We start from the raw sequence: 57,671 nt of genomic DNA, 5'->3' as shown, positions 1-57,671 counted from the left end.
CCGGGTATTGGGAAATCCGGTATTTCCCGGATGCTTTTTTTAAGCTTCTCTTTGCTCATAATCATTGTTTTATATCGTTTCTTTAAATGTTTTGTTTCACGTGAAACGCAAGTGCCCTATCGTCCGGAAAGGACCAGTAATACGTTGATGTCGCTTGGCGAAACACCGGGAATCCGGCTTGCTTGCGCTATTGTTTCGGGATCGATTTTCTTAAGCTTCTGCCGGGCTTCAGTCGAAAGTGATTGAAGATTGTCATAATCGAACTTGCCTTTTATCTTAATACTTTCAAGTCTCGCCAACTTGTCAGCGATGATGCGTTCCCGTCCAATGTAGCCTTCATATTTGATTAGAATTTCTGCAGCTTCCAGAATTTCGTCTTTCCTTTCATCTGTGATTTTTTCTAATTCGCGTTTAAATGCCGGTATGTGTTCGGAGATGTTCTCTATTGTAATCTGCGGACGATTAATCAAATCAATCAACTTGCATCCGTGGCGTAGGGGAGTAGTCCCTAATTTTTCAAGTGCATCGTTTATTAATGCAGCTTTAATTGAATAGTTACGGGCAAAGTTTACGATGCTTTCTATTGCTTCACGCTTGCTCTTTAATAAAGCATAGCGGTCCTCTTTTACTAACCCCAATTTGTATGCTCTTTCTGTGAGTCGCATATCTGCATCGTCCATGCGAAGAAGAATGCGATATTCGGCTCGTGAAGTAAACATGCGATAAGGTTCGTCAACTCCTTTAGTCACGAGGTCATCGATTAATACGCCAATATATGCTTCATCTCTTGCTAAGGTGAAAGGCTCCCCGCCATGGCAATTGATGTGTGCATTAATACCTGCAATGATACCTTGTCCGCCGGCTTCTTCATATCCGGTAGTACCATTTACTTGTCCGGCGAAGAAGAGATTTCTGATTTTCTTCGATTCCAACGTGTGTTTTAGTTGTGTCGGATCGAAGTAGTCGTATTCGATTGCGTATCCCGGTCGATAAATAACGAGGTCTTTGAAAGCGGGAACCTTCTTCAGTGCTTTTATCTGTATATCCATCGGCAAAGATGAAGAGAATCCATTCAGATATAATTCCTGCGTAGTTTCTCCTTCCGGTTCAAGGAATAACTGGTGCTGTTCTTTATCGGGAAAGGTTACGATCTTTGTTTCGATACTCGGGCAATAGCGTGGTCCGATACTTTGTATTTGCCCGTTGAAAAGGGGAGAATCGGATAGGCCGTTGCGCAGAATGTCATGTACTTCTTCATTTGTAAAGCATGTCCAGCATTGCAATTGCTTAAGATGTCGCACACTGGTATTCATGAATGAGAATTTGTGGAAGTCGCATTCGCCATCCTGAGTGTCCATCAGTTCGTAATGTACGCTTCTTCCGTCAATACGTACAGGAGTGCCGGTCTTCATTCGTCCGTATTCAACGCCATGTTTCGCGATGGATTCGGTTAATTCGTAAGAGGCCGGTTCTGCCATACGTCCACCCGGAAGTTTTGTTTTTCCGACATGCATCAGTCCGTTCAGGAAAGTTCCTGCGGTCAATACGATACATTTGGCGTGAAACGTCACATCCCAGAAAGTCTTCAGTCCCACAACCTCTCCGTTTTCAACGATAATTTCCTTTACGGTATCCTGCCAGATATGTAAATTAGGTATATTTTCTAATATTTCACGCCAGGCCCAGATAAATTTATTCCGGTCGCACTGTGCACGCGGGCTCCACATAGCCGGTCCTTTCGAACGATTTAGTATACGGAACTGGATAGCTGTCTGATCTGTTACCAATCCCATGTAGCCACCCAAAGCATCTATCTCACGTACAATCTGTCCTTTAGCAATCCCCCCTACAGCAGGGTTACAGCTCATTTGCGCCACCTTGTTCATATCCATAGTGATAAGACAGGTTTTTGAGCCTAAATTTGCTGCCGCTGCAGCAGCCTCACAGCCTGCATGTCCAGCACCAATTACAATAACGTCGTACTTAAAATCCATTGAATCAATGTTTATTTCTTAACCGCGCAAAGTTACGAAAAAGTTGCCAGTTGCGGGTTTTATGCAATAAGTTTTAAGTGTTTATAGGTATCACAAACCAATGATTTAATTTATCGATAAGATCTTAATTTTGCCTTTTTACTGTCAAAACGTTTGTGATTTGAACGTTTTAAAAAACGCTATTTGGGACGAAATACTCTTGATAGCTAAAAATATGAGCAATTGGGGTTCTTTTGGAGCGCAGGCGGTCAAATGAAGTTAACTTCATACCTTCGGGAAGTTAACTTTTTGTTGATAAGATACTAATTCTTTCCAAGTACGAAGTTAACATCGTATTAACATGAAGTTAGGTTTTTGTTAAAAGAGGATGAACTTTACACTCAATAAGCTATTTAATAGTGTAAAAAACACCTTTTCTTTTTCTGAAATTCATCAGAAGTGTTTATGCTATTAAATGTCTTTTTGTTGAATCCATCTATTTTTTGCTTTCTAATATCCATGTTCTGGTTTCCTGTTTGGTCTTTTTGCTTGGGAAGGGTATAAATTCTTATCTTATTGAATTTATCTAATTCAAAATGCCAGCGTTTTTTTGAGTATTGTTTCCGGTTGGACGGAAATATGGGGATGTAGGGGAGTCTGAAAATACAGAATGATAGATTATCAATTGTCTTCTTTTGAAAAATTAGGAAGTTACAGAAAAGAGTCGTAAGTTTGTTGGATAGAAAGTATTATAATTATGAATAAGGCATTTCCTACTCTCATTCTTCTATTGTCTTTAGTAGGAGTATTGATCTCTTGTCAACATTCTTCTTCTGCGTATCCCTCTTCTTTAAGGTATGCCGATTCTCTAATGGAAATTTCTCCTGATCATATTTTGAATTATCTCGGTGAGCTTAATGTATCTGCATATTCAAAAGATGATCGGATCTATTTTGGTTTACTTTTGACACAGGCTACTGATAAAAACTTTTTGCCACTTCTTCCCTGTGATTCACTGATTGATGCGGCACTGGATTATTATGTGAAAAAGGATGGTATTCATTGGGCTCGTGCTTGGTTTTATAAGGGGAGGATTCAACGACAAATGAAAATGACGGAAGAGGCCCTGAAGAGTTGTTTTACCGCTTTGCAAGGGGTAGAAGGGAATACGAAAGAGGAATTGAAGTTGAAAGGAATGATTTATGAAGATATGGGAGGGATCTATTTGGATCAGCTCCTTTATCAGAAAGCGTTTGAAGAGTTCTATCATTCTTATCAGTGCGATTCTTTGCTGAATGATGAAAGGATCTTAATGTATTCTCTGTCGAATATGGGCTGGGTGCGTGTAGTTGAAAAAAAAGAAGAAGAAGCCTCTTTTTATTTGGATCAAGCTTTACGGTTGGCTTCGGCTTTGAATGATTCCATTTTTATAAGTGATCTATATGAACGCATGAGTTTAAATTGTGAGAATGTGGACTCTGCTTTTATATATGCCTGTTTGGCAGAAAACTATTTGACTAAGAAGAACGACTCCATTAGTTTGTGGCTAACATTTGGTGAGTTATATTTGGATAAACAGAAGCTGGATTCCGCAGAATATTATTTAAAACGTATTCTAAATACTTCTGATTTCGAACGGAAGATATTAGCTTCATATTCTTTGGCAGAGGTTGAACAGATCAGAGGAAATTATCAACGTGCTTTTGAATATCAGTCTTATTATGGCGATAATATAGACTCTATTTTCTCTTTAAATCATGCATCTGATATCGAGCGGTTGGCCTATAAATATGATTCGGAAGCGAAGATTACAAAAGAGAAGGAAAGCCGGAAGGTTTTAATTCACCGAATCTGTTATGGAGTAATTTTGTTCGTGCTGATCATTGCTATCGTTTTTCAACGAATCCATCGATGTCGAAAAATAGCTCAAGTGTTGTATGAGCAGCGCGTTGCTTATTTAAAAGAGCGCGTTGCTTCGTCACAGTTCCACATAGAACGTTTGGAAGCTGAAATCAGTTCTTTAAAACAAATAGGTGTGGAACGCGAGCAAGAAATTGTATTGAAGCAATCAGAGTTGCGTCGTATTGTTGACGAGAAAGCGCATTTACGTAATAGTCTATTTAAGGAGACATCTATTTTTAAGCGTATTCAAGAACTAAGCAAACAAGTGAAGCGAGAGTGTGATGAAACGATAAAGAATCCCAAAGTACTTCTTGCGAAAGAACAAGTGCAATTGAAAGAAGTGTTGTTTGAACTTTACGACGATCATATTCAATACCTTCGTGCTACTTATCCTAAAATAACTGATGACGATTGTATCTACTGCTGCCTGAAACTTTGTGAAATGGATGATCAGACTATTGCCTATTGTTTTGGCAATACAAGTAAGCAAATTGTGGTGCAGCGGCGTTTACGTTTAAAGAAAAAAATGAAAGAATCAAATGAATAAATCCTTTTTTTGAGATTTATAGAACATCAAAAGAGAAAAATGTTATCAGATGTGATCGCTTTATCTCTGTAAATTAGCTGTTTATAATAATATAAGTGTTATCTCTTTTCTCATTTTACTAAAGGGGAATAGAGTAACTTTGTCGTCAGAACAATAAACTTATATAACAATGAAAACAAAGATGATTGTATTGGGAGGATTACTATCTGCGCAAATAGTATTTCTGTCTAACAATGTTTATGGAGAGAATTCTATGATTGTAACTATTATGAAAAGTAGACATAGCGTGCATGTGATAACACATAAGAAGGAAAATCTGCAAAGAAGTACTTTACCTGTAGCTTGTGGCTATATCGAAGAGAACCAATTTGTCTTAAGTTTTAGTTTTTCTTTGGAGAATAGAAAGATACGGGTTGTTGACTCTGAAACCGGACAGCAAGTTTTTGATGATACGGTGACTGGTACTGCTGTCTCAATTCTTTTGGACAGAGATTCTAATAGTTTTGACGTTTATATTGGAAGTGAAAATTGATTTTAATTAAAAACTTAAAATAACACGAAATGAAAAGAATATTCAAATTAATATTGTTGTTATCTATATTTTGTGGATGTAATAAGAATGATGAAGAAACCATTGTGGATAACACAAATACAGAAGATATGTCTGAGTATAAAAGAGCTAAAGACTTGATATGCCAATTCAGTGAGAGGATAGATAAAGAGAAAGGTGGTACGAGAAGTAATACCTTGCAAATTACATTATCTTTAGCAGGTAAGAAAGCTATTGTCATTCCGAAAATGATTACAAGAGCTGGGGAGGTTAGTACAGATAGTGTGAATATGTTCGTATTTGATACAGAAAAGGATGGGAAATTGGGGTTTGCAATAGCCACCGGAAAAGCTGAAGTAGGAAGAGTCTATGCTTATGTGGAAAATGGAATGCTGTCAGATACTATAGAAAATGAAGGTATGGCTTATCTTGTTGGTCAGATTCCGGATATTATAAAACAGGATCAACTGAATTCTAGTCTGACAAGAAGCGGTGAACAGAGAACAACACATGTCTCTATACCATTGGTAAAGACCGAATGGAACCAGCATTATCCTTATAATGCTCAGATGCCTACGAATGGGAAGTGCTCTATGAGCTATTATTATGCAGGTTGTATTCCTATTGCAGTCGCTCAGGCAATTACTTATTATAGAAAATGTCCGATAGCTTATGATTGGGATGCATTTACTGTAAATACTGGGGTATACGATACTAATCTGATAGCTCCTGTATCTCAATTTGTGAGAAAGGTAGCGGATGGAATTAAGGTAAGCTATAGATGTGATGGGACAGGAACCAAAAACTTAGGCTCGACTAATGATTTTTTGAAAGGATGGGGATATAATGTCGAAAGACATAAGACGAATGATGTTGATAAGAATTTATTGTATCAATGTCTTATAACTAAAAACGTTGTTGTCTTTGTAGGAAAGAAAAAAAAGGGTACGGGACATGCTTGGTTGGTTGATGGTGGAGTTTTTGAATATTCAGGAAATGCCATGATTGGTTGTACTAATATACAGGTACAAGCGATTCATTGTAATTTTGGATGGAACACGTCTAATAATGGTTGGTATGCTATTAAAGACGGAGCTTATAATAGACCAGCTGATAATGCTTCTCAAGATGGTAATAATCCGACTAATGATAAAAATTCACCGAATGGTAATTATTACACAGATAATGATTATATTTATTTTCATGAAGCTATGGGGACTGAAATCTTATGGTAAAATATAAATTCATAATTATGAAAAAATTATTTTTTTTATGTTGTATATCTTTGGTGTGCATTTACGGATGCAATGATGATTCTGATAAATATTTTTCTAATTTTTTGAAGAGTAAAGAGGCGACTCTTGGTTCGGAGAGGGGGACCATTACGGTAGAAGGATGGGAGAAGTTTAAGCTGGTGCAGGCAAAGGAAATAGTAAATCAAGATACGATTTATACGGTAGATGAAATAAATGGCACTGATTATCAGGGAAGATGGTATCACGTAAAAGTCGATGAAAAACGGATGACTATAGATTGTGATAAGAATGAGACAGGGAATAAGAGAGTAGTTTCTTTACTTTTCCAGGGATCAGGTAATTCGTTTGATTGGTTTTCTCTGACCCAATCAGAATGATTCGGTTTATATATCATAGCTGAATGTATGTTACAATCGGATATTTTAGATATTTGGGATTACAGTTATATATTGAAAAATAAAAGATTAACCTAAAGCTGGATTTTAATTTAGGAGATAGAGTCAGCGTGTAAAAACTTATTCTATCTCCTTTTATCTTTTATTGTTTCCTTATAGCCAATGCCCTGTTTTCTGCCGCTTCCATGATTTCCCGCTCTCCGGGTCCCTTGTCATTAATGCCGCAAAGGTGGAGGATTCCATGAATGATGGTACGGTGTAATTCCTCGTCATAAGTCGTATTGAATTGCTCTGAGTTAGTCTTTACCGTTTCCAGGCTAATAAATAAATCTCCAGAAAGACGGTCACCCTGACAATAGTCGAAGGTGATGATGTCTGTATAGTAATCATGTTGCAAGTACTGGCGGTTTACTTCCAGTATTTTTTCATCCGAACAGAATATATAGGCGATTTCACCGATTCTTTTCCCATAAGTGGCAGCTACGGCTTTGATCCATTCGGTAGTCTCGCGTTTCTTGATATCGGGCATTTTGACACCCTCTGTTTGATAAGTTACGGCCATAATTGTTTTTATTTTAAAAGAAGAATAAATAACTGATTAGAATTGCTGCAATGATTCCGGCAAAATCGGCAATCAGTCCGCACGTCACCGCATTACGTGTTTTCGTGATGCCTACGCTGCCGAAGTAAACAGCCAGAATATAGAAAGTGGTATCGGAAGCTCCGCGAACCACACAGCTCACACGTCCGACAAATGAATCGGGTCCGAATTGCTTCATGGTATCGATCATCAAGCCATTGGCACCGCTTCCACTGAGTGATTTCATTAAGGCAGTCGGCAGTGCACCTACAAAACCGGTGTCAAGTCCACAGAATGCCACAATGGAGCCGATACCTCCAACGAGTATATCCATAGCCCCCGAAGTACGGAAAACCGCGATTCCAACGAGGAAGGCCACCAGGTAAGGAATGATGCGGACTGCTGTGGTGAAGCCTTCTTTGGCACCTTCTACAAAAGAATCGTATACGTTGATTTTTTTTCGAATGCCTGTGCCGATAAATAATATGATGACAGAAAACAGGATCACATTGGCTGTCAAGGTGGAATAAATTCCCATATCTTCGCGTGAAAGCGTAGCCGTCAGGTAAATGATTCCGCCAAAAAAAAGGCTCAGGCAACCCATAAGTGTCAATATCGCTTTGTTTATCAGATTGATGCGCTGGGAAATACTGACAGCGATGACTCCTACCAGTGTGGAGATAAAGGTACTTAGCAAGATGGGGATGAAAATATCCGTTGGCTGTGCAGCTCCCATCTGTGCCCGGTAGACCATAATGCTGATAGGGATGATGATCAATCCGGAAGTATTAATCACCAGGAACATAATCATGGGGTTACTGGCGGTGTCTTTCTTAGGGTTCAGTTCCTGTAACTCTTTCATGGCTTTCAGTCCCATGGGGGTAGCGGCATTGTCGAGTCCCAGCATATTGGCAGACATATTCATAAAAATAGAACCCATGACCGGATGTCCTTTCGGAATGTCCGGAAACAAGCGGCAGAAGACCGGACTCAGCCAGCGTGAAAGGGCATTGATCAGTCCGCTGTTTTCACCGATTTTCATTATTCCGAGCCAAAGGGACAAGACACCGGTGAGTCCGAGGGAAATCTCGAATGCTGTTTTAGAAGAGTCGAAAGTAGAATTGATAATCTCCGTGAATATTTGGGTATCGCCGAAGAACAGGAGTTTGCAGACGGCAACTACGAAAGCAATCACAAAGAACGCAATCCAGATATAATTTAGAACCATAAATATGCCCGTTAATTTTCCTACAAAATTAAGAATATGTTTCTATTCATTGTGGCTTTTTTGCCTATTTTTGTCAGGATGTAACTTTATAAACTCAATTGTCTCGATGAAATCGATAGAAATTCAAAAAGAACTGGAGACTTATGTTGATCCGGTGAAGCGGGAATATCTTCCCGGATTCTTTAAAACCGGAAAAGGGCAGTATGGCGAAGGTGACAAGTTTCTTGGGGTAGTAGTGCCCAATACTCGTATTGTGGCTAAAAGGCATAAGGACATCCCTTTTGAGGTAATGGCCGAATTGCTTCAGTCGGAGTGGCACGAATGCCGGTTGTGTGCATTGCTGATGATGGTGGAACGGTTTAAAAAGTCCGACGAGAAAGAGCGGGAGGCTATCTATCGTTTCTATCTGTCTCAAACGGAACGTATTAACAACTGGGATTTGGTAGACCTGTCGGCTCCTTATATTGTAGGCGAATATCTGAGAGATAAATCACGTGACGATCTTTATCGGCTGGCTGAGAGTAATCTGCTGTGGGAGCAGCGCATCGCGGTAGTGGCTACTGTTACTTTGATCAGAAATAACGATTTCACCGATATTCTTCGTCTGGCAGAGTTGTTGTTGCAGCATAAGCACGACCTGATGCAGAAGGCTATAGGCTGGATGCTCCGTGAGATGGGAAAGAAGGACCGGGACTTGCTGTTGCAATTCTTGGATAAATACAGGATGGTGATGCCACGAACTATGTTGCGTTATTCGATAGAAAAACTGACGGAAGCCGAACGAAAATATTACATGAAGCGTTAATTGGGGCATTGCAGGATTGGCTACAGGGATCCGGGGAACCGAGAGATTTAATCTCTTGCTTATAGGGATGTCATCCTCTGTGAACTCTGTGTCCTCTGTGGTGAACTTCTCGTTTCAAAGGAAAAACTCTGTGAAACGCTGTGCTACTCTGTGATGAAATCTATATCTTTGCTACCTATTTATAAAAAAGAAATGGAAGAAGATTTTAATATACGGGATCATCAACTGACCAGCAGAGAACGGGATTTCGAGAACGCCCTCCGTCCATTGAGCTTTGAAGACTTCAACGGGCAGGACAAGGTGGTCGATAATCTCCGCATTTTTGTCAAGGCGGCTCGCCTGAGGGGTGAAGCACTGGATCATGTATTGCTGCATGGACCTCCCGGATTGGGAAAGACTACTTTATCGAATATTATCGCTAACGAGTTGGGTGTGGGATTTAAGATAACTTCCGGACCAGTACTCGACAAACCGGGTGATCTGGCCGGGGTGCTGACCAGTCTTGAACCGAATGACGTGTTGTTTATCGACGAGATTCACCGTCTTTCACCGGTAGTGGAAGAATATCTCTATTCGGCCATGGAGGACTATCGTATCGATATCATGATCGATAAGGGGCCCTCGGCCCGTAGTATCCAGATTGATCTGAGCCCGTTTACACTGGTGGGGGCGACAACCCGCAGCGGTTTGCTGACGGCTCCTTTGCGTGCCCGTTTCGGTATCAACCTGCATTTGGAGTATTATGACGACGATATATTAAGTGGCATTATCCGCCGTTCGGCAGGTATACTTGACGTGCCTTGTTCGTCTCAGGCAGCCGGTGAAATAGCTTCAAGGAGTCGTGGAACCCCTCGTATAGCCAATGCGCTGCTGCGCAGGGTGCGCGACTTTGCACAGGTGAAAGGTTCGGGATCTATCGACACGGAGATTGCCAACTATGCGCTTGAAGCACTGAACATCGATAAATACGGACTGGATGAAATTGATAATAAGATTCTCTGCACCATTATTGACAAGTTTAAGGGTGGTCCGGTGGGATTGACAACGATTGCCACTGCCCTGGGTGAGGATGCCGGAACGATTGAGGAAGTATACGAGCCATTCCTTATCAAGGAGGGGTTCCTGAAGCGTACTCCCCGGGGACGTGAGGTGACGGAGCTGGCTTACAAACATCTTGGGCGCAGCCTTTACGATAGTCAGAAGACACTGTTTAATGATTAGATACACAAAAACAACATGGCCGGATTAAAGTCATTGGTAAAAGATACAGCCCTGTATGGGCTGAGTAGTATGGTTGGTAGGTTTCTGAACTATCTGTTGGTGCCGTTATATACAGCGGTCTTACCTGCCGCATCCGGCGGATATGGGGTTGTCACCAACGTATATGCCTGGGCGGGGTTGATTATGGTACTGTTGACGTTCGGGATGGAGACCGGTTTTTTCCGTTTTGCCAATAAGTCGGAAGAAGATCCGGCAAAAGTATATGCCAATTCACTGATCTCGGTAGGAGGTATTTCACTCATCTTTGCCGTCCTTTGTCTGACATTCCTTCAGCCTGTCTCTAATTTTCTGGACTATGGCGATCATCCTGACTTCATCGGGATGATGATAGTGGTCATGGCTCTCGATTCTTTCCTGTGCATCCCGTTCGCTTATCTGCGTTATAAAAAGCGTCCCATTAAATTTGTTGCCATTAAGTTCGTTTCCATCATTGCCAATATCGTTCTGAACCTGTTCTTCCTGTTGCTTTGCCCGTGGTTGCATGTGCATTTTCCCGCATCGGTGGATTGGTTCTATAATCCGACCTATCTGGTAGGGTACATCTTTGTCACCAATCTGATAACAACCTGTTTGCAACTTTTTTGCCTGATTCCCGAGCTTCGTGGCTTTGCCTATCGGGTGGACAAGGCACTGTTGAAGCGGATGCTTGTCTATTCTTTTCCGATATTGATTTTTGGCCTGGTAGGCATTTTGAACCAGACGGTGGATAAGATTATCTATCCTTTCCTCTTTACCGATCGTCAGGAAGGGCTGGTGCAACTCGGCATTTACGGTGCTGCCACCAAGATTGCCATGGTGATGGCTATGTTCACTCAAGCTTTTCGTTATGCCTATGAGCCGTTTGTATTTGGCAGGGAACGTGAAGGAGACAATCGCCGGATGTATGCCCAGGCGATGAAGTATTTCCTTATTTTTGCCTTGCTTGCCTTTCTGACAGTTATGTTCTATCTCGATATTTTGCGTTATATGGTGGCACCCGATTATTGGGCTGGACTTAGTGTGGTAGCCATCGTGATTGGCGCGGAAATATTCAAAGGCATCTATTTTAACCTCTCGTTCTGGTATAAGCTGATCGATGAAACTCGTTGGGGAGCTTATTTCTCCATGGTCGGATGTGCTATTATCGTGGGAATGAATGTACTGCTGGTTCCCACTTACGGATTCGTGGCCTCGGCATGGGCTTCGGTAGCCGGATATGGGGTAATTACGGTTCTGTCTTATTGGATCGGACAGAAAAAATACCCCATCCATTATGATTTGAAGCACCTCGGTATGTATGTGTTGCTTACAGCAGTGCTCTATGCGGCAGGAGAGCTGGTACCTATTCAAAATGTGGTACTTCGCCTGGCTTTCCGTACCGTTTTGTTACTGATATTTGTGGCTTATGTTATCCGGACGGATTTGCCATTGAGCCAGATTCCTGTGATTAACCGATTTATTAAGAAGAAATAGTTATGAAGGCAGACAATCGAAACATTTTTGCCGTTAAGGCATTTCTCAGAGAATATCTGGACCTGAGAAAGGACAAAGACAACGAACTGGCAACGGTTGATTCCATCCGGAAAGGTGTGGAGTTCAAAGGGGCTAACCTCTGGATTCTGATTTTTGCTATCTTCATGGCCTCACTCGGACTGAATGTCAATTCGACGGCCGTCATTATTGGTGCCATGTTGATTTCACCGTTGATGGGACCAATCATGGGAGTGGGGCTATCGGTAGGGCTGAATGACTTTGAGTTGATGAAACGCTCTCTGAAAAGCTTCCTGATTACTACGGCGTTCAGCGTGACGACGGCTACTATTTTTTTCCTGTTTACTCCCATTGCCGAAGCGCAGTCGGAGTTGCTGGCACGCACGTCACCGACAATTTATGACGTTTTCATCGCACTTTTCGGTGGACTTGCCGGAGTGGTTGCCCTTTCTACCAAAGAGAAAGGAAATGTAATTCCGGGTGTTGCCATTGCTACTGCATTGATGCCGCCTCTCTGTACGGCAGGTTATGGGTTGGCTTCCGGCAATCTGATCTATTTTCTGGGAGCATTCTACCTCTATTTCATCAATTCCGTATTTATCAGTCTTGCCACGTTTATCGGTGTACGGCTGATGCACTTCCAGCGGAAAGAGTTTGTAGACAAGAACCGTGAAAAGAAGGTACGTCAATATATCGTATTCATCGTGATTCTGACTATGTGTCCGGCTATTTATCTTACGATGGGAATTATCCGGAGTACCTTTTTCGAGACGGCGGCCAATCGTTTTGTCTCCGAACAACTCAACTTTGATAATACCCAGGTTCTGAATAAGAAGATCCATTACGAAGGAGATTCATGCGAGATCCGTGTCGTGCTGATCGGTCCGGAAGTGCCGGAAGCTTCCATCGCCATTGCCCGCAGCAAGATGAAAGACTATAAACTGGAAAATACGAAGCTGATTGTTTTGCAGGGAATGAACAATAACGATGCGATGGACCTCTCGTCAATTCGTGCCATGGTAATGGAAGATTTCTATAAGAATAGCGAGCAACGTTTGCAGGAACAACAAGTCAAGATAACCACACTCCAGAAGAGCCTTGAACGATATAAGTCTTACGATGAAATGAGCCGGAAAATCATTCCGGAACTGAAAGTACTTTATCCTTCGGTGACGGCTTTATCTATTTCGCATACGATTGAGACGACGGTCGATTCGATGAAAACAGATACAATTGCACTTGCCGTGCTGAAGTTTACCCGCCATCCGAAGAACGATGAAAAGGAGAAAATCAGTGCGTGGCTTCAGGCGCGGGTAGGAGCCAAGAAACTCCGGTTGATTGTTGAAGAATGACGGGAAGCATATGGCCGGAGAAAAGAAGATGAATAAACATGATTAATATAAATGAATAGAAACAAAGTAATTAACTCTTTCTGTAGCAGAAAGAGATGGGGGGAAGTTCTGTGTCTGGTTTTGCTTTTTCTCTACCCGGCTTCATTGCATGCCGATGAAGGTATGTGGATGCTGGGCAATCTGAATAAAGAAACCCGTAAAGCGATGAAAGAACTGGGATTGCAGATGCCTGCCGACCGGCTTTACAGTACGAAGCGTCCGTCGCTGAAAGACGCTGTGGTCAGTTTCGGAGGATTCTGCTCGGGAGTAGTCGTTTCCGAGGATGGCCTGGTATTTACCAATCATCACTGCGGGTTCAGCAGCATACAACAACATAGTTCGGTTGACCACGATTATCTGAAAGACGGGTTCGTGGCGCATAGCCGGGAAGAAGAGTTGCCCAATCCCGAGTTGTATGTCCGCTTCCTGCTACGTACAGAAGACGTTACCCGCCGGGTCCTGAAAGCTACAACACCCGGTATGACCGAAGCTGAACGAGGTTTAGCCATCGATTCGATGATGATATTAATAGGGGATGAAGTCTCGAAAAAGGACTCCACATTGGTTGGCATTGTAGATGCTTATTACGGAGGCAATGAGTTTTGGCTTTCCGTTTACCGCGATTTCAACGATGTGCGTCTGGTGTTTGCGCCACCGTCCTCTATCGGTAAGTTTGGATGGGACACGGACAACTGGATGTGGCCCCGTCATACAGGCGATTTCTGTGTCTTTCGCATTTATGCCGATAAGGAGAACCGCCCTGCGGACTATTCGCCCGATAACGTGCCCTATCACCCCGAATATGTAGCTCCGATTACGTTGGATGGATATAAAGAAGGTTCGTTTTGCATGACGTTGGGCTATCCCGGCAGTACAGAACGTTATCTTTCTTCGTTTGGTATCGAGGAAATGATGAACGGGATGAATCAGGCTATGATCGACGTCCGCGGAGTGAAACAGGCCATTTGGAAACGTGAGATGGACCGGAGAGATTCTATCCGTATCAAATATGCGTCGAAATATGACGAAAGCTCCAATTACTGGAAAAACAGTATCGGGACCAATAAAGCCATACGCAAACTAAAGGTGCTGGATAAGAAGCGCCAGGCGGAAGACGCGCTCCGAAAGTGGATTCAGAAGACTCCGTCAGAACGGGAGAAGTTGCTGCACCTGATGTCGTCGCTCGAACTGAACTACAAGGATCGTAAAGAGGTGAACCGGGCGATGGCCTATTTCGGAGAGTCGTTTATTAACGGTCCCGAATTGGTGCAATTTGCGCTGACCATCCTGAACTTCGACTTCGAAGCGGAACAGAAGCAGGTGGTGGCTCAGCTCCAGAAGTTGCTCGATAAATATGCAAACTATGATGTGACCATTGATAAAGAAGTGTTTGTAGCCATGTTGAAGGAGTATCGGAGCAAAGTGGACCGGGCATATCTGCCCGATCTTTACCAAACCATAGATACGCTTTACGGAGGCAATGAGCAGATGTATGTTGATTCATTGTATGCTCATTCTGAGATCACTTCTCCACGCGGCTTGAAGCGTTTCCTGGAACGCGATACTACTTTCCATATGGTCGATGACCCTGCAGTTTCGCTCGGCATTGATCTGATTGTGAAATTTTTCGATATGCGTAGTCAGATGGCTGAGGCTTCTGATAATATAGAAAAGGACGAACGCGAGTTTAATGCCGCCATGAGAAGGATGTATGCCGACCGCAATTTCTATCCGGATGCCAACTCGACAATGCGGCTGAGTTTCGGTACCATAGGCAGCTATTCACCTTACGACGGTGCCGACTATGACTATTATACCACGGTAAAGGGAATTTTCGAGAAGGTAAAGGAGCACAGTGGTGACCCCGACTTTGCTGTACAGCCGGAGGTCCTGTCCCTGCTGGCATCAGGTGATTTCGGACGTTATGCCGACGAAAAGGGAGATATGAATGTATGTTTCATCTCAAACAATGACATTACGGGTGGCAATTCCGGCAGTGCCATGTTCAACGGCAACGGTGAATTGCTGGGGTTGGCATTCGACGGGAATTGGGAAGCGATGAGTAGCGATATCGTTTTCGAACCCGAAGTACAACGCTGTATCGGGGTCGATGTACGATATATGCTCTTCATTATCGAAAAGTTCGGAAAAGCAAGCCAGCTGATACAAGAACTGAAAATAGAAGACCGAAAGAAGTAAGCCCTTACCCTAACGTCTCAGTATGATTACGATTACTGCTGAGATTATGAGCAGAATGCCGATTCCGATGCTCCGGGTAAAGGGTTCGCCGAACATAAAGATACCTACACAAACAGCTGTTACCGGCTCCATGGCTCCAAGTACGGAAGTGAGCGTGGAGCCGATGCTTTTTACGGCCTGTACTAATGCCAGGTTAGAGATTACGGTTGGAATCAATGCCAGCAGCAGCAGATTTCCTCCCGTATGCCAGTCGGGAATGGCTTGAATACCCGTGGTCGCGCCTATCCCCACCAGCAGGAAAAGCGTACCGAACAGAAAAACATAGAAAGTAAGCCTTAGCCCTTTCATCTGTCCGATCTTGAGTTGACTCACCGTAACCAGGTAAAGCGCATATCCCAAAGCCGACAGGAGAACGATGAACAATCCGATGGCAGTAATTCCACCGGAACTGTCGCCGTAAGAAAGGCAGGAGACACCGACTACGGCAAGAGCGATGGCGAAGAAGCGCCAGGCTGACTTCTTTTCGCGGAAAAAGATCATCATAATCAGCGTGGTCAGTACCGGATACATGAAATGGATGGTAGTGGCTACCCCGCTTGCCATGAATTTATATCCCCAGAACAAGAAGACTGCGGACATCAGATAGAGGAAGGCAAGTAGCGACAGCGAAGGGATTTCTTTGCGGCTGATACGGAAAGACTGTTTGTCGAGCAACAGGATACATCCCAAAGCTAAGCAGGCGAACAGGAACCGATAAAACAGGATGGATTCGAAGTGCATTCCCTCACGCATGGCAGGGATGGTGAAAAGAGGAATCAGCCCGAAGGAGGCCGATGAAAGCAGACCGTAAAGGAAACCATTAAATTTGTTCATACCCGAAAACTATTACCTGTTTTTTTAATTCACGCAAAGGTAGTGTTTTTGGGGACAATATAAATAAGGGAACCTTGACTTAATCTTTTCTTATCATTTTGACTTTTTGCTTTTCTGACCCTTCCAGAATCGTTTATTTCGGGCCTCTCTCCGGTTGGTGTGAAAAAAATGTCCGGAATTTGCATTAGGCTCGCGATGTGCTGTCTTTGATTCGCTTGATCTGCTTTCTATTTTTAGAGTATATCGGGTGATTGCAAACAAATAGTTGCTTAATCTCTTTGTTTGAGCTCTTTTGGGTAGTTTCCGGTTGCTGCTCTATTGAAATGAACCAGCTTGTGAACAGAAGCTTTTTCGGAAAAAGTGGGAATAAAGAAGGTCTCTTCCTCCGATGGAGTAAGCATTTGCTCCGGATGGAGTAACCTTTCGGGGGAAATGCAGGTTGCATTTCGTCCGGAAGCCTGCTCTTCGGAGTGAGAAAGCCCGGCTCTTCACCCCGCTCAGACCGTTGCTAAGTGAAGTGAAGAGCCGGGCTTTCATCCGGCTTCTCTCCGAAAGAGAAATTTTATAAGAAAGGGAAGTAAGCAGGGAACGGCTAATCAAGTCTTTTTGAAAGTTGACAGGCCGTTCTTCCTATCTTTTTGTCCTTAGCTCTTCTTGGGTTTTCTTCTTGCCCATCCCTCTTCGCTGAAGTCGGGTTCGGCATCTTTAAAGAACTGCTTCCATTCATCTTTACCTTTGGGACCACGTGCTGCGGAATATCCGCGTTCCTCGCGGCTGGGCTTTTGGGCTTTCCGGGTGTCCGCCTGTTTGCCGTCTTTACCGGCTCTGCCTTTATCCTTGCGGTCGGCCGATGCGGCTGTATTTCTTCCTTTGCCGCCCTGGTCACTGCCTTCATTCCGTTTTCCGCGTCCTCTGCGTTCCGTAGGTGCCTCTTCTCCGGCAACCTCTACCGTAACCTTGCGTCCGTTCCAGTTTGTCCGGTTCAATGCTTTTACTACGTTCTGCGCTTGTTTCTCTTCTACTTCGAAGAACGAGAAGTTCTTCAGCAGGTCGATACGTCCCAGTTCCACTCTTCCACGGGTGTTATTGTTGAGCAGGGTAATCAGTTCATGGGGGAAGAAGTTATCCATCTTACCCAGGTTGATGAAAAGTCGGGTGAAACCCGGTTCTGCCTGGCGGCCACTCTTGCCGTCACGGCTTTTTACGGCACGTTCGCTGCGGCTGTCTGTCGGCACCTCTATTTCTTCACGATTGCGATAATAATCCACGAACCGGTTGAACTCGTGCGATACCATGCGCTTGATAAGGTCCTCCTTGCTCAGCCATTCCAGTTTACGATAAATTTCGGGCATGAAGTCATTAATGTCTTCCTCGTTTACCTTTACTTTTTCAAGGTCATCGATCACTTTAAGAAGCTGTTTCTCGCAAATCTGTTTGCCGGTAGGCATTTCGCCGGCAATGAACTTCTTGCCGATGATACGCTCTATTTCGCGCATTTTTCCCTTTTCACGCAGGTTGATAATCGCAATCGATGTACCTGTCTTACCGGCACGTCCGGTACGTCCGCTGCGGTGTGTGTAGCTTTCCGTATCATCCGGCAACCCGTAGTTGATGACGTGTGTCAGGTCGTCTACGTCCAGTCCGCGTGCGGCAACGTCTGTGGCTACCAGTATCTGGAGGTTGCGAATACGGAACTTCTGCATCACCGTGTCACGCTGTGCCTGCGAAAGTTCTCCGTGCAGTGAATCGGCGTTATAGCCTTCCTGCATCAGTTTATCGGCAATCTCCTGGGTCTCTTTACGGGTACGGCAGAAGACGATACCGTAAATCTGCGGATAATAGTCTACGATGCGTTTCAGTGCAGCATATTTATCTTTTGCGTGTACGGTATATACCACATGCTTCACATTGCTCGTACTTTCGTTTTTGCGTCCGATGGTAATCTCTTTTGCATCGTGAAGGTAGTTCTTCGAAATACGGGCTATTTCGGGGCTCATCGTAGCCGAGAAAAGCAGTGTGTTGCGTTCCTGCGGAACATCGGCCAGGATAGCGTTTATACTCTCCGTAAAGCCCATGTTAAGCATTTCGTCCGCTTCGTCCATTACCACGTTGGTGACAGTGGCAAGCGATACTGTTTTGCGTTCCATCAGGTCGAGCAGACGTCCCGGTGTGGCAACAATGATGTGCACACCCCGTTTCAGGCTGCGTATTTGGCTGTCGATGGACGAACCACCGTATACGGGCAATACTTTCAGCCCGTCAATGTATTTGGAGTAATCGTTCAGATCGCCCGCTATCTGGAGGCAAAGCTCACGTGTAGGGCATAGAACGAGTGATTGGGGGATTCTGTTTTTTACGTTAATTTTTTGGATGAGGGGCAAGCCAAACGCTGCGGTCTTACCCGTTCCTGTCTGTGCAAGAGCTACTACATCATTGTTCTCTCCTAAAAGGTATGGAATCACTTCCTCCTGTACCGGCATGGGATTCTCGTATCCCATCTCTTCAATAGCTTTACGTATCTCCGGAGAAACGCCAAGCTCTTCAAATGTCTTCATTAAATCTCTGTATATCTTTATATTCGGGTGCAAAGATACGGATTAATTGTGAATTACGAATGATAACAATAAATAATGATGGACAAAAAATGCGTTATTCCAGCAAGATGTTGCGTAGTCTGTGTGTGTCCTCGGGCTGCAGACCAATTGCTTTCTGCAGATAAGTGGATACATCACCGTATTTGCGCTCTATCTCGTCTTTGGCTGCATTAAGGAAATCTTCTTTTGCCGAGAAAAGAGTGGTAATGGCCTCCTGCGAGTTGGCGGGCAGGTTATAAGCGTACTTGGACGCTTTGGGGATATTAAAGTAATCGTTGCTCAGACGGTAATCTTCCATAATGATATCCGCATTAACATCTAAAGCAGCCAGTATCAGGGCAGATACGATGCCGGTCCGTCCTTTTCCCGACGAGCAGTGAATCACTACCGGATAGCTGTTTTTGTCGAGCAGGATATCGAATATTTCCTTGTATTCCTTCTGGTATTTTACCACCAGTTCGCGGTTCATCTCTTCCACCATGTGGTAAATGGTATCCGTCTTGATCTTCTCTTGTTGTATGCCGTGCAGGATATGTTCCATATCACCCGTACTGATAGGGATATGCACCACATTGAATCCTTTTTGCAAAGGAGGCGTATTATGGAGTTCGCTTTCGGAGCGCAGGTCCAGAATGGTTTTGATGCCCAGATTCTGTAGTTTTCTGAAGGCAAAGCAATTCAGGCTGTCTATCTGTGCCGAACGGTAGAGCTTGCCCCAGCGTACGTGCTTTCCTGTAGCGGATTTATATCCTCCCAAGTCGCGGAAGTTCTGTATGCCGGGCATATTTACATTGCGGGGAGCCACTTTTACACGGTATTTGTCATTGAATACCATTGTATAATAGGAGCGTTTGGAAGGATCGTTGGTCACAATCGTTATCCGTGCGTCGGAGATGTTAGCCATGGCGACGGGATTGTCTTCGGGTATGAACTCCGGGTTGTCGGATGCATATACTTTCACCTGCCCCTTGATGAGAGGGGTTGTTTCCCATTTAAGAATACAGTTTCCTATATTATTCTCTTCGCAAACCACCGAAATGTTAGGAGACATATCTGTGCACGAAGGCAGAATAAGTAAAATAGTTAGTAAATTGAACAGGTTTTTGTACATAGTTCGTATTTGTCTGAGAGCACTATTTGCAAAGATATGGATTCTTGTTACATGGTATAATTACTTTGCTATAATTAGACAACGTTAATAGTAATTAGCTACGGGCTACACGCTACGGGTAATTATGCCGGATGATGCACATTTACTTGTTGCTTGTAGCTCGTAACTGACAAGCATTAACGGTAGTTTGCCGCAAACTCCTCCGATACGGAGTTGCTGAAACTCTTGCAGACTTCTGCGGAGAAATCCTGACCGCATTGTATCACCTTATCCCAGGTCTCCTCACTCAGGTTTTGCAAGTCGCGGTAACGGACGTCATATTTTAACATGCCGTAGATCAGGCCGGCATTGAAGTTGTCTCCTGCACCGATGGTACTGACTGCTTGCAACGGGGTGACAGGATACTCTTTCGATACTGTGTTGGTACGCAGCGAGATTTTTTCTGCTCCGGCTGTACAAAGGAATAGCGGACAATAGAACTTGATTTTATCCTTGTAGATCTTCTCTGCGTCTTTGATTCCGTACATGTAATAGAAGTCTTCCAGAGATCCCCTTACGATGTCGGCATATTCCAGATTCTCGATAATGGTTGGAGCTAACTTCATAGCCTCGTTCTTATGTGAAGAACGGAAATTGGGATCATAATATACAATCGCTTTTTTCTCTCTCGCTATGTCCAGCAGTTCCAGAATCTTGTCGCGTAAAACCGGATTCAGGGCATAGTATGAACCGATGACAATGATATCATCTTCGTTGATGGGAGGGAACAAAACGTCCAGCCGCTGTTTGGGATAGTCTTTATAGAAGATGTATTCCGCGTCGCTGTGTTCGTTCAGGAAAGCCAGGGATACGGGCGATTTGCCATCCGGGAACACATTGACGTGATCCGTCGGGATATGATTGTCACGCATGAATTGCAAGATGATGTTTCCAACATGGTCGTTGCCCGTTTCGCTGATGAAACATACATTGACTCCCATGCGTCCTAAAGAAACGATGCCGTTGAAAACAGAGCCTCCGGGAACGGCTGCCGAAGGCTGGTCGTTCCGGAAGATGATATCGAGTATAGTCTCTCCGATGCCGATTACTTTACGCATAGTTTTCTTGATTTTTCACCCAGATAACCACCGTGATGGCGTTTGGAGTATTCTTCGATAGTGAATTCAGTCCTTTTCATTGTTTGTACCACGAGGATATCGCCGATGACGGTCATTACCGTAGTCGAGGTAGTAGGGGTCATGCCCAGTGTACAAACCTCGGCAGGGTGCCCTGTACTCAGGCATACATCTGATTCGCTGGCAAGCGGACTGTCGGGGTTTCCGGTGATAACGATGAATTTAAGGCCCGGATTCAGGTTGTGGGCCAACTGCGTTAACTCTACGATTTCACGGGTTTTGCCCGAGTTTGAAATCAACAGCAACAGGTCGTTCTCTTGCAGGATGCCCAGATCGCCATGTTGCGCTTCGCTGGGATGCAGGAAGACAGAGGGAATACCGGTCGAACAAAACGTAGTGGCGATGTTCATCGCTATTTGTCCGGCTTTACCCATGCCGGAAGTTACAAGTTTGCCTTTTTTTCTGTGTATTTGTTCCACAATCAACTCAACCGCCTTTTCGTAGGCATTGGTCACGGGAATATTCAGCACGGCTTGTGCTTCCTTTTGCAGGAGTTCTTGAATCGATTCAATCATTATATCTTAGTTGTTAATTCATTAAATGTGTTTGCTACTTCATAATAGGAGGACAGCGGATGGCGGGCAAATCCTCTTGCCTGTAATTCGCTGAGTACGGCAAGCAACGGGCTATAAAAACCATTTGCGTTGTAGAAGATCACTTTCTTCTGGTGATAACCGATGGAAGCGGCTGCCATGACATGAAATACTTCATCCAGCGTGCCGATACCGCCGGGGAGAGCCACCAATACATCCGACTGTTGCAGGATGATATCCTTGCGGTCACTCAGATTGTGTGTGCGGATCATTTCATCGAGATATGTACTCACTTTGCCGTTCTCTTCAAGTTTGGAGGGTACTACACCGATGACACGTCCCCCGCTTTCTTTGACTGCCTTTGCCACACATTCCATGAGTCCGAGGTTGGCACCACCGTAGATAAGTGTCTTGCCGTTTCTTCCCATCCATTCGCCAATCTGATGGGCTGCATCGAAGAATGTCGGGTCGATGCTGTCGGACGCGGAACAGAAAATTCCTATCTTTTCCATAAGGGTTATTGATGTTATAGCTTACAAATATCTGCAATTTTCTATAAACGACAATAAGTTTTATTGTATTTTTGTATCCTCAACCTAACTTAATAGTAAGAATGAAGCAGTTAAGTACCCGTGCAGAAATGCAATATAATATACATACCCTGTCCAACGGTCTTCGCATCATCCATGAGCCTTCGCTTTCAAAGGTGGCTTATTGTGGATTTGCCGTAGATGCCGGCACCCGTGATGAGGCTGAAAACGAACAAGGAATGGCCCACTTTGTGGAGCACCTGATTTTTAAAGGTACCCGGAAACGGAAGGCATGGCATATCCTGAATCGTATGGAGAATGTAGGAGGCGACCTGAATGCATATACCAATAAGGAAGAGACGGTGATCTATTCGGCATTCCTGACCGAACATTTTGGGCGGGCACTGGAATTGCTGGCAGATATTGTTTTTCACTCCACTTTTCCGCAGAACGAGATAGAAAAGGAGACGGAAGTGATTATCGACGAAATACAGTCATACGAAGATACTCCTTCGGAGCTTATTTTCGATGACTTTGAAGATATGATTTTCCGGAATCATCCGTTGGGACGCAACATTCTGGGCAGGCCGGAATTGCTGAAGCAATTCCGAAGCGGGGATGCGGTTGCTTTTACTTCCCGGTTCTATCAACCTTCCAATATGGTATTCTTTGTTTTGGGCAACTTCAACTTTCAGAAAATAGTCCGCCAGGTGGAGAAACTGTTGGCAGACCTTCCGTTGATTGGAGTCGATAATCACCGTACTCCGCCTCCCCTTTACGTACCGGAGCATCTGGTTGTCCATAAGGAGACCCATCAGGCGCATGTGATGATTGGCAGTAGGGGATACAATGCTTATGATGATAAACGTACCGGCTTGTATCTGCTGAATAATATTCTGGGTGGTCCGGGGATGAACAGTCGCCTGAATGTTTCTCTCCGCGAGCGAAGAGGATTGGTCTACACTGTGGAGTCCAATCTGACATCGTATACGGATACGGGAGCTTTCTGCATCTATTTTGGAACCGATCCTGCGGATGTGGATACTTGTCTGCGGTTGACTTACAAAGAACTGAAAAGGATGCGGGATGTGAAAATGACCTCTTCGCAGCTGATGGCTGCTAAAAAACAACTGATCGGGCAGATTGGAGTTGCTTCGGATAATAATGAAAATAATGCGTTGGGGATGGCAAAGACCTTCTTGCATTACCACAAGTATGAATCATCTGAATCTGTTTTCCGGCGAATCGAAGCATTAACTGCAGAAGGGTTGCTGGAGGTAGCCAATGAGATGTTCGCAGAGGAATATCTTTCTACACTGATCTACAGATAAGAAGAAAAGGAAGAGGGTGCATCTGAGGATTGACATTACTATTAGACACACAATTAATACTTATATAAATCTTTACGATGCACTCTCTGACCTTGGAATATATAAACTAAAAAAACATCATAATCAAGGCTATGCCGAATCGCATAGACACCCGTAGTACAGAAAGTGCTAAATAAGAATATGCCTGAGCGCAAATACATAGTATTTGGGTGCAGGCTTAACTCTGTTATGAAGAGTATAAAAAGAAGTGTATTCTTTGAATGTTATTAATTTCTGAGAGTCCGTCTTGGCAGCCGGATGGAGGTTATTGCTTTGTTTATACGGGTTGGCCGAATCCGAAACAGCCTTTTTGACCAGTATCCCTTGATTAAAGTCGAATAGGTCGTGTCTTGAGTTATCAAAAGAAGGTATGTTGTGAGTATAGCTTTTTACGGCAGTAGTGACTGTCACCCCGTTATTGGCGGGTTGTAGAGCACTGCTTTTCTGGGTACCGAATACCAAAAATAACAGGCATAGCATTAATAGTTTGATGTATGCTGTCATAATTGGCGCAAATGTATGGATTAATACGGATCTTTACTTCGGGTGGCTTTGCTTTTTCTCGGGTTATTAATTATTTTTAATAATAGGAAATTGAACCGTCCAAAGGAGCTGACCGGCAGTGGGGCCATTAGTCACCTTGGATGGTTCAGTCTGCGGAGTTTGATTTATACTTTTAGTTTAATCTTAGCTTTGACCAGTAATCCTGTGATACCGACAATAATCAGTGAGAATATGGCCGATTTCATTAATCCCGGTATGCCGCTGCCCAATGCGGTGGGGTAGTGTAATCCAAGTAGTTGTTGCATTGCATACCAGATATATGGAATGATATAGCAGGTAAGGGTTGCGGTTCCTGCCGGTTTGATAATATCGAACCAGCCGGTTTTGCCTTTTATGTCAGTCAGCCAATAGAAGAAGCCGAATGACGGGAAGAAAGCTGCCGTACAGAAGAAGAACCAGCTTGGAGTGGCTTGTATCTTTGAGATAATCCAGAAAGGATGTGAGGCAAAGCCGGCTGCCAGCATAAGGAGGCCCAGACCGCATAATATCCCTATAAACTTTCCGGGGCGTTCGGGGCTGGCATATTTCTGCATCAATAGTGAAGTTAGCATGCCCGATATTCCGAATGCGTGTAATGTCATATCACTTGGTATGAATGGAAGCGGCAGGATGTCTGCATGATTCAGCAATGCCAGAATGATAAACAGTACCCAGACGAAAAGGTTGCGTACCAGGTTTTCCCGGGTAAATAAATATACAGAGGCACAGATTACATAGGTCCAGCCAATAAGGCCCAGAATTCCCCACCATTTCTGCTGGAAAGGTGCTCCATGAAATCCTTTGTAGAGGATCAGGAAAGTCAGCAGTAAAATACCTGCTGTCTTCATTCCCGTATAGAGATATTTCTTTCGGGTGGTTATCGGTTGAGGGTATACTCCCCAGATCAGGAAGAAGCCAATCACCATAATGATAGAGAACCAGGGATGGGAGAGTCCTGCCACTCCTCCGCTGTTTACAGAGAAAAGTCCCATAACAACCAGTGCCACGGTTCGCCAGAAAATATGCATAATCACTTGGAGCGGTGAATCGCCCTTTTGGTATCGGTTTTGTACCGCAAACGAAATAGACATGCCCATGCAGAACAGGAAAGCCGGGAAAATAGTATCGGAGAAGCCTAACATGTCTTCTGTCATTGCTGCGTGTCCAAGCCAATGGGGGATGTTTCTGAGTCCGGGAATATCATTCACAAAAAGCATAAGGAACATGGTGAGTGCACGGAATACATCGACCGCAGCGACTCGTTGAGGGGATGAGGTTTTCATAATGTGTTAAATTAATCAGGGGTTATGCTCACAAAGATAGCGTAAAAATGTTTAAAGTCTGCTGTCTTCCGGCTTATTCCGCTTATCTTTGCCTGAAAACCTAAAAAATTATGATGACATTAAGCCGTATTACGAGTGCTGACGATTCACGTCTGAACCGTTTGATTCCTTTGTACGAGGAGTCTTTTCCCGAAAGTGAGAGAAGAAAAATCGGGCAGTTGAAACGAATGATTGAGAACCATACCCCCATGTATTTCAATGCTATTGAATGTGATGGAGAGTTGAGTGGAATGTTTGTATACTGGGATATGGGTGACTTCTACTATTTGGAACACCTGGCTGTATTCCCGGAAATGCGGAATAAAAAGATAGGGCAGCAGGTGCTTGATTATGTGGCCGGACACCTGAAAGGACTGCGCCTGCTGGAAGTAGAGCCTACGGAAGATGAAATGACTACCCGGCGCGTGAACTATTATCGGCGTAACGGATACAAGGTGCTCGATAAAACCTATGTACAGCCTTCTTATCATGCTATGGAGAACGCCTGTCCACTTTGGATTATGGGAAATGAAGATTCTCCCCGACTGTCTGAACAGGTGGAAAGAATTAAAGAGGAAGTGTATAGGCAGCAGATAGGATGAGGCCTTATAAATGTGTCAAAACTATCGCTGGCTCCACAGAAAAACAGAGATCGAGTAGGCTTCGGTCTTACTTTCTGTGTTAATCTGTGGAGGCAGCGGTGGGTGAAAAGGTCTTTTACTGCCTTTTCGTGTTTTTAAAAGATTGATTTTGCAATTCCCATTTCCAGTCCTCTTAGCTCGGCAAGTCCGCGCAGGCGTCCAATGCAGGAGTATCCCGGATTGGTTTTCTTCTTTAAATCGTCCACCATTTGGTGTCCATGATCCGGACGCATGGGGATAGATACTTTTCTTCTCTGTTGTAATTCAAGGAAAGCTTTCATGACCCGGTACATATCTACGTCTCCTTCCAGGTGGTTGGCTTCGTAGAAATTTCCTTCGGAATCTCGCTGAGTGCTTCGGAAGTGGACAAAATTGATACGATCGCCGAATTGTTTCATCATACCTTCCAGGTCGTTGGCACTGCTTACTCCAAGTGATCCGGTACAGAGACAAAGCCCGTTCGATTCATTAGGCACAGCATCGATCAGTGCCTGAAAATCGGCCGCACAACTCATGATACGCGGTAAACCCAGAATGGGGCAGGGTGGGTCATCCGGATGAATCACCAGCTTTACACCGGCCTCGTCTGCTACCGCAGTCACTTCTTTCAGGAAGTAGATTAAGTGGGCACGTAGCTTATCCGCGTCGATACCTTTGTAACGATTCAGTTCCTGTTGAAACTGCTCCAGCGTGAAACTCTCTTCCGAACCGGGAAGTCCGGCAATCATATTACGGACAAGGAGTTGTTTCTCCGTTGCGTCCATCTGTTCGAAACGAATTTTTGCTTTGGCTTTTTCTTCATCGGTATAGTCGTTCTCTGCACCCGGTCGTTTCAGTAAGAAAAGATCGAAAGCGATAAAAGCGGCACGTTCAAAACGAAGTGCTTTGGAGCCATCGGGTAGGGTATAGGCAAGATCGGTGCGAGTCCAGTCGAGTACGGGCATAAAATTGTAGGTAACGATATGAATTCCACATTTACCGAGGTTACGTAAGCTCTCTTTGTAGTTTTCGATGTATTTTCTGTAATCGCCTGTCTGGGTTTTGATGTGTTCGTGTACCGGGACACTTTCTACTACCGACCATCGCAGACCGACGGATTCGATCAGTTCCTTTCGTTTCATAATTTCTTCTACAGTCCATACTTCGCCATTAGGGATGTGGTGGAGAGCGTTGACAATTCCCGTAGCTCCGGCTTGTTTAATGTCCCAAAGGCTGACAGGATCATCCGGTCCATACCAGCGCCAGGTTTGTTCGGAAAGAAAGAGTTTATTCTTTGATGAAGTGATATAAGGTTGATTCATAAGTCATTTTTTACTTTTGAAAGTAGGTTTAATCATTCTGTTCGTTTTATCTCTGGGGAGGGAAGATGCATGGGAGAGGTCTCTTTACATTGCAAAAGCATTGAATCCGCCGTCCACTATGGCCACAGTGCCCGTTACGAAGCTTGCTGCGTCGCTGATCAGGTATTGTATTGTGCCGCATAACTCTTCAGCGCGTCCCATACGTCCGAATGGGGTTTGGCGGATGACATCCTGTCCTCGTTGAGTATATGTTCCGTCCGGATTGGTTAGTAAAGTGCGGTTCTGCTCTGTCAGGAAGAAACCGGGGGCAATGGCATTTATACGGATTCCTTCACCAAACTTTTTGGCTATTTCTGTGGCCATAAATGCGGTAAAGTTGGAAATGCCTGCTTTGGAAGCCGAATAACCGGCCACACGTGTCAAAGGCCGGAAAGCTGCCATTGAGGAGAAATTGACAATAGCTCCGCTTTTCTGCTCTGTCATCGGTTTTAGAAATACTTGTGTCGGCAATACGGTACCGGTCAGATTAAGATCCACTACCTTCTGAAATTCATCTATTTTCAGATCGAAGATGTCACTTGCCGGTGCAATCGTAGCTCCCGGCATATTGCCGCCTGCCGCATTGAGCAATGCGTCTACCCGCCCATAAGCTTTCAATATATCTGCCAGGTTCTGTTCAAGGATGTTCCGGTCGAGTACATTGGTTGCCAGGAACAGAGCTTCGCCCCCTTTGGCGCATATTGTTTTTACTATCTCGTTGCCCACTTCGGCTTTACGTCCGAGGATAACGACCTTGGCACCTTCTTCTGCCAGATGGACTGCAATTGTTTTTCCCAATACTCCTGTTCCACCGGTAATGACCACTACCTTATCCTTTACACTAAATAAGTTTGCCATACTATTATATTTTAAGTTTAAACTTCTTCTTCTATAGCTCCGTTATCGTACACGCAGCATGCAAATATAGTTATAAAGTTGATGGAACGGTTCAAAAAAGGAAGGAAATTAATTTTTGGTCAACTCCTTTTATCGGGGATTGGCTATTGTTTGTTGCAGTATTAACAAACTTTCCGGTCCCATATTGAATAAGAGGTCGATGATACTCAGGTTGGGCAGGAATCCGTGGCGGGTTTCGAAAACCTGATAGTAAGGTTGGGGAATAAATTCCGGATCGGCTTGGCGGAAATTCTTTTTGGGATGGATGGCTTCCCGGAAGTCTATTTCGTTCGGGGCGAAGTCCGCTTTATATTCGGTGGTTCGTTCCGTATCAGGTTGTATATCTATCAGCTTGCATACAAGCCGGCACAATTCTTCATTGAAATCTGTGAGGAATTCATATTTCTTTTCATAGAAAGGGCGAAAATCGTCTTTATAATATTCAAAAAAAGGGGTGCTGTTATAGGCCGATTCCATTGCATTCCAGTGCAGATGCCTCCAGTTGCCATGGTCGGAAATCCGGATATCCTTCATCGGACATTTCGGGTTTTCCGGTTTTACGGTAGGAACAGAAAGTGCCAGTTCTCCCTCCGGACCTGCAATAGTACAGCGGTTCCGGTAGGTCTGTTTCATGTAATGATCGTGCTGCTCGATGAATATTTTATCGTAATTCAACAGTTTACTATAATATTCTACGGGTGCCAGATAGGCAGAAGAGAGATAAGCGACTTTCATGGGTAGTTGATACTTTGTGATTACTTGGTTGCTGATATATAATTTGTGGTTTGTGGGACTGACTACTTCACCGGTTGGAAGAATCGGTTCCAGCGGTATCCGTTGAAGATTCCCGTATGGTCTTTCTTTGAGAACCAGATTCGCGAAGCTTTCCCAATGACATGATCTTGCGGCACAAAGCCGAACAAGCGGGAATCGGAGAGATTTACCGAGTTATTGGAAGCCATCCAGTAATAATCTTTGGTAAAATAGCAATGCTGTGAAGGGTGACCTTCAATGTAGAGCGTATCGTTCCGGATTTCCGCTTGTTTGCCTTCATGCAACACCAGCGTATTCCGCAACAGGGTCCTGTTCCACGGATAAACTCTGACGGCCTTTCCCTTGCCAGGGATGATGAGCGGTTTAGTTTCTTCCTGCCGGCTTTGGCTCAGAGGTTGTATCCAGCTTTTTCCGTTCATCGCCTGTTCAAGCAGATAATATTCGTAACGGCTGAAGCTTCGTACATTCTTGCCTTCATGCTGCCCCATCAGTTCATTGGAGCCGATGGAAAGAATGGAAAGTAGTGAGTCTAACTGCTGTTCCTTGGTCTGTGGATAAGTGTAGAGTTGTTTCCGGTCCGGTCCGAGTTGTGTGTTGCGGTCTACTACATTGAATAGTGAATCGATAAGCAAAGTATCTCCCGGTACACCGATACACCGGCTGATATAGATTTCTCTCCGGTCGATGACCGGTTCTTTGATAGCCGCGGGATTATTGAATACGACGATGTCGTCTTTATCAATGCGCCTTGGATTCCAGCGGTGGTAGGAGAACAGTGACATATAAGGTGCCCGAAGTCCGTAGCTCCACTTATTGACCAGAATACGTTCGCCTTGGAAAAGGGAGTTCTCCATGCCCGATGAAGGTATCAGGCATGAGGTAAAAGCAAAGCCGCGGAGCAATAATACGATAACTATTGCTCCGGCAAATGCTATAATCCATTTAAATCCCTTTCTCATTACTACTTAGTCTACCCACTTAAAGATGCGGTTCCAGCGGATTTTACCGTCAAACCAGCCACGGTCTTTATCCAATGACAGCCATACGACGATCGGTTTACCTACTACGTGGTCTTCGGGTACGAATCCCCAATAACGGGAATCAGCCGAATTATGCCGGTTATCACCCATCATCCAGTAATAATCCAACTGGAAAGTATACTGGTCTGTCTTCACACCGTTAATGTAGATTCCGTCTTCTTTCTGTTCCAGTTTATTGCCTTCGTAGGCAGTGATGCAACGTTCGTAGATAGGCAGATTATCCGGAGTCAGCGTGATAGTGGCTCCCTTTGCCGGAATCCAGATAGGGCCGTAATTGCTGCGGTTCCAGTGAGTATATAAATTCAGAGGATACATGTCTCCGGCATAATCTTCCGGCTCTATCACGATTTTGCTGATCAACTTTTTGTTGGCGGACAGAGTATCATACATTTTTTTTGTGAGCGGAAGGTGATATACAGGATTCAGCCTGCCTTGGGCGTTTCGTCCATCCATTCCTAACTCAATCAACCCTTCTTCATAACCTGCTCCTTCGGGAGTTAATCCCTGGTCGGCTTTACTGATCCCCAGTTCGCGGAACATCTCTTCTGTGATATACGGACCCGTAGTTTGCACAAAGTAGTTGAATTGCAGGTTCTCAGGGTTTTCTATTGCCTTCCCGTCAATCATCACCTGACCGTTGATAATTTGGAGTGTATCGCCCGGCAGCCCTACACAACGTTTTACGTAATTCTCCCGGCGGTCCACCGGACGGGTGACAACTTTGCCATACCGTTGGGGATTGGACATTATTTCTTTTCGTCCGGCATTGTAATATAAATCGTATACTGTTTTCTGTTGTTCCCGGGTCAGACTGTCCATATTGATCGGATTCGGATAAATCTGCTTCCCGATGTTGTATGCCAGTGTATAAAAGTCGGCATCCGGAAAGTTCAGCGCAACAGTGTCTCCTGCAGGGAAGTTAAACACTACAATATCGTTCAGTTTTACTTTACCGAACCCGGGCACACGTTTGTATTTCCACTGAGGCCACTCAATGTACGACTTGGTGTTCAGTATCGGCAGTGTATGCTGTGCCAATGGCATCGATAGCGGAGTATTCGGTACACGGGGACCATAGCTCATCTTGCTTACATACAGGAAGTCTCCCACCAGCAATGATTTTTCCAGTGAGGAGGATGGGATCTGATAATTCTGAAAGATATAGATGTTCACGAAATATACTGCCACCAAAGCGAAAACGATGGCATCTACCCAACTCATTACGCTTCGGACAGTCGGGTTCTTTGACTTCTTCCAGAATGACCAGGGGATTTTCTTGGTAATGTAAACATCGAAAATAAAAGGAACCACAATCAGTCCCCACCAGCTTTTCACCCAGATCAGAAAGATCAGATAAAGAAGAATGGCAATGGAACACTTTATCCATTGAGTACGTGTTGCTTTTCTCATGATGTTAGTCTTTTAAGAATGGGAATAAATCGCTCATACCCAGATAGCCTTCATGGGTTGCTGTGTATTCTGCGGCAAGTACCGCACCCAAAGCAAAACCTCCCCGGTTTTTGGCATCGTGGGTGATGGAGATACTGTCCGCCTCCGAATCGTAACGGATGGTGTGGATACCGAATACTTCGCCTTCACGGATGGAGTGAATCGGCAACTCGTTCGCTGAGTGTGCTTCCTCTTTTACCCAAACGTTTTTACGTTCCATGTTTTCAAGAATACCTTCTGCCAGCGTGATGGCCGTTCCGCTTGGTGCATCGAGCTTGTGCACGTGGTGGGTTTCACTCATGGTCACGTCATATGCTGGGAACTGGTTCATTATTTTAGCCAGATACTTATTGACTGCCGAGAAGATGGCTACGCCCAGGCTGAAATTGGATGACCAGAACAGGGTTTTTCCACCTTTGCTGCATAGTTCCTTTACTTCATCGCCGTGCTCTGCCATCCATCCGGTACTGCCCGAAACTAACTTTACACCTGCTTTGAAAGCTCTCATATAATTGCTGTAGGCTACCATGGGATTAGTGAACTCAATAGCCACATCTGCCGATTTAAACGCTTCGGATTCGAAATCATCCTGATTATTGATGTCGATAATGCTGACAATTTCGTGTCCGCGACTGAGGGCTACTTTTTCGATTTCCCTGCCCATTTTTCCGTAACCTATTAATGCTATTTTCATTGTTTTACTGACTTTATAGACTTTATATCCAAAATATTAGTCGCAAAGATAGGATTTTTATTACATTTGTCGAGCACATTAACGTCTTGTTAACAATGGAACACCTCCTACACTATGTGTGGAAACACAAAATCTTTCCTCTTCATGAACTGCAAACAACCACCGGGCTGCCTGTTGAAGTGATTGATACGGGACTGCCGAATCCTAATGCAGGCCCCGATTTTTTTAATGCCAAACTAAAGATTGACGGTACGCTTTGGGTAGGTAATGTCGAAATACATGCAGTCTCTTCCGATTGGTTCCGTCACGGGCATGATCATGATATAGCCTATGACTCAGTGATTTTACACATTGCCACGGAAATAGATTGTGAGATATACCGCACCAATGGTGAACCTGTCCCGCAACTCCGGTTGGCTTGTCCCCGCCGGGTGAAGGAACATTATGACGAGCTTTGCCGGGCAGACGTACATCCACCTTGCTATTCGATCTTGGAAACTCTTTCCAAACTAACGGTTCATTCCTGGCTGACAGCTTTACAGACCGAGCGTTTCGATCAGAAGAACCAGACCATATCCCGGCGGCTTCAGCGCTGCAACCAACATTGGGAGGACGCCTTTTTCATCACGCTGGCACGTAATTTTGGTTTCGGACTGAATGGAGATGCTTTTGAAGCCTGGGCGAATCTGCTTCCGTTCCGCTCCATCGATAAGCATCGTGACGACCTGACACAAGTGGAGGCTTTCTTCTTTGGACAGGCCGGTTTGCTGGAGGGAGAACCTGTTGACGATTATTTCAGTTGGATGCAGAAGGAATTCCGTTATCTGCAACATAAGTTTGAACTTCCGCCGGTGATGAATGCTTCTTTGTGGCGTTTTCTCCGTCTTCGTCCCGGCAATTTTCCACATGTGAGGCTGGCACAACTGGCTTCCCTATATTACAAAGAGCGTTCCCTGTTTTCACGTGTCATGGAAGCGCAAACCCTGAAAGAGTTAAAGTCGATCTTCTCCGGTCATACTTCTGCTTATTGGGAGGAGCACTTCATGTTTGGCAGGACCTCTCCCCGGAAGGAGAAAAGCATCGGTTCCGGTGCAAGGGAACTGATCATTATCAATACGGTCATACCTTTTCTGTATGCTTACGGTTTGCATAAGGCAGACGAAAGGTTGTGTGAACGCGCAGCTTCATTGCTTGAAGAGTTGAAAGCTGAAAACAACTACGTCACCCGCATGTGGAGCGAAGCCGGAATTCCTGTCCGGACAGCAGCGGACAGTCAGGCGTTGTTACAGTTACAGAAGGAATATTGCGACAAGAAGAAATGTCTTTATTGCCGCTTCGGATATGAATACCTGAAACATAAATAATTCTGTCCTTCCCGATTGGATATTAGGAAGATATATTATCTTTGCCCGCTGAAAATGCGGGGTGGGATTCCCCGTCTTAATAACCCATTCATTATGAAAGTGAAAAGATTTGTGCTTTGTCTGTTTATGCTTACCCTGATGGGAGGCATTTGCTTTATTTCCTGTGGAAATACTTCGAAAGCGAAGGCAGAGAGTGCCGCTACTGCGGAAACGGCTGATGAACCTTTCCAGACGTTTCTGAAGAAGTTCACCTCAAGTGCTTCTTTCCAGTATACCCGTGTGAAGTTTCCGTTAAAAACTCCCATCACTCTGATGACGGACGATGGAAATAGCGAGAAAACCTTCCCCTTTACACAAGAGAAATGGCCGTTGCTGGATGGCGAGACTCTAAAAGAGGAACGCATTACCCAGGAGGAAGGAGGAATCTATGTTTCTAAATTTACGGTGAACGAACCTACCCATAAAGAGTTTGAAGCTGGGTATGAGGAGTCGGAAGTTGACTTACGTGTGATATTCGACTTGATTGACGGTAAATGGTATGTAACCGATTGCTATACCGGGTGGTATGGATACGATCTGCCGATTGACGATCTGAATGAAACTGTGAAGCAGGTGAAAGAAGAGAATCAGACTTTTAAAGAATTGCATCCATAGAGAATCTGGTATCAGGGGGAGGATCACTCAGGGACTCCCTCTCTTTTAAAGAAAAGATAGGTTACTGCTCCAAGATATGCAAGTCGACTAACATCGCCGTGTACTGGTCAAGATTTTACGTACCGGAGTAAATGGCTTTACATGCCGACGTAAAAGCCTTTACATGTCGGGGTAAATGCTTTTACATCGAAAGGAAAATACAGGTAAATATAATTTGCTGACTATCAGTGGTAATGAAACGGATGCCAAACTACGCATTGTCCGGATGAACTTTCTGTCAGAATGCCGAACGGACGGCAATGTTGTATTTGGTGAGCGTAGTGCTTTTATGGATAGCTTTCCAACTTTTCCGGTCGATCTGTGGAGCCAGATACTCCCAGAATGTTTTCATCTTGGTTACCAGTTGCGCTTCGCCACCTTGTATCTGCTCTTCATAATGAAGGAAAACGGCTGTGTGCAGTGCCTTAAGCTTTTCATGCCACTCTTCGGGAGAAAGCTTTCTGCCTTCTTTGTACTCCCAGCCTAATGCAGGGTTTGTCAGTAATCCGCGTCCGATCATCACTCCGGCAAGGCTTGGGAACTTGTCGGTAATGCGGTGGATGTCTGTTACGGTCAGGATATCTCCATTATAGACTACGGGATGTCTGCATGCTTCGTAGAAAGAGGTAAATCCCTCCATGTCTACCTCACCTTTGTATTGCTGGATGCCCAACCGGGGATGGAGGGTGATTTCGGTCAGGGGAGCAGCGTTAAGCAACGGTATCAGTGACAGGCATTCATCCGGTTTTTCCCATCCCAGACGCATCTTTACCGAAAAGCGTATGTCGGGAAATTGTTCCGTTTGTTTTAGCAATGCCTCCACCTTGTCGGGATAAGGCAGCATGCCGGACCCGCATTGCCGTTTTGCCAACATCGGGAAAGGACAGCCGAGATTGATGTCTATCTCCCGATAGCCCTGTTCGATGAAGAGGGCGATCATACGCTCTGTTTTATCCGCTTCGGAGGCTATGAGTTGCGGGATAAGGCGGGCCACCCGGTTGTTTTCGGGTAGAATGTCTCGAACGTCTTTGTGGCGGAACTCTCCCCGGTCTACTCGTACAAAAGGAGTATGATAGACATCTATGCCGCCGAAAACGGCGGCATGGGCATTACGATAGGCTGCCTCGGTATATCCCTGAAGCGGAGCGAAGTGGATAGGTAATGTATTATTCATCTGTTTTTAAAACATAAACATGGCTACACCTACGATACGGTTGTTACCGATGGAATGTGTATCGATGATTTTGCCGTTTTTAAGATTCAGTGAACCGTAAGCAGCGGAAGTATAGGTATATTCCACTCCAAACTTCCAGTGATTGACGTTGTATGTCAGTTCGGCTCCGGCAGTTACTACCTGGTCTACATTGGTTCCTGTTCCGTACAGTTGACCGGATGCTAAAGCATCACTTGTCCCCAGATTCTTGACATATCCCAGGAAGATGCCCGGTTTCCATTTCTGTCCGTATACAACGTTCAGCCATGAACTGGATACCCGGATCGGTGTATATTTCTGTTCTCCGGTCTGCTTATCGATCGATTTGATTCCGAATCCACCGAGCATCGAAGTTTGTGTCAGATTAGAGCCCAATACGGTTTTGGCCCCTACAAACCAGTCTTTATTGCTGTATTTTACATGTCCTTCATAAGATAAAGTGGTGATGCGTTCGTTCACTTTATAAACTTTATCATCTATTTTAGACTCTGTACGGGGTTTCAGAGAGAGAAGTTCTATGCCTGCTCCGGCTATCCATCCGTTGGCTTTATAATCGAGTCCCAGATAGAATTCGGGGACACAGCTGTTCTTTATATAAGCCTGGCTCTTGCCCGCAATGCCTTGCGATAAATACTGCGATTGCCAGATTGCGGCTCCTGTCAGTTGGAATCCCTTATGTGTATAGCGATAGCGAATTTGAGGGGCACGGCTGAATGGCTGGAAAGGTGCACCCACCGAAAGATTCAGTATTTGTGGTGATACGTCACCGAACAGCGGATGCCAGGTTTGGCCGAGTAAGAGAGCTGAACGTCCCCAATCCAGGTTCAGGTAGGCATGGCGTAAGCGGATGGTGGAGTAGGAAGTTCCTGAGCCGCGGAAGTCCACTTCTACTTTGGCAGAAGTCATGGCACGTCCCAATTTAGGGCCGGCTACGTCTATTCCCAGGCGGGTATATAAGGTATAAAAGCTACCGTTGGCAGTTGCGTTCAGGTCCTTGCCGTTTTCATCGAGTACTTCGTCTTTGGGATACATGTAAAACAATCCGTCTACTGTCTCTTCGTTAGCACGGCTGTTGTAATAAAGGTCTGTGCGAATCTGTCCGTAAAACTTATAACTAAAGTCTTTCTTTTGAGCAAAACTGCTTACTGCCATCATCAGGCAGGCAGATAAAATTAGATGCTTCTTCATTTTTTGTGTTATTTGTTAGATACAATGGGGATTTACCCGTTGAAGTTATTATCTTAAATCAATGTAAGATGGTTGTTTCACGCTGCAAAGGTAAGGAAATCATCTGACTGACCATGAAAAAGGATACCCGAAAGTAAACGTTTTCGGAAAAGGTTGTAAAATAGCACCGGATGGAGAATGAAATACTGGAATAAAGTATATATTTTTGCAAGATAAAAATAGAATAGACCATGAAAGTAAAAAAGATCAGTATTGCTAATGTGGAGGTCGATGCACTTCCCGAATTACTGGATAAAGAAAAGATCGGTTTCCAGACTATTGATAATGTGAATTGGGAAGCTTATCCTTATCGTCCGAAAGTGGAGTTCCGTATAGCCCATAGCGATGATGCTGTTTTGTTGCACTTTAATGTGAAAGAGGCCAGTGTGAGGGCTAAGTACGGAGAGGACAACGGGTCTGTGTGGACGGACTCTTGCGTGGAGTTCTTTTCTGTGCCTGCCGGTGACGGTATTTATTATAACATCGAATGCAACTGTATCGGGACGATTCTTATAGGTGCCGGAGCAGAACGTAACGACCGGGAGCGTGCCTCTCAGGAAGTGATGGATCAGGTAAAGCGTTGGGCCAGCCTGGGACGCCAGCCGTTCAATGAACGCATTGAAGAGTGTAACTGGGAAGTGGCGCTGATCATTCCATATACAGCATTCTTTAAACACAATATTACTTCTCTGGACGGAAAAACGATTACTGCGAACTTCTACAAATGTGGAGACGAATTGCAGACCCCGCATTTCCTTTCATGGAATCCGATTAAAATAGAGAAACCGGATTTCCATCGTCCCGATTTCTTCGGTACCTTGGAGTTTGAATAGAATGAACCTGCCTGTGTAAAAGCATGGAAAATAATAAAAGAAAGGTGTAGCCATCCCAGGATGACTACACCTTTTCTTTATCGGCAGATGATTGTGCCTATTTTACGATTCCACGTTTTGACTCCTTGACGAATGCAACGATATTTTCTATCTCTTCGCTCATGGGAACCTGGTCTACAATTTTTTGTACTGCATCCTGCAGGCTGAAATTGCCCTGATAGATCAAACGGTAAGCATTGGCAATATGTCGCAAGACCCTTTCGCTCGTATTTTTATGTTGTTGTAATACTACAGCGTTTACTCCGTGATATTCTACCGGATTTCCGGCCATAATAACATAAGGAGGTACGTCTTTTGATATGCGGCAACCGCTCTGAATCAACGTCCATTGTCCTACATGGCAATATTGATGGAGTGTGACGTTTCCACTCAGGATCACGCAATCGTCCAAGGCACATTCTCCGGCAATTGTAGTACCGATACCGGCTACGCAATTGTCACCGATTTGTACGTCATGACAGACATGAACCTTGTCCATCAGGAAGTTGCCGTTGCCGATCTTTGTGGCGTTTCCGCCGAAAGTGGCCCGGCTGATGACTACATTCTCGCGGATATGATTGTTATCACCGATGATCAGTGAACTTTCTTCTCCTTTGTAATGGAAATCCTGTGGCTCCGCTCCGAGTACGGCGTGTTGATGCACTTTGTTACCTTTTCCCAGCTGCGTACCATTCAGTATGCTGGCATAAGACATAATGATGCAGTCGTCCCCTATTTCGACATTATCTTCAATGTAAGCGAACGGTTGAATGGTGACATTCTTACCGATTTTTGCCCCGGGGGCTATCGATGCTAATGGACTAATCATAATTGTATTGTATTTAAAGTTAATCTTCTCTTCCGCCGCCTAATGCCTGATAAAGGCTTACTACAGCCTGCATCCGGTCGAAAGTATCGTTTACCTGAGATAAACGGGCACTGAGCAAAGATTGTTCGGCCGACAATACCTCCAGATAAGTAGACGTCCCTAATTTAAACAATTCTTTTGTATATTCAGATGCTTTCTCTGATGATTCCACTTGCATTTTGCGGGAAGCCGTTTTTTCGGAAGCACTCTGATACTGGTACAGTGCATTGCTTACTTCACTTCCTGCATTCAGTATACTCTGTTGGAAGGCCAGTTTAGCTTCTTCCTGTTGTGCCTTGGCTATCTTCAGACGGGCGATGTTTGCACCCCGGTAGAACAGCGGCTGAGTAAGTGAACCAAGTACGGAGGCCAGCAGTTTACCCGGGTTGACAATGGCGCTACCGGCACTGTTGGTCCATCCGGCTGACCCACTGATTGTGATCTGCGGATAGAAGGCGGCACGGGCTGAGTTTGCATTGTAATAAGTGCTGGCCAGAGCCATTTCGGCTGCTTTTACATCCGGACGGTTAGAAAGTAGCTGCAAAGGAACACCTACTGAAAACTCTTCCGGCAATTGCTGTTCTTCAAGGACTCCCCGTTGAATAGTCTGCGGCGCCTGTGCCAGCAGCATAGACATGGCATTTTCGGTTTCGCGGATACTCTGCTGAATGGCTGGGATAGAGGCCAATACTTGTGCATAGGCAGCTTTGCTTTGTTCCACTCCGGCAGAGGTCGTGTTGAACATGGCGGCATCCTTCATAGCTTGCATCGTTTCAACATTACGTTTCATGATGTCGGCGGTCTGTTCGGTGATGTCGAGCTGACGGTCGAGCATTAATAGCGTGTAGTATGTATTGGCAATTCCCGAGATGATCTGGGTCTGTACAGCTTGGCGATATGCTTTCGTTTGTAACAATGCTACTTGTGCACCCCGTTTGGCATTCAGCAGTTTGCCGAACAAATCGATCTCCCAACTGGCAGTTGCAGGCAGTGAATAAGTTTTCGTTGCCGCATGTTTGTCGAAACTGCTGATGGTTCCTTGTGGTGACAATCCGAGTGAAGGAGCATAAGCCAAGCGGGCTGACATCAGCGATGCCTGTGCCTCTTTCACTTTCAGTGCGGCAGTCAGCAGGTCAGTATTGTGAGTCAGTCCCTGTTCGATTAACGCTTGTAACTGAGGATCTGTGAAGACCTCTCTCCAAGGCAGATTTCCGAAGTTGGCAGTATCGGATACCAAAGTATCGGCAACAGATACTGTATCCCGGTAAAGCCCGGAAGCTTCTATATCCTTAGGTCTGTCATATGATTTATAGATGTGGCAGCTGCTCAGGAGAGCAGTTGCACACAACATACCTATAATTTGTTTCTTCATATTCTTTTCTTTATTCCTATTTAGCGTATTGTTCAATTTCTGTTTCTGCATCTGTATTATCGATGTCTTCCCATTCGATAGGTTTCACCTTCTCCTGTAAATACTGGAAGAGAACGAACAAAGCAGGAACCACAAATATCTGGCATATCATACCGATAAACATACCGCCTACCGCAGCTGTACCCAAAGCACGGTTACCATTGGCACCTACTCCCATGGCAAGCATCAACGGAATCAAACCTACTACCATTGCTAAAGAGGTCATCAGAATAGGACGGAGACGTGCACCTGCTCCCAATACGGCAGCCCAGGTGATGCTCATACCCATCTTACGACGGTCGAGGGCAAATTCGACAATCAGGATCGCATTCTTTGCTAACAAACCTATCAACATAATCAATGCAATCTGCATATAAATGTTGTTGGTAGCTGCTCCTAAAATAGGGATGATATTATTGGCCAATCCCATCAGGTGGGCAAAGATGAAGCTGCCTGCCAGACCGAAAGGAATAGAAAGCAATACAGCCAATGGTAAAATATAACTTTCGTACTGGGCACTCAGCAACAAATAAACGAATACGAAGCAAAGAACGAAGATCATAGCTGTGGAGCTGCCACTGGAGCTTTGTTCTTCGCGGGTCATACCCGAGAATTCATAGCCATATCCTGTAGGTAAAGTCTGTTCGGCTACTTCCTGCATTGCCTGGATGGCTTGACCGGAACTATAGCCGTCAGCGGGAGAACCGTTGATGGTCATAGCGGTAAACATGTTGAATCGCTTGATATTATCCGGTCCGTAGATGCGCTTAATATTCATAAACTGAGTGATAGGCGCCATTTCGTTACCATTGCGTATCTTGATTGACTTCAGCGACTCGAGGTTGGTGCGACTGTTCGGTTCCGCTTGAATCATTACGCGATACATTTTACCGAAGCGGTTGAAGTTTGAAGAATACAAACCACCGTAGTAGCCTTGCAAAGTGGTCAGAATATCGTTAGGTGATAGTCCGGCTTTCTTACAGGCAGCTGCGTCGATGTCTATCATGTATTGCGGGAAGTTCGGATTGAACGATGTTTGCGCTGATTGAATTTCGGGACGGGCCTGCAATTTAGAGATGAAATCCTGAGCCACCTCATAGAATTTGTCAAGGCTACCTCCCGTTTTATCCTGTAGGTTCATCTCAAAACCGTTGGACACACTATAACCCGGAATCATCGGTGGAGCGAACAACAGTACACGGGCGTCTTTAATCACTTCATGAGCTTTGAGGTATAACATGCCCGAAACAAAGTCTGAACGTTCTTTGATGGATCGCTCATCCCAGTTTTTCAGTTTACAAATAAATGAACCGTAGCTGGGTCCCTGTCCTGCTATGAAGCTATAGCCTACAATCATCGTACGGCTGTCGATTGCCGACTCTGAAGCTATCAGGCTGTCTACCTGTTGCATCACCGCTTCGGTACGTTCTTTAGAACTACCCGGGGGCATGTCGACAACAGCCATGATGGTACCTGTATCTTCATTCGGAACCAAACCGGTCGGGGTGATATTCATCAGGAAAATCATCAGGGCAAAGCCGGCTACTACCGCACTGATTGTAAGCCAAGGTTTCTGGATGAAGAATAGTACCCTTTTCTTATATTTTTTCAAAATCGTATCGTATGCCGCATTGAATGAAGCATGGAAACGTTTGGCAAGCGTCACTTTTTCTTTTTTGTTCGGATCGTGTGGTTTCAGTAGGATGGCACACAGTGCAGGACTCAATGTCAAAGCATTCAAGGCCGAAAGTGCAATAGCGATAGCCATTGTCAGACCGAACTGGCGATAGAATGTACCGGAAGTACCGGACATGAAACTTACCGGAATAAATACAGACATCATTACCAATGTGATAGAAACGATGGCACCTCCCAATTCATTCATGGCGTCGATGGAAGCCAGACGGGCTGATTTATAGCCTTGGTCAAGTTTTGCATGGACGCCTTCCACGACGACGATCGCATCATCGACCACAATCGCTATGGCAAGTACCATGGCACATAGTGTCAGAAGGTTGATACTGAACCCAATCAGATATAAGACAAAGAACGTACCGATCAATGCAACCGGGATGGCGATAGCAGGAATCAATGTGGAGCGTAGATCCTGCAGGAAAATGTATACCACAATGAATACAAGAATAAATGCCTCGATCAATGTCTTGACTACCTCATGAATAGAGGCGAACAAGAAGTCATTGGCATTCTGTGATACATTTACTTTGACGCCCGGTGGGAAGGTAGAAGCTGACTTATCCAGTAAGGCGAGGATGTCGTTGATAATAGCTGTCGCATTCGAACCGGCTGTCTGGAATACGATGATGGTTACTGCCGGATGCCCGTTCACTTTATTGGTAAATCCGTAAGTCAGACGTCCCAATTCTACACTGGCGATGTCTTTCAGTCGAAGTACCTGTCCGTCTTCAGTAGCACGGATTACAATATTCTCAAATTCTTCTTGACTTTGCAGGCGCCCCTTGTATCTCAGAGTATATTGAAAAGTCTGGTTACCCTCTTCACCGAATGCTCCCGGAGCAGCCTCAATGTTCTGTTCGGCCAATGCTGCGGAAACATCGGTAGGCATCAGGTGATATTGGGCCATGATATCCGGTTTCAGCCAGATACGCATTGAATAGTCTGCACCAAGCACCATGGCGTCACCTACACCCGGTACGCGTTGCACTTCCGGCACCAGATTGATCTTGGCATAATTTTCCAGAAATTCGTTATCGTATTTGTCGTCGGAACTATATAAAGAGAATACCAGCAACATACTGGTCTGTCGTTTTGAAGTGATGACGCCTACTTTGGTTACTTCGGCGGGTAGCAGACCTTGTGCTTTGGCTACGCGGTTTTGAACGTTTACCGCGGCCATATCCGGATCGGTGCCTTGTTTAAAGTATACGTCAATACGGGCTTCACCGGTATTGGTTGCTGTGGAACTCATGTACATCATGTTTTCCACACCGTTGATTTGCTCCTCCAGCGGGGCGACTACACTGTTTAATACCGTTTGTGCATTAGCACCCTGATAAGTGGTCGAAACGCTTACCGTAGGTGGGGCAATATCCGGATATTGGGAAATAGGCAGCGAAATCAAGCCCAGAATACCCAAGATTACTATAACGATGGAGATCACCGTAGATAGTACCGGACGATTAATAAATCTATCTAGTTTCATATTTAACTTGCTATGCTGATTTTATTTTCCTTGTTTTTTCTCTTCAAGTGCTTGTTGGAAGTTGGCTTTAGCCTGTTCCGGAGTAACTGGTTTGATTGCCTGTCCGTCTTTCAGGGTGCTGGCATTATCCAAGACCACTTTTTCACCAGCTTTCAAGCCGGAAGTCACTACGTAATCGTGTCCGTTATCCACATTGAAAACATTTATTTCAGTCATCTTTACAGTATTGTCCGGCTGCAATACGAAAGCAAATTTCTTGTCTTGTATTTCCGTTGTAGCTTTTTGCGGAATAACAATTGCATTTTCCAGATGATAGGGTACGATCAGGTTGGCCATACCACCGCTTCTCAGCAAATGTTCTTTGTTAGGGAAAGTGGCCCGAATACTTACTGCTCCGGTATTTTGGTTGATGACACCACTAATGGTGGACATTTTACCTTTATCGGCGTAGGTGGTTCCGTCCGATAGTTCAAGCCCTACCTCCGGATAAGACTCTACAGCTGAAATCTGAGAACCGTCTTTACGTACCAGTGCCAATAGATCTTTTTCAGTCAGTGAAGAGTAGACATACATTTCGTTAATGTCCGAAACGATGGTCAGCGGAGTTTGGATAGAAGGGCTGACAAGGCTTCCCAGACGATAAGGAATTGTGTTGACAATACCATCTGAAGGGCTTTTTACATTGGTGAAGGTTAAATTTTGTTCTGCACTTATCAGTTGTGCCTGTGCGGAAGCCAGTTGTGCTTTGGCAGATGCCAGAGAGTTTTCTGCCATCGCCAGGTCGTAATCACTGATGATATTCTTTTTATTCAATTCACGTTTGTTGTTCACTGTGATTTCTTGTGTGTTCACTCCGGCTTTTGCAGTAGCTACAGCTGCTTTGGCCGAACGGACAGCGGCTTCATATTGTACCGGGTCGATGATGAACAATATCTGTCCTTTGCGTACCATAGAACCTTCGTCTACGCAAACTTTTGTGATGAATCCCGATACTTGCGGACGGATTTCTACGTCTTGTTTACCTTTGATAGTGGCCGGATAGGAACTCTTCAGATTTACTGTAGTGGGTTGCAGCACCTGCACTGCGCATTCCGGGGTTCCCCCGCTCAGGTCAAATCCCTTTTTGCCGCAACTCGACAGGAGGGCTAAACAAAATGCAAATAAAACAATTTTACTTTTCATACCTTCTTTATATTCAATTTATAATGATGTCCATTTTGTGGTAATGTGATTTATCGTGCTAACCCTTCAATGATAAGGGAGAGAAAACCGAATGTACTTAATCAGTTTTCTGCGCAAAAGTACTCTTTTTTCCATCTTGATGTTCTTTGAATAGCTGTTTTTTAACTATGTTTTTCTCTAATTAATATAGGTGTTGCGTAAAAAGCTGTCAAAAGGTATCTGTCATTCTCGTTGGAAAGACTGCATAAGCGGAGCGGGAAAGGTATATATAAAAACAGTGACCCGGAACACTCCGGATCACTGTTTGATTGTTGCTTTGAGGAGTTTCTTTTTAATTCCTTACATGTTGACTTTATGACGTACAGGTGTCAGGATGAAACTGAATTCATAATCCTGATAAGGTACGCGGTACTTTTCAAGCGGAAGTGTTCCCCAACTGTTGACACATCCTAATCCCATCTGCACCTTGTCAATGCACAGATTGGTGAAAGGAGCTTTCGGCACTTCAGGAGAGTGACGTTGGTCTTTCTGTGCTCCGTCATCCAAAGATTCGATGCTGTAGTTCAGGGCAGAAGCAGAGAAAGGAGTATCGCCTACGAACTGCAAGCCGTTTCCGCTGACGTTCAATACTCTCCACCAACGTAAATCGGTCTTGGTTCCGGTTTCCTGCGGTCGGATATATGGATAGAATTGTTCGGCAACTGTCTGGCGATATTTGCCAAGCATGGTAGAGTGATTACGGTCGGCGTAATTTTCTATCGGACCGCGGCCATAATATTCTACTTCATTAAAGTTCTCGGGCATTTGCATTTGCATGCCAAAGCGGAACATATCAGAAACTTTCTCTTCTTTGCCGGCTTCCATCTTTTGAGTTACTTTGATGGCGCCTTCATTGTTGATGACGTAAGTCAGGAACAATTTACCCTTTACGGCTTTCATGTCATATTCTGCCTGAATAACCGCCTGCTCGTTTTCAATATTCTGTTTCAGAGAAGTTAACTTCAGTCCCGGATTTTTCCATACGGCATACCGGTGCTGCAATCCTGCTCCATAGTCGTTGTCGGTAGGAGCACGCCAGAAGTTGGGAGTCAGTTGGGCTCCCTGATTCAATAACTGTATGCCGTCTGCTTCGTAGCGAGAAAGATAGCCATTGTGTTTATTGAATTCAATAATGAAGTTTTCACCTTCTACAATCAGGTAGTTATGATCGTTATCTTTGATAACCGGTACATGAACGGCAATGTTAGATGCCTTCCGGTTTTTTAATTCCGGAGTTTGGGCTTTGTACGGACGGATGGTCAACTGGTCATATGCCACTGTACTTCCTGCCGGCATCAATGTTTCGGCGGATTTCAGTTTGTAAGCTACGTTGAGTAGCAGTTCTTTGCATGGGCAGATATTTTCCGTATTCAGATTCAGTTTAAGGGTAGCTGTTTGTTGTGGAGCCACGTTCAGTTCCTGAATCACTCCGGCTTGCATTACTTCGCCGTCTGCCAGTAATTGCCACTCCATATAGTATGCAGACAAGTCGCGGAAGAAGTTTTCATTGTATACTTTTATTTCTCCTTTGGCAAGGTCTGCGGGAGTGGTCCAAATGGACTGATAGAAATATCCTACTTCATGGGCATGCGGATTCGGACGGCGGTCGGGACTGATCAAACCGTTATTATTAAAGTTATTGTCCGAAGCGTCATATTTATTGAAATCGCCGCCGTATCCGTAAATATCTACACCGTCTTTATTCTTCCAGTGGTTGGATTGGTCAACAAAGTCCCAGATGAATCCGCCCTGGTATTTCGGATATTTACGTATCAGATCCCAATATTCTTTGAAACCACCCTGTGAGTTACCCATGGCGTGGGCATATTCACACTGAATCAGGGGCTTGTCTATGTTGCCTTCACAATATTTCTTGCAGGCATCATAATCGTAATACATCGGGCAGAAAATGTCTGTGAACTGATTGGTGCCTGCCTGTTCGTATTGTACGGCACGCGTTTTGTCTTCATTCTTGATCCATGTGTAGCATTGTTCGAAGTTCGGACCGTATCCGGCTTCGTTCCCTAAAGACCAGAAGATGATGGAAGGATGGTTATACCCTCTTTGTACGTTGCGTTGGTTACGTTCCAGATGTGCTTTTTTATAAGATGGATTTTTGGCAAGTGTCTCTTTGCCATATCCCATTCCGTGTGATTCTACATTGGCTTCCGCCACTACGTAAATGCCGTATTGGTCGCAAAGGTCGTACCACAGATTGTCGTCCGGATAGTGACAGGTACGCACGGCATTGATGTTCAGCTGTTTCATTCGTAAGATGTCTTGCAGCATGCGCTCACGTGAAACAACATATCCGCCGTCCGGATCTATTTCATGACGGTCGGCGCCTTTGAAAAGCACCGGCTGACCGTTTACCAGGATTTGTCCGCCTTTCAGTTCTATTTTGCGGAAACCTATTTTGACCGGGATCACTTCCAAGGTGGTATTGTTACCACTTTTCAATGTTGCAGTCAATGTATATAAATTGGGTGTTTCTGCGGTCCATTTTGCGGGATTGTCTACGTTCATGCCAACAGACTTTTTACCGTTTCCGCTAACTTGGGCTGTGGCTACGTTTTTCCCTGTCGGATCTGCCAGATTCAGTTCTACCGTTCCGCTTCCGTTTAGGTTGAGTGCTATATCCAGTGTACCGTTTGTATAATTGGCGTCCAAATCAGGCGTTACACGAATGTCCTGAATATATTTCTTATTGCGGCTGTATAGGTAGCAGTCACGTCCTACTCCGGAGTAGCGGAAAAAGTCCTGATCCTCCAGATATGTTCCATCACACCAGCGGAATACTTGGAAAGCGATCAGGTTTTTACCGGGTTTCAGGTAATTGGTCAGGTTAAATTCGGCTTCCAGCTTACTGTCCTCGCTATAGCCTACATATTTACCGTTGACCCATAAATACATATTTGAGGTTACCGAGCCGAAGTGAGCGAATATCTCTTTTCCTGACCATTCGGCAGGGATGATGATCTCTTTCCGGTATGAACCTACATGATTGTTTTCTATGGGTACAAAAGGCGGATTGTTTTTGTATTGGTTTCTCCAGGCATAACCTACATTCACATAAATAGGATCACCGTAACCGTTCATTTCCCATACACCGGGAACTTTCATTTGTCCCCATCCTTTGTCGTTATAGTCAGTCCGGTAGAAGTCGGTCGGACGTGCATCGGCATCTTTCACCCAGTTGAAGTTCCAGATTCCGTTCAGGGTTAAAAAGTTACTTGAGTTTTCTTTGTCAGCTTTCGCTGCTTCTTCACTTGAAGAGTAAGCAAAGTAATTGGTGTGCATCGGTGCACGGTTTACCGCATTAATTTCGGGGTTTTTCCATTCGTCATGTTGAGCCATGGTTGCGAGGCTACATATCGCCAGGCAGCAAGTCAGCAGTTGTCTTTTCATGGGGTTAATCTTATTAGGTTTGTAAATTGTTGGTCAAAGATACGTTTTTTGTCTTGTCAAGCAGACTCTTTTTGAATAAATTAGTGTAAAGTATAGCATTAATTAATGGATAAGGTTTATTTTTGCAGCATGTTAAAAGACAGTATACATAGAAAAAAACGATTCATCCGTAGTCTGTTGGGCGTCGCTATTTTGATGGCTACTCTTTATTCCTGTGCCAGTATGGGGCGTCCGGATGGAGGACCTTTTGATGAAACGCCACCCCGCTTCATCGGCAGTGCGCCGGCAGCAGGAGCTGTAAATAATAAAAAGTCAAAGATTGTTCTTGATTTCGATGAGTTCATTAAGCTCGAGAAGGCTAATGAAAAGGTAGTGGTTTCACCACCCCAGTTGCAACAACCCGAAATAAAACCCGGAGGAAAGCGGATCACCGTAAATCTTCTCGACTCTTTAAAACCCAATACAACTTATACTATCGATTTCTCCGATGCCATTGTTGATAACAATGAAGGTAACCCGCTTGGTAACTTTGCGTTTACGTTCTCTACGGGAGCTTCCATTGATACGATGGAGGTGTCGGGCACATTACTTGAGGCTTCCGATCTGGAGCCTATAAAAGGTATGTTAGTGGGGCTTCATTCCAACCTGAATGACTCGGCTTTTACCAAATTACCTTTTGATCGTGTGGCTCGCACCGATAGTCGTGGGCATTTTACGATTCGTGGAGTTGCACCGGGTAAATATCGTATTTTCGGTTTGATGGATGCCGATCAGAACTTTTTCTATAATCAGAAAGCCGAAGCTGTAGCTTTCAATGATTCATTGATTATTCCCCGCTTTGAAGAGAGAATACGTCAGGATACCACATGGGTCGACTCACTGACTATCGATACTATTGTTGAACAGAAGTATACTTATTACCTGCCCGATAATATTGTGCTCCGTTCGTTCAAAACACCTTCTGTTTCACAATATCTGGTTAAGAGTGAACGCCTTACTCCCCAAAAGTTTTCTTTGTATTTTTCGGCTCCGGCGGACTCTTTACCTGTACTGAAAGGACTGAACTTCGATGAAAAGGACGCTTTTATTGTAGAAAAAACATTCCGTAACGATACTATCCATTATTGGATACGCGACTCGTTGCTCTATAAGCAGGATACGCTTACGTTGAGTTTGAACTATTTGTACACAGATACGTTAAATCAGTTGGTCCCACGTACAGATACGCTGAGGTTGGCTGCGAAGAAAGTGAAGAAAGAAGAACCTAAAAAGAAAAAGAAGAAAGACGATGAGCCCGAACCTACCAAGTTTTTGTCGGTAAATACTCACGCGCCTTCATCTATGGACGTATTCGATTATATTACCCTGACTTTCGAAGAACCGGTCGCGCGCTTTGACAGTGCCGCTATCCATCTTCGACAGAAGGTAGATACGATATGGACGGATGTTTCTTTTGAGTTCGAACATGATTCACTGGATGTGCGCCGCTATAATCTCTATTATGACTGGGAACCCGGGGGAGAGTATGAGTTTGCCGTTGACTCTACAGCTTTTCATGGTATTTATGGTTTGTTTACCAATAAAATAAAACAAGCTTTCAAGGTTCGCCAGATCGAAGAATATGGTAACGTGTTCCTCAATATAACCGGAGCAGATTCTATTGCTTTTGTCGAACTGTTGGATAATCAGGATAAAGTGCTTCGACGGCGTCCGGTGGTTGACGGGAGGGCGGAGTTCTATTATCTGAATCCCGGCAAATATGGAGCCCGGTTGATTAATGACACCAACGGTAACGGAGTATGGGATCCCGGTGACTACGAAAAGGGTATACAGCCGGAGATGGTATACTACTATCCGCATATCATTGAATTTAAAGCGAACTGGGATGCCACTCAGGACTGGAATGTGACGGCTGTGCCTCTGGATAAGCAAAAGCCGGACGAACTTAAAAAACAGAAACCAGATGAAGACAAGAAGAAAAAGACCCGAGATAGTCAAAATGCTAACCGTAACCGCCGTAACAATTAGGCGGAAAGAGTTGGTATGTCTTATTATTGCTCTGCTTTTTGCTTTCCCATTGTCGGGTAACGCACAATGTGAAGCGAAAAACGATGCGTTTAAATCCGGTGAGCACGTCATGTACGAACTCTATTTCAACTGGAAATTCATCTGGAAGAAAGTAGGCTTGGCCAGTCTGACTACCAATTCCACAACGTATCATTCCGAACCTGCCTATCGGGTCAATCTGCTGGCCATCAGCAGTAAGGAAGCCGATTTCTTTTTTAAGATGCGGGATACCTTAACGAGTGTCATGACGGAGAAACTCGAGCCACGTTATTTCAGGAAAGGTGCCGAAGAAGGAAAACGTTATACCGTTGATGAGGCCCGTTTTTCTTTCCGTAACGGGATGTGCTACGTCAACCAGAAACGGGTGCGTAAGGATGGGAGTGTCACAGAGACAGAGCAAAGCGATACCCGGTGTATTTATGATATGTTGAGTATTCTGGCGCAGGCCCGTTCGTTCGATCCGAAAGATTACACCGTCGGCCAACGTATTCAGTTTCCGATGGCGACAGGGCGTAAGGTAGAGGAGCAGACCCTCATTTACAGGGGTATCAAGAAGATTACTGCCGAAAACGATACGACCTATCGCTGTCTGATATTCTCACTGGTAGAGTACAATAAAAAGGGAAAGGAGAAAGAGGTTATAACGTTTTATGTAACAGACGACCGGAATCATCTTCCGGTACGGTTGGATATGCACCTTAACTTTGGTTCGGCCAAAGCATTCCTGCGGAGTGTCAGCGGTTACCGTCATCCCCAGACCTCTATCATTACAAAGTAAACGGAACTTCGTCTTTTTTTCGGAATACGCTTGACTCAAAGGTGGCTATCAGCCTGCCTTCCTGATCGGTTACATCTATCTGATAGTAACCCGTACTGCGTCCTGTATAGCGTTCTCGTGCTTCGGCATAAAGCGTGTCGCCCGGTCCGCTGGCCCGTAAGAAGGTGATGTTGGAAGAAAGGGAGAAGGCCAGTGTGCCGTGTGAATTGGCTGCCGCTGCCAGTGCCAGGTCAGCCAAAGTAAAGATGGCACCTCCCTGTGTCCGTTGTCCTGCATTCAGATGTTCGGGCTTGATTTCCAGTTTTGCTTTACTGTATCCTTCCCTTATTTCAATCAACTCTACACCTGCGTTGGTGGCAAAAAGGTCATTTTTAAAGAATTCTTGTGCTGTCATTTTAATATCTGTTCCGATTTATTACAAAAGGACGCGGAGTATACAGAAAAAGTTATCAGTCCTGTTCCCTCCGCGTCCTTTGTGGTGCTTTTAAATAATTTTCTGAGATTTTATTTATTCAGTTTCCACTCAAATCCGTCCTTAGTATCTTTAATTTCGAATCCCAGTGCAGTCAGTTCGTTGCGGATCAGGTCACTCGTAGCCCAGTCTTTGTTAGCTTTTGCTTTCACCCGCTGTTCCAGCAGCATATCGACCACTTTCCCATAAGCGGCTTCACGTCCGTCCGACGAGCCGATTTCTTCTTTCAGGCCCAGGATATCGAAGCAGAATGTATGGAATACTTCTTTCAGTTCTTTCAGGTCATCGGCAGAGATGGTATTGTTTCCGGCAATGATATTATTGATCATCTTGGCTCCGTCAAAGAGATGTGAAATCACAATCGGAGTGTTCAAGTCATCATTCATCGCTTCAAAGCATTTCGTGCGCAAGCTTTTTACGTCGACGTTCGAAGTAGCTGCAGGAGTGATTTTCTCCAGACCATCCACTGCTTCCATCAGTCGGCTCAGTCCTTTTTCTGCTGCCTGTAATGCTTCGTTGCTGAAATCCACCGGACTGCGGTAGTGTGCCTGCAAGATAAAGAATCGTATGGTCATCGGGCTGTAAGCCTGAGTCAGCAATTTGTGTGAGCCGCTGAAGAATTCATCCAGCGTGATGAAGTTTCCGAGACTCTTGCCCATCTTGGTGCCGTTGATGGTGATCATGTTGTTGTGCATCCAGTAGTGAACCATATCGTCACCCTGTGAAGCTACCGACTGTGCGATTTCGCATTCGTGGTGCGGGAAGATAAGGTCCATGCCTCCTCCGTGAATGTCGAAGTGTTCGCCCAGATACTTACGTCCCATGGCTGTACACTCGGCATGCCAGCCGGGGAAACCGTCACCCCATGGCGAAGGCCAGCGCATGATGTGTTCCGGTTGTGCCCGCTTCCAAAGGGCAAAGTCGGCAGGATTATGTTTTTCTTCCTGTCCGTCCAGTTCGCGGGTTGTATTCAGTACATCGTCCAGATTGCGTCCCGAGAGTTTACCATAATGGTAGTCTTTATTGTATTTGGCTACATCGAAGTATACCGAACCCTGGCTTTCGTATGCATAGCCGGCATCCAGAATCTTTTTTACCAATTCGATCTGCTCGATGATATGTCCCGAGGCATGTGGTTCAATGCTGGGGGGAAGTACGTTCAGTGCCTCCATGGCTTTATGGTACCGGTTCAGGTAGTATTGCACTACTTCCATGGGTTCCAGTTGTTCCAGACGGGCTTTCTTGGCAATTTTATCTTCCCCTTCGTCTGCGTCATGTTCCAGGTGGCCTACGTCGGTAATGTTACGCACGTATCGCACTTTATAGCCCAACCGGGTGAGATAACGGAAGAGTACGTCGAACGTGATGGCCGGACGGGCATGTCCCAGATGTGCATCGCCATATACCGTCGGTCCGCAGACATACATGCCCACATGTGGAGCGTGCAAAGGCACAAACAGCTCTTTTTTTCTATCTAAAGTGTTGTAAATCGTCAGTTGATGTTCCATAACGTTTGAGATTTATTCTGTTTTAAACCACAAAGTTAGAATAAATAATTTGAATTGGGACGTGTTCTGCCGGATTATTCTCTGTAAGTATATGTGTCTGATGTAAGATCGGACCATTCATACGAAAAATGCATTCCGATCTTCCATCTTCCACCTTTTTCTGTTTATTTGTCTAATTATCAACGAAATGAATGGGTGGAAGATAGCGTTTTCAAGCCGTTTATCTTCCACCTTTATCTTCCATCTTCCACCCACTGTTTTTGATGGATAAGGTATTGATCTGTAATTGTATATAGCGTGTTATCTATCTGTTTATGCCGTTTAAAGCATTTCCTTTTCCTTAGTATCTTTAGTGAAAATGGTCCGGACTTTATCTCGTCCCGCATGCCCGGGCCCATAAGCCCGCATACCTGTGCCCATGAGCCCGCATACCCGGGCCCACCGGCCCGGGTATACGGGCTGAGATAAGTTTAGTATGATGAATGATAATATACTTATATATAACGCGTTAATATCATGGAGAAATCAACTTGCTTTCTTATTAATTTCTGTGTTTAAGCTGTTGTCTCCCCCTTCTCGGGTGCTTTTGTAAAGAACTTGTTTACGACCGCAGCTACACCGTCCTCCTCGTTGCTAAGGGTAATGTAGTCGGCGGCTTTCTTTACCGGTTCCTGTGCATTGCCCATGGCTACACCCAATCCGGCAAATTGAATCATTGAAAGATCGTTGTAGCCGTCGCCTACAGCCACCATCTCTTCCCGGTTCATGTTCAGCTTGTTAAGTAAGACAGATAAAGATTGTGCCTTGTCTATTCCCTGTGGCACCAGTTCGAGGAAGAAGGGCTCCGAGCGGTAAACATTCAGTTGACCTTGCAGTTCTACCGAAAGTTCGGCTTCAATGGGAATCAGACGATGTGGCTCACCCACAATCAAGCACTTAGGAAGCGGCAGACGGATATCTTTCAGAAAATCCTTGGAAGGATATATCTGCATTTTATTGAGGAAAGCCTCTTTCCGGACATACACGTCATCGGGATATTCAGTGATGATATATTGCCGGTCGTAAGTCAGGATAGGGAGTTGGTTGCGTGTGGCGCATTTGTATAGCCGAGGTATCACTTCGTCCGGCAATACATTGGCATAAACGATCTCTCCGGTACTCCAGTCAATAATTTCTCCGCCGTTATAGGAGAGGATAAATCCGCCGAACTCCTTCATGTGCAGTTCGTCGGCCAAGGGTGCAATACCAAAGGTGGGACGTCCCGATGCAAGTATCAGTTTCACACCCTGTTGTTGTACACGTATCAGTGCTTCTCGGTTGCGTGGAGTTATCTCTTTTTTAGCGTTGGTCAGTGTTCCGTCCAAGTCGAGTACGAGGAGTTTGTATTTCATCAGTCGCTTTTGTTTGGGTTTTGAGGGTGCAAAGGTAGTGGTTTTGGGTATATCACCAAACAGGATGCGAGTAAATAAAGAATTAATGATACGTAGTCTGTTTGATGCGCTTTGATACGTTTATGCTATTGGGGAATTTATTGTCTTGAAATTTTTCTTTATTTTCTTTAAAACCAGAAATAAATACACGATATTTGTATAAATAGAGAATTAGATATGAGGCCGATAAAACTAATTTGGGGTATTGGAGGGACACTATTGGTAGCTTTATTAATAGGTTGTTATTTCTATCAGAGAAGTAATGAGATGATGCGTGTGGAATCAAAAAATTTATTCATACAGGCATTAAAAGGCGAAATGCTGCGAATGGAAAGGGAACTGGATCTACCATGTGTGTCTATGAATGTATCGGGTGCAACGGCTCCTTGGACCAGACTTTCTGTGAAAACTGAGTTTGGTACAAAAGATTATGTTGTAGATGTAAAAAAGGATTTGAAAAATATATCTTCTGATTTTAATGAGCGTTCTTTGCATTCTGTTGTTTGTATGGAGAAGCAGCTTTCTGCTGATACTTTGAATCGGATTTGGGCAGATAGTTTGAGAATGTGGCATATTGTCGCTAAAACCTCTGTACAGGTAGTTACTGTCGATTCAAGTAAATGTATTCGTTCTGAAGGGAGTTGTGGCAATGATTGTTTTGTATCGCCCATTTGGATTGCCTATGTCGGGAACGAGTGTGAGGTAGAGGTTGCCGGTTTTTTATCTTCTACTTGTTGGTCGGTGATTCGATACTCTTCTTCTTCATTTGTCCTTATTGTTGGAGTGACTTTTATACTTATTGCTTTTTTCTACTATGTGTATAAGGTGAAAAAACGTTTGTCTGATTCGGAGGTTGAAGAAGAGCTTCTAAAGGAAAGGCTGGAGAAGGAGAGAGAGCGGTATCAAGATTTAGAAGAGAAACGCAGGCAATATGAACAACAATTGAATTTGCTTCAACAAGAAGAAAAAATGCGGATAAGAGAACTGAGTGATCTACGGGAGAAGCATAAACAAAAAGAAGTTCAGATTGAAATATTGTCAGTAGAGAAGAAACGTAGCAAAGAACAGCAAAGTATTCTTGCAAAGGATTGTCAAGAGCGTATGCTCCAAATAACGATGCTTTCCGATAAATTGGAAAAGGAAAAGATAGATCGGGAAGAGCTTCAACAAAAGTTGGCTGCATGCGAACAGCAAATAGCAGAACTGAGAAAAATAAAAGAAATGTTTGGTGAAGAATTAGTCATTTATAAACTCTGTTCAGAGTTGACTTTTGATCCTCGAAATCATATTTTGGATTGTGCCGGAAACCGGATAAAACTGGATGCTCAGGGTAGTCGGCTTTTACTCCTTTTTTTAGAGGCTCCTGAAAATAAACTATCATCTGAAGAACTGCTTGAAATGATGTGGGCTGATCGTCAAAAGGATAAGAATCGTTTATGGACGGCTATTTCTCGTTTGCGTAAAACTTTAGCGCCTACTCGTGTTATCATAAAGGTGAAAAATGAAGGCGGGTATCAGTTGGTGCTGCCTAAGAAGAGTGATGACTTTTCGCAGAGAGAACTCTTTTGATGTAAGTTTTGGTAAGGGGGGCATTTTGTTGATTTTTAACTTGTAAGTTTTAGTAAGGAACGTTTTCTTAATAGACAGAAGAAATCGTCTATATTTGTTATGTGTTACTAAAACAACCGAGTATATGAAAAAGTATTTAAAATCAATTGGCTGTTTTGCCATTTTCGTATTGGCTGTATTCTCGTATTTCAGAGAGCAATCTTATAAGTTGGATTCTTTGTCATTGCAGAATGTTGAAGCATTGGCTGAAGGTGAGGAATATACACATATTTCTTGTATAGGTGTAGGCTCTTTGGATTGTCCTGTTAATCATAGTGGTGTGAAATATATATTTAAAGGATATTAAATATTTAATTGGGTTGGGAAGGGAGTGGAACGATGCATGCTCTGGAAAAGTTTAGAATCGTCCACTCCCGGAAAAACCTTCAAAAGAAAGGAGGTTTATAGGTTACAAAGGTAATGAATTTAAGTAAGAATCAGTAGGTGCATCATTTACTTTTTCTGCGGGTGGGTGATTCCCCGAAAAAGAGACACAAGAAACAACAAAATTATTAACCTCATAAAAAGGTGTGAAAATTATGAGTAAGAAAATCTTCGCGGCCCTGATAGTCGCTGTAGTCGCAACTTTTGCAGGCTACAATATATATCAGTCACAGAAAACAGAGAAAATAGTTTCAGACTTGGTGATGGCTAATGTCGAAGCATTGGCAGGCGATACTGAGGGTGGTGCTACTATCACTTGCTCCCGTACGTGTTCTGATGGAGTAGGACGTTGCTACAAGGTTTATGATGATTGGGGAAACTGTCATTTTGACGGTAGTCAAATATATTCTTGTACCTGTTAACTATTAAGCAGAAGTTATACCAAATGTTTAGAGTTTCTTCATTTCCTTTTTTAAAATACAGGAGAGGAGATGATTACTACAAATTTCTTGGTATAACTTCCTGCATTGTTAATCTAATCTAATAAAGTTATGAAGAATATCTTGTTACCACTTCTCTTGTTTGTACTTTTTTCATGTAAAAGTACTGGAGATAAAACCGACTGTGAAGTATTACATGTCGATTTGGTTGAACGCCCTGTTCCAATGGAAGAATTATTTTCTAAAATATCTGTCATTCCATTGGAAACCAATGATAGTTCCTTTCTTGTAAGGCCTGTGAAAGTTATTATTAAAGATAACAGATATTATATTGTCGATGAAGGGGTTCCGGCTGTGTTTTCTTTTGATGAAGAAGGGCATCTTTTGCATAAAATAGGTAAAAAGGGACAAGGTCCCGGAGAGTATCGTGAAATATACGATGCCGTTATTAAAGAAAAAGAAAATGCAGTGTATATGCTATCTCCATTTGGCTCTCTTTATGTGTATTCTCTGGATGGAAAATTCATAAAAGAAATAGAACTGCCAACGAGGGCAAATTATCAATTGATAGAGGAGCTGGAGAGTAAGTATTTCGTTACATGGACACTACCTGCCTCTGAGAATGATAATTGTATCAGCGTTATTTCTAAAGAGTCTTCCAAGAATGTGAAAGAATTTTGGCATGTTCCTCCCGTTCTCACTACTCTGAATTCTAAACCTTTTTATAATTATGAACATAAAGTATATTTTTCCAATCCTTATCAAAATGAAGTATATGAAGTAAGGACAGATAGCTTACGGGTTGCATACCGTTGGGATTTTGGAAAAGATAATCTTGATTTGAAGGAGTATGGATTCACTTTATTAGAGGATAAAAAGGTTGAAGAATATAAATTAATGTTGCAGTATTTACGTGATTCTACTGTGCCTTATTTATTAAGGCATCAATTTCAGAATAAAAAATATTATTATACCATGTTGACGTTTGGCTTTCGGCATCGGATAAATCTTTTTTATCGAAAGGATGACGGCAAGAGTTTCTTTTTTGAGAAAACAGCGGAAG

Annotated in this window: 48 protein-coding genes (1 of these 48 running past the window's edge); 20 read left to right on the top strand and 28 right to left on the bottom strand. The window is 44.2% G+C overall.

The genetic code is table 11. The annotated features are described in order from the left end of the window. Positions 1-65, bottom strand: the 5' end (the start) of a protein-coding gene (locus tag ISX59_RS19910; RefSeq protein WP_022011645.1) for an adenine phosphoribosyltransferase. 472 nt of this gene lie to the left of the window's left edge; the window shows 65 of its 537 coding nt (coding positions 1-65); its start codon is at positions 63-65; its stop codon lies off the left edge, out of view. A gap of 51 nt (positions 66-116) precedes the next feature. After that, positions 117-1,994, bottom strand: coding sequence for a tRNA uridine-5-carboxymethylaminomethyl(34) synthesis enzyme MnmG (gene mnmG / locus ISX59_RS19905; RefSeq protein WP_005812343.1), 1,878 nt, complete (start codon positions 1,992-1,994; stop codon positions 117-119). A 736-nt stretch (positions 1,995-2,730) separates the two neighbouring features. On the opposite strand from mnmG, the gene ISX59_RS19900 reads away from it, so the two are divergent. The 4 genes from ISX59_RS19900 to ISX59_RS19885 all read left to right on the top strand — a co-directional run bounded on the left by ISX59_RS19900 (position 2,731) and on the right by ISX59_RS19885 (position 6,605). Then, the gene (locus ISX59_RS19900; RefSeq protein WP_005812341.1) at positions 2,731-4,422 is read left to right on the top strand and encodes a hypothetical protein; all 1,692 of its coding nucleotides are present in this window, start codon (positions 2,731-2,733) and stop codon (positions 4,420-4,422) included. A 169-nt stretch (positions 4,423-4,591) separates the two neighbouring features. Beyond that, positions 4,592-4,954, top strand: coding sequence for a hypothetical protein (locus ISX59_RS19895; RefSeq protein WP_005779625.1), 363 nt, complete (start codon positions 4,592-4,594; stop codon positions 4,952-4,954). A 29-nt stretch (positions 4,955-4,983) separates the two neighbouring features. Next, the gene (locus ISX59_RS19890; RefSeq protein ID WP_005779623.1) at positions 4,984-6,207 is read left to right on the top strand and encodes a C10 family peptidase; all 1,224 of its coding nucleotides are present in this window, start codon (positions 4,984-4,986) and stop codon (positions 6,205-6,207) included. Between the two features lie 17 nt (positions 6,208-6,224). Further along, positions 6,225-6,605 (top strand): hypothetical protein, encoded by a 381-nt coding sequence (locus ISX59_RS19885; RefSeq protein WP_005779621.1) that lies wholly within the window; start codon positions 6,225-6,227, stop codon positions 6,603-6,605. Between the two features lie 160 nt (positions 6,606-6,765). Here the strand turns inward: ISX59_RS19885 and ybeY are convergent, their stop codons facing one another. Both ybeY and ISX59_RS19875 read right to left on the bottom strand, forming a co-directional pair. Further along, positions 6,766-7,185 (bottom strand): rRNA maturation RNase YbeY, encoded by a 420-nt coding sequence (gene ybeY, locus ISX59_RS19880; protein WP_005779618.1) that lies wholly within the window; start codon positions 7,183-7,185, stop codon positions 6,766-6,768. 13 nt (positions 7,186-7,198) lie between these two features. Beyond that, positions 7,199-8,431, bottom strand: coding sequence for a nucleoside recognition domain-containing protein (locus ISX59_RS19875; protein ID WP_005812336.1), 1,233 nt, complete (start codon positions 8,429-8,431; stop codon positions 7,199-7,201). A 106-nt stretch (positions 8,432-8,537) separates the two neighbouring features. Here ISX59_RS19875 and ISX59_RS19870 point away from each other — a divergent pair, with 106 nt between their 5' ends. The 5 genes from ISX59_RS19870 to ISX59_RS19850 all read left to right on the top strand — a co-directional run bounded on the left by ISX59_RS19870 (position 8,538) and on the right by ISX59_RS19850 (position 15,577). After that, positions 8,538-9,236 (top strand): DNA alkylation repair protein, encoded by a 699-nt coding sequence (locus ISX59_RS19870; protein WP_005812333.1) that lies wholly within the window; start codon positions 8,538-8,540, stop codon positions 9,234-9,236. Between the two features lie 192 nt (positions 9,237-9,428). Then, positions 9,429-10,457, top strand: a complete 1,029-nt coding sequence (gene ruvB, locus ISX59_RS19865; RefSeq protein WP_005779612.1) for a Holliday junction branch migration DNA helicase RuvB — start codon at positions 9,429-9,431, stop codon at positions 10,455-10,457. A gap of 15 nt (positions 10,458-10,472) precedes the next feature. Then, positions 10,473-11,969, top strand: coding sequence for an oligosaccharide flippase family protein (locus ISX59_RS19860; RefSeq protein WP_005812331.1), 1,497 nt, complete (start codon positions 10,473-10,475; stop codon positions 11,967-11,969). 2 nt (positions 11,970-11,971) lie between these two features. Further along, positions 11,972-13,339 (top strand): TIGR00341 family protein, encoded by a 1,368-nt coding sequence (locus tag ISX59_RS19855; protein ID WP_005779608.1) that lies wholly within the window; start codon positions 11,972-11,974, stop codon positions 13,337-13,339. A gap of 51 nt (positions 13,340-13,390) precedes the next feature. Continuing rightward, complete coding sequence (locus ISX59_RS19850; RefSeq protein ID WP_005812328.1) at positions 13,391-15,577, top strand: S46 family peptidase; 2,187 nt, start codon at positions 13,391-13,393, stop codon at positions 15,575-15,577. Between the two features lie 9 nt (positions 15,578-15,586). Here ISX59_RS19850 and ISX59_RS19845 read toward each other — a convergent pair whose 3' ends face one another. The 6 genes from ISX59_RS19845 to ISX59_RS19820 form a co-directional block, all read right to left on the bottom strand. Continuing rightward, positions 15,587-16,450 carry a DMT family transporter gene (locus ISX59_RS19845; protein WP_005779605.1) on the bottom strand — a complete coding sequence of 288 codons (864 nt, stop codon included), beginning with the start codon at positions 16,448-16,450 and terminating at the stop codon, positions 15,587-15,589. Positions 16,451-17,094: 644 nt separating this feature from the next. Continuing rightward, on the bottom strand, positions 17,095-19,005 hold the full coding sequence (locus tag ISX59_RS19840) for a DEAD/DEAH box helicase (protein WP_032542262.1): 1,911 nt from the start codon (positions 19,003-19,005) through the stop codon (positions 17,095-17,097). 94 nt (positions 19,006-19,099) lie between these two features. Further along, entirely contained in the window at positions 19,100-20,155 is a 1,056-nt protein-coding gene (locus ISX59_RS19835; RefSeq protein ID WP_195341227.1) for a tyrosine-protein phosphatase, read from the bottom strand. 176 nt (positions 20,156-20,331) lie between these two features. Then, positions 20,332-21,252, bottom strand: a complete 921-nt coding sequence (locus ISX59_RS19830; protein WP_188521448.1) for a carbohydrate kinase — start codon at positions 21,250-21,252, stop codon at positions 20,332-20,334. Beyond that, the gene (locus tag ISX59_RS19825) at positions 21,240-21,845 is read right to left on the bottom strand and encodes an SIS domain-containing protein (protein ID WP_005779596.1); all 606 of its coding nucleotides are present in this window, start codon (positions 21,843-21,845) and stop codon (positions 21,240-21,242) included. Before ISX59_RS19825 ends, ISX59_RS19830 begins: the two co-directional genes overlap by 13 nt. Next, positions 21,845-22,375, bottom strand: a complete 531-nt coding sequence (locus ISX59_RS19820) for a TIGR00730 family Rossman fold protein (RefSeq protein WP_005812321.1) — start codon at positions 22,373-22,375, stop codon at positions 21,845-21,847. Before ISX59_RS19820 ends, ISX59_RS19825 begins: the two co-directional genes overlap by 1 nt. Before the next feature lie 128 nt (positions 22,376-22,503). Between ISX59_RS19820 and ISX59_RS19815 the strand changes: the two genes are divergently transcribed. Beyond that, the gene (locus ISX59_RS19815; RefSeq protein ID WP_005779593.1) at positions 22,504-23,724 is read left to right on the top strand and encodes a pitrilysin family protein; all 1,221 of its coding nucleotides are present in this window, start codon (positions 22,504-22,506) and stop codon (positions 23,722-23,724) included. 168 nt (positions 23,725-23,892) lie between these two features. Here ISX59_RS19815 and ISX59_RS19810 read toward each other — a convergent pair whose 3' ends face one another. Further along, positions 23,893-24,267 carry a hypothetical protein gene (locus tag ISX59_RS19810; protein ID WP_032541106.1) on the bottom strand — a complete coding sequence of 125 codons (375 nt, stop codon included), beginning with the start codon at positions 24,265-24,267 and terminating at the stop codon, positions 23,893-23,895. A 164-nt stretch (positions 24,268-24,431) separates the two neighbouring features. Beyond that, positions 24,432-25,589, bottom strand: a complete 1,158-nt coding sequence (locus tag ISX59_RS19805; RefSeq protein WP_032541104.1) for a DUF5009 domain-containing protein — start codon at positions 25,587-25,589, stop codon at positions 24,432-24,434. Between the two features lie 110 nt (positions 25,590-25,699). On the opposite strand from ISX59_RS19805, the gene ISX59_RS19800 reads away from it, so the two are divergent. Beyond that, a complete protein-coding gene (locus ISX59_RS19800) occupies positions 25,700-26,230 on the top strand; it encodes a GNAT family N-acetyltransferase (protein ID WP_005779586.1) in 531 nt (176 codons plus the stop codon). Positions 26,231-26,364: 134 nt separating this feature from the next. Here the strand turns inward: ISX59_RS19800 and uxuA are convergent, their stop codons facing one another. The 6 genes from uxuA to dapB form a co-directional block, all read right to left on the bottom strand. Continuing rightward, entirely contained in the window at positions 26,365-27,570 is a 1,206-nt protein-coding gene (gene uxuA / locus ISX59_RS19795; protein WP_032541103.1) for a mannonate dehydratase, read from the bottom strand. An 84-nt stretch (positions 27,571-27,654) separates the two neighbouring features. Further along, positions 27,655-28,467: an SDR family oxidoreductase gene (locus ISX59_RS19790; protein ID WP_005779582.1), complete on the bottom strand. Its 813-nt coding sequence runs from the start codon at positions 28,465-28,467 to the stop codon at positions 27,655-27,657. 129 nt (positions 28,468-28,596) lie between these two features. Beyond that, positions 28,597-29,241 (bottom strand): WbqC family protein, encoded by a 645-nt coding sequence (locus tag ISX59_RS19785; protein WP_032541098.1) that lies wholly within the window; start codon positions 29,239-29,241, stop codon positions 28,597-28,599. 62 nt (positions 29,242-29,303) lie between these two features. Further along, complete coding sequence (gene lepB, locus ISX59_RS19780; RefSeq protein WP_032541096.1) at positions 29,304-30,239, bottom strand: signal peptidase I; 936 nt, start codon at positions 30,237-30,239, stop codon at positions 29,304-29,306. 6 nt (positions 30,240-30,245) lie between these two features. Further along, positions 30,246-31,730 (bottom strand): S26 family signal peptidase, encoded by a 1,485-nt coding sequence (locus ISX59_RS19775; protein ID WP_220576210.1) that lies wholly within the window; start codon positions 31,728-31,730, stop codon positions 30,246-30,248. A gap of 4 nt (positions 31,731-31,734) precedes the next feature. After that, positions 31,735-32,463: a 4-hydroxy-tetrahydrodipicolinate reductase gene (dapB, locus tag ISX59_RS19770; RefSeq protein ID WP_005812312.1), complete on the bottom strand. Its 729-nt coding sequence runs from the start codon at positions 32,461-32,463 to the stop codon at positions 31,735-31,737. 95 nt (positions 32,464-32,558) lie between these two features. Here dapB and ISX59_RS19765 point away from each other — a divergent pair, with 95 nt between their 5' ends. Both ISX59_RS19765 and ISX59_RS19760 read left to right on the top strand, forming a co-directional pair. Then, positions 32,559-33,827 carry a DUF2851 family protein gene (locus ISX59_RS19765; RefSeq protein WP_032541095.1) on the top strand — a complete coding sequence of 423 codons (1,269 nt, stop codon included), beginning with the start codon at positions 32,559-32,561 and terminating at the stop codon, positions 33,825-33,827. A gap of 93 nt (positions 33,828-33,920) precedes the next feature. After that, complete coding sequence (locus ISX59_RS19760; protein ID WP_005812309.1) at positions 33,921-34,481, top strand: DUF4348 domain-containing protein; 561 nt, start codon at positions 33,921-33,923, stop codon at positions 34,479-34,481. A gap of 277 nt (positions 34,482-34,758) precedes the next feature. Here ISX59_RS19760 and ISX59_RS19755 read toward each other — a convergent pair whose 3' ends face one another. Continuing rightward, entirely contained in the window at positions 34,759-35,694 is a 936-nt protein-coding gene (locus ISX59_RS19755) for a tRNA-dihydrouridine synthase family protein (protein ID WP_032541094.1), read from the bottom strand. Between the two features lie 6 nt (positions 35,695-35,700). Then, positions 35,701-36,921 carry a hypothetical protein gene (locus ISX59_RS19750; protein ID WP_005812304.1) on the bottom strand — a complete coding sequence of 407 codons (1,221 nt, stop codon included), beginning with the start codon at positions 36,919-36,921 and terminating at the stop codon, positions 35,701-35,703. Between the two features lie 230 nt (positions 36,922-37,151). On the opposite strand from ISX59_RS19750, the gene ISX59_RS19745 reads away from it, so the two are divergent. After that, positions 37,152-37,793 carry a carbohydrate-binding family 9-like protein gene (locus ISX59_RS19745; protein WP_005779568.1) on the top strand — a complete coding sequence of 214 codons (642 nt, stop codon included), beginning with the start codon at positions 37,152-37,154 and terminating at the stop codon, positions 37,791-37,793. A 97-nt stretch (positions 37,794-37,890) separates the two neighbouring features. Here the strand turns inward: ISX59_RS19745 and lpxA are convergent, their stop codons facing one another. The 5 genes from lpxA to ISX59_RS19720 form a co-directional block, all read right to left on the bottom strand. Continuing rightward, entirely contained in the window at positions 37,891-38,661 is a 771-nt protein-coding gene (gene lpxA, locus ISX59_RS19740; protein WP_005779566.1) for an acyl-ACP--UDP-N-acetylglucosamine O-acyltransferase, read from the bottom strand. Positions 38,662-38,680: 19 nt separating this feature from the next. Continuing rightward, positions 38,681-40,072 carry an efflux transporter outer membrane subunit gene (locus ISX59_RS19735; protein ID WP_005779564.1) on the bottom strand — a complete coding sequence of 464 codons (1,392 nt, stop codon included), beginning with the start codon at positions 40,070-40,072 and terminating at the stop codon, positions 38,681-38,683. 16 nt (positions 40,073-40,088) lie between these two features. After that, positions 40,089-43,292, bottom strand: a complete 3,204-nt coding sequence (locus ISX59_RS19730) for an efflux RND transporter permease subunit (protein WP_220576209.1) — start codon at positions 43,290-43,292, stop codon at positions 40,089-40,091. 21 nt (positions 43,293-43,313) lie between these two features. Then, complete coding sequence (locus ISX59_RS19725; RefSeq protein WP_005812297.1) at positions 43,314-44,474, bottom strand: efflux RND transporter periplasmic adaptor subunit; 1,161 nt, start codon at positions 44,472-44,474, stop codon at positions 43,314-43,316. Between the two features lie 339 nt (positions 44,475-44,813). Continuing rightward, positions 44,814-47,921, bottom strand: coding sequence for a glycoside hydrolase family 2 TIM barrel-domain containing protein (locus ISX59_RS19720; protein WP_032542257.1), 3,108 nt, complete (start codon positions 47,919-47,921; stop codon positions 44,814-44,816). 105 nt (positions 47,922-48,026) lie between these two features. Here ISX59_RS19720 and ISX59_RS19715 point away from each other — a divergent pair, with 105 nt between their 5' ends. Both ISX59_RS19715 and ISX59_RS19710 read left to right on the top strand, forming a co-directional pair. Next, on the top strand, positions 48,027-49,949 hold the full coding sequence (locus tag ISX59_RS19715; protein WP_080720180.1) for an Ig-like domain-containing protein: 1,923 nt from the start codon (positions 48,027-48,029) through the stop codon (positions 49,947-49,949). After that, positions 49,885-50,766, top strand: a complete 882-nt coding sequence (locus tag ISX59_RS19710) for a DUF3108 domain-containing protein (protein WP_032530739.1) — start codon at positions 49,885-49,887, stop codon at positions 50,764-50,766. The genes ISX59_RS19715 and ISX59_RS19710 overlap by 65 nt, the downstream gene beginning before the upstream one ends. Here ISX59_RS19710 and ISX59_RS19705 read toward each other — a convergent pair. The 3 genes from ISX59_RS19705 to ISX59_RS19695 all read right to left on the bottom strand — a co-directional run bounded on the left by ISX59_RS19705 (position 50,756) and on the right by ISX59_RS19695 (position 54,137). Continuing rightward, positions 50,756-51,160: a PaaI family thioesterase gene (locus ISX59_RS19705; RefSeq protein ID WP_005779558.1), complete on the bottom strand. Its 405-nt coding sequence runs from the start codon at positions 51,158-51,160 to the stop codon at positions 50,756-50,758. The two genes, ISX59_RS19710 and ISX59_RS19705, sit on opposite strands and share 11 nt — an antisense overlap. A gap of 110 nt (positions 51,161-51,270) precedes the next feature. Then, positions 51,271-52,746 carry a cysteine--tRNA ligase gene (cysS, locus tag ISX59_RS19700; RefSeq protein ID WP_005812284.1) on the bottom strand — a complete coding sequence of 492 codons (1,476 nt, stop codon included), beginning with the start codon at positions 52,744-52,746 and terminating at the stop codon, positions 51,271-51,273. 554 nt (positions 52,747-53,300) lie between these two features. Beyond that, a complete protein-coding gene (locus ISX59_RS19695) occupies positions 53,301-54,137 on the bottom strand; it encodes a Cof-type HAD-IIB family hydrolase (protein ID WP_005822640.1) in 837 nt (278 codons plus the stop codon). A gap of 216 nt (positions 54,138-54,353) precedes the next feature. Between ISX59_RS19695 and ISX59_RS19690 the strand changes: the two genes are divergently transcribed. The 4 genes from ISX59_RS19690 to ISX59_RS19675 form a co-directional block, all read left to right on the top strand. Beyond that, positions 54,354-55,745 carry a winged helix-turn-helix domain-containing protein gene (locus ISX59_RS19690; RefSeq protein ID WP_220576208.1) on the top strand — a complete coding sequence of 464 codons (1,392 nt, stop codon included), beginning with the start codon at positions 54,354-54,356 and terminating at the stop codon, positions 55,743-55,745. A gap of 124 nt (positions 55,746-55,869) precedes the next feature. Then, positions 55,870-56,091, top strand: a complete 222-nt coding sequence (locus ISX59_RS19685) for an NVEALA domain-containing protein (protein ID WP_032541087.1) — start codon at positions 55,870-55,872, stop codon at positions 56,089-56,091. A gap of 232 nt (positions 56,092-56,323) precedes the next feature. Beyond that, positions 56,324-56,590 carry an NVEALA domain-containing protein gene (locus tag ISX59_RS19680; RefSeq protein ID WP_005797066.1) on the top strand — a complete coding sequence of 89 codons (267 nt, stop codon included), beginning with the start codon at positions 56,324-56,326 and terminating at the stop codon, positions 56,588-56,590. 129 nt (positions 56,591-56,719) lie between these two features. Continuing rightward, positions 56,720-57,671 (top strand): 6-bladed beta-propeller (locus ISX59_RS19675; protein WP_220576207.1); only part of this gene is annotated, 952 nt, incomplete at its 3' end.

It is taken from the genome of Bacteroides sp. FSHCM14E1, assembly GCF_019633785.1.
GTDB lineage: Bacteria > Bacteroidota > Bacteroidia > Bacteroidales > Bacteroidaceae > Bacteroides > Bacteroides hominis.
Note: the sequence above shows the minus strand (reverse complement) of the source record. Positions and strands in the feature narration are given on the sequence as shown.

Bases quoted from the DNA above. Each gene is read 5' to 3' on its own strand.
- mnmG (WP_005812343.1), bottom strand. From the start codon at position 1,994: ATGGATTTTAAGTACGACGTTATTGTAATTGGTGCTGGACATGCAGGC.
- ISX59_RS19900 (WP_005812341.1), top strand. From the start codon at position 2,731: ATGAATAAGGCATTTCCTACTCTCATTCTTCTATTGTCTTTAGTAGGA.
- ISX59_RS19895 (WP_005779625.1), top strand. From the start codon at position 4,592: ATGAAAACAAAGATGATTGTATTGGGAGGATTACTATCTGCGCAAATA.
- ISX59_RS19890 (WP_005779623.1), top strand. From the start codon at position 4,984: ATGAAAAGAATATTCAAATTAATATTGTTGTTATCTATATTTTGTGGA.
- ISX59_RS19885 (WP_005779621.1), top strand. From the start codon at position 6,225: ATGAAAAAATTATTTTTTTTATGTTGTATATCTTTGGTGTGCATTTAC.
- ybeY (WP_005779618.1), bottom strand. From the start codon at position 7,185: ATGGCCGTAACTTATCAAACAGAGGGTGTCAAAATGCCCGATATCAAG.
- ISX59_RS19875 (WP_005812336.1), bottom strand. From the start codon at position 8,431: ATGGTTCTAAATTATATCTGGATTGCGTTCTTTGTGATTGCTTTCGTA.
- ISX59_RS19870 (WP_005812333.1), top strand. From the start codon at position 8,538: ATGAAATCGATAGAAATTCAAAAAGAACTGGAGACTTATGTTGATCCG.
- ruvB (WP_005779612.1), top strand. From the start codon at position 9,429: ATGGAAGAAGATTTTAATATACGGGATCATCAACTGACCAGCAGAGAA.
- ISX59_RS19860 (WP_005812331.1), top strand. From the start codon at position 10,473: ATGGCCGGATTAAAGTCATTGGTAAAAGATACAGCCCTGTATGGGCTG.
- ISX59_RS19855 (WP_005779608.1), top strand. From the start codon at position 11,972: ATGAAGGCAGACAATCGAAACATTTTTGCCGTTAAGGCATTTCTCAGA.
- ISX59_RS19850 (WP_005812328.1), top strand. From the start codon at position 13,391: ATGAATAGAAACAAAGTAATTAACTCTTTCTGTAGCAGAAAGAGATGG.
- ISX59_RS19845 (WP_005779605.1), bottom strand. From the start codon at position 16,450: ATGAACAAATTTAATGGTTTCCTTTACGGTCTGCTTTCATCGGCCTCC.
- ISX59_RS19840 (WP_032542262.1), bottom strand. From the start codon at position 19,005: ATGAAGACATTTGAAGAGCTTGGCGTTTCTCCGGAGATACGTAAAGCT.
- ISX59_RS19835 (WP_195341227.1), bottom strand. From the start codon at position 20,155: ATGTACAAAAACCTGTTCAATTTACTAACTATTTTACTTATTCTGCCT.
- ISX59_RS19830 (WP_188521448.1), bottom strand. From the start codon at position 21,252: ATGCGTAAAGTAATCGGCATCGGAGAGACTATACTCGATATCATCTTC.
- ISX59_RS19825 (WP_005779596.1), bottom strand. From the start codon at position 21,845: ATGATTGAATCGATTCAAGAACTCCTGCAAAAGGAAGCACAAGCCGTG.
- ISX59_RS19820 (WP_005812321.1), bottom strand. From the start codon at position 22,375: ATGGAAAAGATAGGAATTTTCTGTTCCGCGTCCGACAGCATCGACCCG.
- ISX59_RS19815 (WP_005779593.1), top strand. From the start codon at position 22,504: ATGCAATATAATATACATACCCTGTCCAACGGTCTTCGCATCATCCAT.
- ISX59_RS19810 (WP_032541106.1), bottom strand. From the start codon at position 24,267: ATGACAGCATACATCAAACTATTAATGCTATGCCTGTTATTTTTGGTA.
- ISX59_RS19805 (WP_032541104.1), bottom strand. From the start codon at position 25,589: ATGAAAACCTCATCCCCTCAACGAGTCGCTGCGGTCGATGTATTCCGT.
- ISX59_RS19800 (WP_005779586.1), top strand. From the start codon at position 25,700: ATGATGACATTAAGCCGTATTACGAGTGCTGACGATTCACGTCTGAAC.
- uxuA (WP_032541103.1), bottom strand. From the start codon at position 27,570: ATGAATCAACCTTATATCACTTCATCAAAGAATAAACTCTTTCTTTCC.
- ISX59_RS19790 (WP_005779582.1), bottom strand. From the start codon at position 28,467: ATGGCAAACTTATTTAGTGTAAAGGATAAGGTAGTGGTCATTACCGGT.
- ISX59_RS19785 (WP_032541098.1), bottom strand. From the start codon at position 29,241: ATGAAAGTCGCTTATCTCTCTTCTGCCTATCTGGCACCCGTAGAATAT.
- lepB (WP_032541096.1), bottom strand. From the start codon at position 30,239: ATGAGAAAGGGATTTAAATGGATTATAGCATTTGCCGGAGCAATAGTT.
- ISX59_RS19775 (WP_220576210.1), bottom strand. From the start codon at position 31,730: ATGAGAAAAGCAACACGTACTCAATGGATAAAGTGTTCCATTGCCATT.
- dapB (WP_005812312.1), bottom strand. From the start codon at position 32,463: ATGAAAATAGCATTAATAGGTTACGGAAAAATGGGCAGGGAAATCGAA.
- ISX59_RS19765 (WP_032541095.1), top strand. From the start codon at position 32,559: ATGGAACACCTCCTACACTATGTGTGGAAACACAAAATCTTTCCTCTT.
- ISX59_RS19760 (WP_005812309.1), top strand. From the start codon at position 33,921: ATGAAAGTGAAAAGATTTGTGCTTTGTCTGTTTATGCTTACCCTGATG.
- ISX59_RS19755 (WP_032541094.1), bottom strand. From the start codon at position 35,694: ATGAATAATACATTACCTATCCACTTCGCTCCGCTTCAGGGATATACC.
- ISX59_RS19750 (WP_005812304.1), bottom strand. From the start codon at position 36,921: ATGAAGAAGCATCTAATTTTATCTGCCTGCCTGATGATGGCAGTAAGC.
- ISX59_RS19745 (WP_005779568.1), top strand. From the start codon at position 37,152: ATGAAAGTAAAAAAGATCAGTATTGCTAATGTGGAGGTCGATGCACTT.
- lpxA (WP_005779566.1), bottom strand. From the start codon at position 38,661: ATGATTAGTCCATTAGCATCGATAGCCCCCGGGGCAAAAATCGGTAAG.
- ISX59_RS19735 (WP_005779564.1), bottom strand. From the start codon at position 40,072: ATGAAGAAACAAATTATAGGTATGTTGTGTGCAACTGCTCTCCTGAGC.
- ISX59_RS19730 (WP_220576209.1), bottom strand. From the start codon at position 43,292: ATGAAACTAGATAGATTTATTAATCGTCCGGTACTATCTACGGTGATC.
- ISX59_RS19725 (WP_005812297.1), bottom strand. From the start codon at position 44,474: ATGAAAAGTAAAATTGTTTTATTTGCATTTTGTTTAGCCCTCCTGTCG.
- ISX59_RS19720 (WP_032542257.1), bottom strand. From the start codon at position 47,921: ATGAAAAGACAACTGCTGACTTGCTGCCTGGCGATATGTAGCCTCGCA.
- ISX59_RS19715 (WP_080720180.1), top strand. From the start codon at position 48,027: ATGGATAAGGTTTATTTTTGCAGCATGTTAAAAGACAGTATACATAGA.
- ISX59_RS19710 (WP_032530739.1), top strand. From the start codon at position 49,885: ATGAAGACAAGAAGAAAAAGACCCGAGATAGTCAAAATGCTAACCGTA.
- ISX59_RS19705 (WP_005779558.1), bottom strand. From the start codon at position 51,160: ATGACAGCACAAGAATTCTTTAAAAATGACCTTTTTGCCACCAACGCA.
- cysS (WP_005812284.1), bottom strand. From the start codon at position 52,746: ATGGAACATCAACTGACGATTTACAACACTTTAGATAGAAAAAAAGAG.
- ISX59_RS19695 (WP_005822640.1), bottom strand. From the start codon at position 54,137: ATGAAATACAAACTCCTCGTACTCGACTTGGACGGAACACTGACCAAC.
- ISX59_RS19690 (WP_220576208.1), top strand. From the start codon at position 54,354: ATGAGGCCGATAAAACTAATTTGGGGTATTGGAGGGACACTATTGGTA.
- ISX59_RS19685 (WP_032541087.1), top strand. From the start codon at position 55,870: ATGAAAAAGTATTTAAAATCAATTGGCTGTTTTGCCATTTTCGTATTG.
- ISX59_RS19680 (WP_005797066.1), top strand. From the start codon at position 56,324: ATGAGTAAGAAAATCTTCGCGGCCCTGATAGTCGCTGTAGTCGCAACT.